Origin of the sequence: Leptonema illini DSM 21528, assembly GCF_000243335.1 — a bacterium.
Classification (GTDB): Bacteria; Spirochaetota; Leptospiria; order Leptospirales; family Leptonemataceae; genus Leptonema; species Leptonema illini.
Map to the genome: position 1 here is coordinate 2,185,344 of NZ_JH597773.1, position 57,537 is coordinate 2,242,880.

Here is a 57,537-nt window from a genome sequence, read left to right on the forward strand (position 1 = left end):
GATTCACGGCTTCAGAAATCGAGCAGGTAACAGGTCTTGAGGAAGAACTCCGGGCTGCCGGTGTGGCAAGCCAGCTCTTTCTGATGACCGAGCAGACAGCGATCCTTAGCGGCCTCGCACACCAATGGGATCAGGCCAACCTCGAAACCATTCGACTGCTCGCGGCTCGACATGGTGCGGAGGCAGTACTTGTCATCTCTGGTGAAAGTCGAGTTACTGCATCTGCAAACCCGCTGAGCATCATGTATTTGACGGTTGCCGGCGTGTGGCTCATCCCCGGCTCGCATCGTGACGCTCTCTTTTATATACGCGCCTCTCTCTGGGACGTTCGCAACCAGTTTCTTTACGCGTCAGTACAGGCTGAAGGCGAAGCAACACAGCTCCGTCCGTACGGCTTCATCAGCGAGGAAAGTGTTGTCGAGTCGGCTAAATCCAAGGCCTTCGCCGATTTCACGCCGGAGTTACGCAAACGATTGCTGGCGCTGAAGTGAAGCAAGCGGTGTGTGCTTGCTTCTACGTGGCATGGGCGAGGCTGACGGTTCGCATGTCAGTTAGTCACAGCCCCCAAACAAAATCGTGCTGGCCTATTCTACGTAGTAGTAAGTATTCGGTAATTGATTTTTCCATTTGGACATTCGTATGGCTGTTTTCTCACCCATAGTATTTCTCGACCGTTGCCGAGAGTTCGAAACGGATGAACTCATCAAAGGGTTCGTTACTCATAACACTTGGAAGATCGGACTCGCCTTCGTTGAAGGCTTCGAATTTTCCTTGATTCAAGACTCAGGATTCGAATTGGACCAGCTCTGGGACAAGATGTATAACACACTCCGGAAGCTTCGATTCTTTTATTCCCCTGGTGAACCAACTTCATTTCAAGGATTGAGTGAATACTACAAAGAGATGGACGAAGTCTCTGTGAAAGCAAACGATCTTTTTGACCGCTGGACCCGTTTGCTCAGCAGCCCTCAATCAGCCCCGATCCATAATCCAGACTCGGCGGCCAAATCCTTTGGCCTCTTTCATGGCCGATCGTCCAAGGAATATCTCGAAATCTACCTGTATGGCTTCGCCCTGCATTCCGATCTGGACAAACGGCAGCGACGAGCGGACGATCTCGCGTATCTGGGCGAACACCTTACAAATCATAACTTCTACGTGTTGATCTGTATTCTGCGCTCGGCACGGGAGATCATTCGGGATGCCGCAGATTTTGTCCAATACGAATGTGGACGTTCGCCTAACTGAACCTTGCTCCTCTGCCCCGCCTCCCCACACCGTCCCGCACGCACCCACCTGAAAGCGGAGCGTGCCGGGCCTGGTAGGGCCCCTTTGCTCTCGTCCTCACCCGACGATGGCGCGATCGTGCGCCAGGTCGGGCCGCTCCGCCCTCCGTGGCACGCTTTCGGACGAGAGCAAAGGGGCTGGACTCTGGGCATCGGGAGTAAACTCAAGCCTCGTCTAACCCACTCCATCTCGCACGCATCCATCCGAACCCCGCCTGGCACTCAGCCGATCAACAAGGTGCCACCCGCGGGGTGAGGAATGAGATGCGTGCGAGATTTACCACCCGCACGGCTGAAGGTGGGTGCGTGCGAGACTTACGCGTCTAAGTAGTCTTTCAGCTTCTTGCTTCTCGACGGATGACGCAGACGGCGCAGTGCCTTCGCTTCGATCTGACGGATACGTTCCCGCGTTACCTGAAAGACGTAACCGACCTCTTCCAGTGTATGCGTATAACCGTCTTCGAGGCCGAAGCGCATCTTGAGCACCTTCTGCTCGCGGGCGGGCAGCGTATTGAGTACCGAGCGGATCTGATCTGCAAGCAGCTTGTTCGCCGTCTGATTGAGCGGCGACTCGACGACCTTATCTTCGATGAAGTCGCCCAGTTCGGAATCCTCTTCAGAGCCGACGGGCACCTCAAGCGAGATGGGTTCTTTGGCGACGCTTTTCACGGCCTTGACGCGCTGCACCGGCCAGCCAAGGCGTTCGGCCAGCTCTTCGATCGTCGGTTCACGTCCGTGCTCCTGCATGTACATGCGCGATTCACGGGTAACCTTGTTGATCTGCTCGATCATGTGTACAGGAACGCGAATCGTGCGCGCCTGATCCGAGATGGCTCTTGTGATGGCCTGGCGGATCCACCATGTCGCATACGTCGAAAACTTGAAGCCTTTACGGTATTCGAATTTGTCGACGGCCTTGATCAGGCCGATATTGCCCTCTTGAATCAGGTCGAAGAACTGCATGCCGCGGTTCGCATATTTCTTCGCAATCGATACGACAAGACGCAGGTTCGACTTGATGAGCTCGCGCTTCGCCTGTGCGATCTCGCGCTCGCCTTTGGTGATGGCCTCGCCCCACTGTAGAATCTCTTGAATGGTGCATCCGGCATCCTGCTCCATACGACGCAGCTTGCGTTCGTTGTTGCGAATATCCTTGATGATCTCGCGCACCTCGTCGATTGAGACGCCCATCTCTTTCTCGATGCGATCGAGATCTTCGTCTTTTTCAATAAAACGGTTATACCCTTTGATCTCTTTTACGTCTTTCTGATACTTCGCCTTCAGGCTCAAGAAATGCCGCTGGATCTCTTTAATGCGAAAGACCATCGACTTGATCTTCTGCGAGATGCGCTGGATCTCTTTCTGCGATACGCCCATGCGACGCACGGCCTCGAAGATCTTGCCCTGCGAATCCTCGACGATGTCCTGATATTCACGCCATTTCTTCGAGCCTTCAGGATACTTGCGCACCTTCGAGCGGCCGTCGTTCAGACGCTTCTCTTCTTTCGAGATGATGTCCATCTTCTCGAAGAAGAGCTTCTCGAGTTCTTTCAGTTCGCCGCTGTTTAAATAGTTAGCCTTATCGGAATAAATGACCTCCGACACCTTCAGGCGTCCGGAGCGGATCTTCGGCATGAGCTTCTGATAGTTCACGCGAAGAAGCGTCGAGCTGAGAATGGTCTCTTCGATGATCTTCTCGCCGTTCTCGATGCGCTTGGCGAGGAAGACCTCTTTATCGCCCGAGATCAGCGATACCTTACCGATCTCGCGCAAATATAACTTGATCGGATCATCGGACGCCGATACGCTCGACTCCTTCTTCTTCTTGCGAGGAGCGGCCTCTTTATCACGATTGCGACTGTTGCCGGGAATATAATCGTCCGACGGCAGATTGGGCGTGTACTCCTCGACGACATTGATGCCGAGGCGGTTTAACAGCGTGAATACGTCTTCGATCTTCTCGGAGTTGATGATCTTCTCGGGAAGATACTCGTTGATCTGATCGTAGGTGATCTCGCCGTTTGCGCGTCCGATTGCGATAATTTTCTGTATTTCTTCAAGATCTTCGATGGCCATCTGCACACCCCTGGTTGGAATTCGCCGCGGCGGTCATACACCGCCTCTGAGAAGCGATTTCAGTCGGAGTTTTTCCTTCTGCAAACCGTGCATGGCCAGCACAAGCGGGCCCGGATCATCCGCGAACTTAATCTCGCTTTCCTTTTCCTTCAGCTCTCTCTCCACCCGTTCCAGGCTGTGTTTGATGGACAGCTCCAGAAGGATCTCCCGCGTTATCTTATCGGTTTTGCTCTCCCTGTGCTTCAGGACGATGGGCAGGAAAAGATCTCTGACAGACGCGGGAAACTGGGCCATTTCGGCCGGATCGCCCGTCCAGGGCTGTGCGCTCAGAGTTCGATTTTCCAGGATGCGCCATAACGTCTCAGACGAGGGATCTTCGAAGGCAAGATCGCCCAGCGTTTGATGCACGACAGGAAAGAGAGTCGGATTCAGAAAAAGATAGGCCATAAGCTCCCGTTCTATGCGAACGAGATGCGTCTCAGGAACACGGCGCTGCACGGGAGCAGCGGGTTCTTCGCGACGATGCGTCATGCGCGGACGCTGCGATTTATCAAGCTCAGCTCGTATCGTCGCCGTATCGACGCCGAGGATCTGCGCCGCTTCGTCTTGCAGCAGATTGCGATCGAGATCATTCAGATCGAGTAAAAGAGCGGTCAGGCGCAGAAAGGCCTGCTTGCGCGTTTCAAGGCCGAGCTCGGTCAGACGGTTATGCGCCGCCTCGCGCTGCATGCTCTGTGAGATATAATCCATATACTCGACCGGAGGCAGCTCTTTCGCAAAGACCGAGTCGAGTCGTTCTTCTTCAAGGACGTTTAACAATAAAAAGCGATGTGCCGGCACGGCCTTCTCAAGCATGCGCTCAAAAAGCGAGGCGGCGTCGGGCGAACGGCTGAAGTCAAAGGGATCGGCGCCGCCGGGAAGAAAGAGCATGCGAGCCGTGCGGTTGCCCGCGAGCATGGTACGGGCCGCCTTCGCCGCCGCCGTACGCCCTGCTCGGTCGCCATCAAGAAAGATAACCATCTCGTCGGAATAGCGCGCGATCAGGCTACGGTGATCATCCGTAAAGGCCGTGCCCAGCGGAGCAACGGCGCCTTCTATTCCCGCTTCATAAAGTCCGATCACGTCAAGATAGCCTTCGACAAGGATGGCGCGGCGGTTCTTACGCAGCGCCGGCAGAGCACGGTTCAAACCGTAAAGGACGCGCCCCTTATGAAAGACGACGCTATCCGGAGAATTCATATACTTCGGCTGATCTTCAGGCTTGAGCACGCGACCGCCAAATCCGAGGCAGCGATCCGACATGTCTTCGATGGGAAAGATGACCCGGTCGCGAAAGAAATCATAGACGCGCCCGTTATCGGATTTGCGAGCAAGGCCTGCCTCGATCAGCAGATCCTCTTTGTCGGGATGTCGGTCGGTGAAGAAGCGCCAGTCGGCTGGCGCTGCACCGATGCGAAAGGTATCGATCGTTTCGGGCTTGATGCCGCGTCCGAGCAGGTACTGCATGGCCGTCTGTCCGTCAGCGCCGCGCAGATACTCCTGAAACAGGGCCCGCGCCTCGGAAAGCAGGTCAAGGCATGCTCTCTCGCGCCCCCCGTCGGAGGACCTGCCCTGTTCTTCAAGGGGGATGCCCGCATAGTTCGCCAGGATTTCGACCGCTTCGGGAAAAGGCACGCCCTCCTTTTCCATCACAAATCCGAAAAGATCACCACTGCGGCCGCAGCCAAAACAGTGATAGATGCCTTTTTCGGGAGTGACGGTAAAAGAAGGTGACTTTTCGCCGTGAAAGGGGCATAGCCCCTTCAGGTAACGCCCCTGTTTTTTCAGAGAGACGGTGCGGCCTATGTACTGGTCGATGGATACGGCATCGAGGATTCTCTGTTTGAGAGCTTCTTTCATCCAGACATGGAAAAGTTAACGAAAAAAACCGGAGCCGGAAACAGCGGTTCGACCGCAGAGTGAAAAATCAGGCCCGGTCACGCCGGAGCATAATCATCTTGCGCTTCTCGCGCTTGCGATGAGCTGCTTCCATCTTGCGCTTCTTCTTCTCAGAAGGCTTCTCGAAGAATTCTCTGCGCTTGATTTCGGACTGGATGCCCGAGTTCACGCACTCTTTTTTAAATCTTTTAAGGGCGGACTCAATGGACTCGCCTTCTCGCAGAATAACGCCGATCATACTCCTCCGAACAGTACCGAACAATGGATAATAGCGGCCAGATTCCGATCGGCCGGTACCGCGTCAACGGGAAAAACTCTCTTTTATAGGAAGAACCGGCTCGCTCCGGAGGCCGGAAAACCTCGCTATCAGCCAGAGAGCAAGGCAGGACCGAGGGGGCGGCATCCATTAAACGCCTCCCCGCTTTTCCTTTTTCGCGCTTTTCGTGTTTTTCGTGGACCAAAAGGATTCTTAACCGCGAAAAGCGCGAAATACGCGAAAGTTTCGATCCATAGTCAGGATAATGACGCCAGGCCCGGCTCGTCGTTTCGACGAGTTCGACCGCGCACGGAGGCTTACGTAAAAAACGCGAGATTATACGACATAAAATCGTTACGGGAACAAAAAAGGCTGAACCATTTTGAAAAAGCGGCCGACACTATCGGAGTAACTGCGGAGGAGACGGCCTTGAAACTTACAGATAGAGAATTCCTGAAACAGCTGAACCGATACATTCAATTTCGCGGCATCGATATCGTGCTGCATATGCGAGACGGCTCCGTCGTCGAGCTCGATAAAAACCGTCGTATGGACGGGCGCATGATCATCTGCCATAACCGCACCGGCGGTCAGGAGTTCATCGCCATCGACGACATCCGCAGCGCTGAGTTCTTCGCAGCCTGAATTACAGCTTTAATTTGCTCTGATAGATCGTACGTAGAAGCCCCGCATCGCCGGGGCTTAAATGTCTCTTATTCACAAGATCGATCAGCATGAGGTTCTGGATCTCAAAATCTTCGGACGCCAGGATCTCATAGATCTCGTTCATCACGGCATCGCGTGCCTTCTCGGCGCTGTCTGAGAATTCGGCCTCGATCTCGACGATGCGCCGTTCGAGTCCCGCCTCAAGACGCTTCACAATCTCCAGATACTCCAGCTTATCCTTTACCTCGTCGGGCAGATAGGCGATGATGTCGCGGGCCGTGAGAAACGTATAAAAGCGAAGGTCATACACTCCGGCCGGAACGACCTTGAGGATTTCAGGCCGCTTCTTCGTGATTTCAATAAGAATGAACTGCCTCAGTTCATCGGGCGCATAAATCATCAGCACCGGAATGATAATCGGACGGTTCCCGAGAATGATGGAGATGATGTTGCCGAGTCGATCGGGATTGAGATCCCGCAAATAGAGGAATTTCAGGCCCGTGTTCCGCTCTCTACATGCAAGAAGCGTTTCCATGGAGGCGCGCACGGCGTCATAGTCCTTGATATCGAGGAAGGTCTCACCCGTCGAGCGATCAAGCTCTTCGACAAGACGGCTGAGATTCACCAGGAATTGCGGGTCTTCGCTTGTATGTCCGAAAAGCGAAAGCAGCATGAGCCGTATCTCTTCTTCCATCAGATACATGATGGAAGTGTCGGTCAATCGATCGAGAAGAGCGACGGCCGTCGAAGTATCGAGGATGTTCAGCAGATAGATGATAACGCTTGTGTACTTGCCCGTGAAGCGTTCGAGAACGTCATGCGGAAGCTCGAGCACGTCGCGCGCCGTCTTCTTCAATCTGAGGAAGTTCAGCTTCTCGAAGATCTCGTCGATATCATTTATTCTCTGATCGTCCACGATTACTCCGTATCTCCGTAGAGAGATAGCTGCTCGATATCTTCAATAAACTGGCGGGCCGATTCGGCCCACTGCCCCGAGTCGGACTGCACGACGGCCTGGAGCGTTTGTATCGCCGGACCGACATAGTTCAACGATAGATAGAGCAGGCCCAGGCTGTACAGCGCCTCGGGGATCGGTTTGATCTGAATGCTCATGTGATAGGCGCGGATCGCCGCCGCGTACTCTTTCTTCTGCACATGGCACCCGGCGATGTTATACAGAGCCTCGGCGCAGTTCCCGTCAAGGGCGCGGGCGCGTTCATAACAGCCCTCCGCTTCTGTATAACGCGACTTCTGAAAAAGCAGATTGCCGAGTTCGATCCAGGCCTCAAGCGAGCCGGGCTGCTCCGTAACAAAGGCCTGCAGACGAGCTTCAAGATGATCTTCGTCGGGCCCGTCGTCAAAGATCGCCTGAAGCGGATCTCTGACTTCCTGGAGCGCCGTGATCTGCGTTTCCACAGGCGCAGAGAAGGCAAAGAGCATCTGCCCCGTGCCCGGCTCTTCCATGACGTGGCCGTTGCGGATTACAAGATCATGGCTGAGCAGGCCCGATTCCGAGCTGTAGGCCGTCAGCTGATGCAGCTCCCTCTCTTCGCTGCCTGCTGCCTGTTTCAGTTTCATCAGGCGGGCCGGCCGAAATCCCATCTCGAAGCACTGATCGACGAAGCGACGCCTTCTCTGCCCGATCAGGCTTGTATCGCCCGGATCGGGAAGTAATCCCTTCTTCTGCCAGTAACGGCGGCTGCTCTCTGATAGCGGATATGCGCCCGAATGACTCATTTTTCTGATTCCGTAAACGACCTTCTCAAAGTCCGGTGCGTTTTTGAGATAGTCTTTCACCACTGCTACAAATATCGGCATTCTGCCTTTGCTCTTTGCTCTGCCTATCCTTAAATTAGTATGACAGGGTTTTCGAAATTCCCCATCCGTCTTATGTCCCGCAACCAGAAAGTACTTGATCGGCACGGAACACCTGATTAGCTTTTCCCGGTAGCTTGTTTTTTTCCAGCTATTCTATTTTCCCGGGCCAGGCTTCGCAATGCAAGAAAGACAGAATCCAACGCAATTCAACGAAAAATTTGCACATCTGCATTTGCACACGACGTACAGCCTTCTCGATGGCGCCATTCGCATCGACGAGCTGATGAAGCATTGCAAAGCGAACGGCATGGACTCCGTCGCCATCACCGACCACGGCAACATGTTCGGCGTTATCAACTTTTATCAGCAGGCGATCAAGCACGGCGTCAAACCCATCATCGGCAACGAATTCTATGTCGCACCCGGCAAGATGACCGAGACGCGTACGCTTGAAAACCTGGCCGACGGGAACAACTACCATCTGGTGCTGCTTGCGCAGAATGAAACGGGATACCGCAATCTTATCAAGCTGACGTCGCGTTCCTTCACCGACGGCTTCTATCGTAAACCGCGCATCGACTATGATCTTCTTGCCGCACACAGCGAAGGCGTGATCTGCCTGACCGCATGTCTGGGCGGCGAGGTGCAGAGAAAGATTCTCTCGGGCAAGCAGGATGAGGCGGCGAAGCTTGCGGGCAAACTCTCTGAGATGTTCGGCAAGGACCGCTTCTATCTCGAGATCCAGCGTCACGGCCTGCCCGAAGAAGAGACGGTGGCGAAGGCTAACCTTGAACTCTCGCGACGACTCGGCATTCCGCTCGCCCTGACGAACGACTCGCACTTCCTCACACGCGAAGATCATCTGACGCAGGATATTCTTCTGCGCATCAATCAGAAGAAGAATATCGACGAGCCTCTGCAATTCGGCTTCAACGACGAATTCTACGTGAAGTCGCCGGCCGAGATGTGGAATCTTTTTCCCGAGATGCGCGACGCCTTTCATAATACTCAGAAGATCGCCGACATGGTCGATCTGAACTTCAAGTTCGGTAATCCGCTTCTGCCGAAATTCGAGGTGCCCGAAGGCTACGACATGAACTCGTACTTTCGCAAGCTGGGCGAAGACGGATTGAAGCGTCGCTACGGCGATCCAGTACCGGCGCAGATGATGGAGCGCTTTGAATTCGAGCTGAACGTCATCTACGATATGGACTTTCCGGGCTACTTCCTTATCGTGCAGGACTTCATCAACTGGGCGAAACGCAACGGCATTCCCGTCGGTCCGGGCCGCGGATCGGCGGCCGGCTCCATTGTCGCCTACGCCCTGGGCATCACCGATATCGACCCGATCCGGTATAACCTTCTTTTCGAGAGATTCCTGAACCCTGATCGAAAGGAGATGCCCGATATCGACGTCGACTTCTGCGTCGATCGACGGGAAGAGGTGATCAACTACGTGCGCGAGAAGTACGGACGCGAGAACGTCGCTCAGATCATCACCTACGGAACGATGGCGGCGAAGGCCTGCATTAAAGACGTCGCCCGCGTGCTCAAGATGCCCTTTGCCGACGCCAACAAGTTCTCGGCTGCCATTCCGGCCGTTCCGAAGATTTCGCTTGATAAGGCGCTTGAAGACAGCCCGGAATTCAAACGACTGACTGAGGCCGGCGATCTCAATAAAAAGATCTTCGCCGTTGCGCGAGCGCTTGAAGGCAACTCCCGGCAGACGGGCGTGCATGCAGCAGGCGTCGTCATCGCACCGGAGGCTCTCGAAAACCTCGTGCCTCTGGCCACCGTCACCAATCCAGGCAACAAAGAAGGCGGACGCATCCTCGTAACGCAGTTCGATATGAATACCGTCGCCCAGGTCGGCCTGGTGAAGATGGACTTTCTCGGCCTGCGTAACCTCACCGTCATCGACAATGCGATTAAAGGCATAGAAGAACGCACGGGGCAGAAGATCGACGTTAATGCACTGCCGCTCGACGATAAAAAGACGTACCGCATTCTGCAAGAGGGAAACCTGAAAGGCGTCTTCCAGCTTGAGACGTCGCCGGGCATGCGAGACTTTGTGATCCGCCTGCAGCCCGAAAACTTCGAAGATATCATCGCCCTCATCGCCATGTATCGCCCGGGCCCTCTTAACTCTGGCATGGCCGACGCCTACATCAACAGAAAGAAGGGCCGTGAAAAGCTCGTTTATCCGCATGCGCATCTTGAAGAGATCCTGAAAGAGACCTACGGCGTTATCCTCTATCAGGAACAGGTGATGCAGATCGCTCAGCGTATCGGCGGCTTCACGCGCGGACAGTCCGACGCCCTGCGCAAGGCGATGGGCAAGAAGATCCGCGAAAAGATGGCCGAGATGAAGGAGCTCTACCTGAAAGGGGCGCAGGAGCTCGGTTATGATCCGAAATTCGCCGCATCTCTCTACGACGACATGGCCGCCTTCGCCGAATACGGCTTCAACAAGTCGCATTCGGCGGCCTATGCGATGGTCGTCTATCAGACGGCGTATCTGAAGGCGAATTTCACCGCCGACTACATGCGCGCCGTTCTTGACTCCGAACGCAACAACACCGACTCGCTTGTTCCTTATATCAGAGAATCGAGAGATCTCGGACTGACCGTTCTCGGCCCCGATATCAACAGCTCTGAATTGCGCTTCAGCCTTGAAGACGAAAAAACGATACGCTTCGGCCTCGGCGCCATCAAAGGCGTGGGCGAAGGAGCCGTCGAAAGTCTGATCGCCAGCCGGCGCTGTCTCGACGACGGCCGTTTTAAAGGATTCTATCATTTTCTCGAAAACGTCGATCTGCGGCAGTGCAACCGACGCATGGTCGAGGCGCTGATCCATTCTGGTTGCTTCGATGCGATGGGTTATACGCGCAAGGCGCTGATCGAGGCCATCGATATGGGCATCCAGCATGCGCAATCGAAGCAGCGCGACATCGCCCAGGGGCAGAGCTCTCTTTTCGGCATGATGGAAGAAGAGGCCGAACCGATTCCGCGCGGCGAAGGCGTGCGCGAATTCTCAGAGCAGGAAAGGCTGCGCGCCGAAAAGCAGGTGCTCGGAATCTATTTCTCGGGCCATCCGATGAAAAAATACGAGCGAGCGCTGAAGTCGATTCGCTCCATACCGATCGAACGCCTATCGGGCATGACGTCAGAATCGAAAGTAGAGATCGCCGCCGTCATCCATGAGGCGCAGATCAGAGCGAATAAAAACAAGCGTGAATTCGCAAGGCTGCAGCTCGAAGATCTGACCGGCACCGTGTCGGCCATCGCCTTCTCGCAGATCGTCGAAGCGAAGCGTGAACATCTGATCGAAGATCTGATCGTCTGGGTAAAAGGCACGGTCGATATCGATGAAGAAACGGGCGTTCCCACCGTCCTTGTCGAAGACCTGATTCCGTTAACCGACGAGATCATGGAAGAGAAGCAGGAGCGTTCCCTTCATTTAAAGCTGCGTAAGCACGACATGGATGAAGGATCGCTTCAGGGGCTTGTGCAGATCTTAAAAAGCAGCCGCGGACCGCTTCTCATCTATTTTCATATCGAGGCCGACGCCGGCGAACCGATCGTCATCCGCGCCCACGAGTCCTTCTGTGTGGAATGGAACCAGGAGTTAGCCGAACGACTGAAAAGCTTTCAGGGAGTCGAAGGCGCCTACCTGTCGGTCGGCGGTCAGGTAAGGCCGCTTTTCGAACTGGCCGCTCCTTAGCGGCAACAGCCTCGATAAACCGCAGAGGTCACGGAGAGCGCAGAGGGAGAACCGTGAGCATACATGGGTTATCTTTCGCGCTTTTCGTGTATTGAGCGCTTGAAAAACTCTTCCGACTTTCTCTCTTCCTCCGCGCCCTCAGAGCCCGCCGCGGTTAAACCTCTTTGCTGCAATAACACGAGCAAAACCAGTAACATCTACCACAGAGGTCGCGGAGAACACGGAGAAGATTAAAGAGATGGGTAAGAGGTTGACTTCTTCCTCTTTTTTTCTTCCCCCGTGTCTCCGTGGTTATTTCTTCCTCCGCGCTCTCAGAGCCCTCCGCGGTTAACCCTCTCCCCTGAAAAACAGAAAAGCGCACCATCTGATTACGATGATGCGCTCTTGAGTCGGGCTTTTTCCCGGGGCGGTTTTTGGCGACGGAGCCTTCCCGCTTTGAAAGGCCTGCCTGATTTATTCCGCCGGACCGAGCAGACGAAGCGTGAACGTGCGATCCATCGAGCCGCTCATCTCAATCGTATAGTCGCCCGCGGTTAATCCGTCGAAGTGGATTCTGCCCGTCGCATCACGCACGGTCTGCGACGAGATGGGGCGGCCGTTTTCAGAAAGACGAACGGTCAGCGGTTCTTTAAGATCCTGAAAGAGCAGCGATATCATCACCGTTTCTTCTGTCGATCGCAGGATGCTGTATTCGATGAGTCCGCCGCCTTGAAGCGCCTCATTCATCGTAAGACGACGGGCGGTCTCGACGCCGGATCGGCGAGTCGGTGTGACGGCAACGAAGACCGGTTCGAGACCCATAAGCGTGGAGGCCACAAGCTCCAATCCGGCGCCAAGGCGAACGATAATCGAACCGGGCTTCTTTTTTTCGAGCGCCCTTTTTCTCGGCCGCGAAATAACGCCCGACGGCGGCCTGCAGAGCTTCGGGAACGGCAACGGCCGGCCCGGACTTCATGCGATCGACGACGGAAGAAAGAGAGAGAACATAGGCCACATCCTCAGCGCCGATCTTCTTTCCCGACGCATGCCGATCATAGACCGACGCCAGGCGACCTTCATCGGCTTCGGAAACCTGCGCCCGGGCAAGCTCCTGGAGGGCTGCAATCAGCAGCAGTTCTTCATGTTCAGATGTATTCATAGCAAACCTCTTCTGTCGTCCGACTGATTGGACGGTACCGACGGAAAAAACCTTACGCACTGCCCGAAAAAAAAGCTCACACTCCGTATCTTTTCGAAGGCAGCTTTTCTGATCGGGCCTTTCTGTGGCCGCCTGATAGCGGGCGATGGCTCCGATGAGGGGTCTGCTCAGGCTTTGCCCGGATCGCTAAAAAAGCTTCTTCAGCTCCATGTCATTCGTCAGAAACGACGCCACCTTGCCCATATAGACCGACACGCTCCCCTCGGGAATTTTCAGGAAAGAGGCCACGACGCGGTAAGGAACCCTTGCCACAAGCAGCCCCTTTTTCTTGCGTTCGAGGATCTTGTTCCGCGTCGCATACTTCTTATCAAGCGCCAGTTCGATGCGCTCCCGTTCGGCATCGGCATCCTTCTTTTCTTTGTTTCCATCGGATAGCAGCCGCTCCCTCTTTTCTTTGAGACGATGGATGGACAGATACAGATGCGTCAGAGAGTCTTCTTTCTTGAGGTTTTCCTCTTCCCGATCCGCCAGTTCGGAGCGCGTGGACAGCACGAAGTGCATGATCTCTTCGGGTGTGAGCGCGTATTCCTTTTCGAGAAAGGTGACCTCGGCGGCCGTGAGATCGACGTAGTATAGATAGACGAGTTTGAAGATGACTTTATGCAGAACCGGCACCTGATCGAGCTTGCGAAAAAGCAGGCCGCCGAGCTCTTCACCCGCAGTAAGCACGGCCTCGGCTCCGGGACGCGTCTCTTCTTTCTCGATACGCTCCACGGGTATCAGATCGAGCTCGCGCCGGCTGCGCAGCCAGTCGATTACCAGGTTGCGTAACACCGTATAAAGCCAGGTGCGGAACTTCGAATCGTCGACAAAGGTCTTCATGCGCCGTCCGTCGCGAAGGCGCTCGAAGGCGAAGAGGAAGAAATCACCCGCCTCGTCTTCGGTCATATTGAAAACACGGATCGGAAAATTGTATATATCCTGTCCGTAGATCTGAAAAAAGCGCTCCAGGGCGTCTGCATCTCCCGTCTTGCATTGATTGACAAGAGCGAGGATCTCTTTCTCATCAGAGACAGGATCGGATTCCACTGCAAGCGCCGTCTGCGATTCGGATTTTTTATTGTTCCCGGACATAGGCGTAGAATTCATAACATACAGATCCGGATTGTATCATGTCCAGCAAATTTCCATACCTCCTCCTGCCATTCTTACTGCTCTCTGTCCTGACTTCCCTGCCCGACCTGTTACGGTCTCAAACCGGTCGATTTTCGTGGCCGATCGAAAAAGGAAAGTCGCCGGAGCTGGCGATGATCTCTTCTACGTTTGGAGAATCCCGCACCGACCACTTCCATGCCGGCGTCGATATTGCCGGCGATAAAGAAGAGGTGCGCCCGATGGCCGGCGGAAAGCTGCTTTTCTACCAGTTTCAATCGATGAATCCCTACCGCCCCATGCCCGGAGCGGGTAATCAGATCTGGATCGACCACGGCGAAGGCCGCTGGAGCGGCTATTATCACCTGAGCCAGTTTCGCATCACGAAAAGATACGTGGAGCGCAGCAACGTCATTGCCCTCTCCGGGAATACCGGACGCTCGGGAGGCCCGCACCTGCACTTTTTCCTGACCGAGAACTACGGCAAAACCTACGTCAATCCGATGATCGAGCTGCTTCCTCAAGCAGCGGAAAGCAATGCGCCCGTGGTCGAGCATCTTGTCTTCATCACTGATCGCGGCGTTTCGAGGCTGAAGCCAGGCGAAGACGAAAAGAACAGAATCCGTCTTACAAAGCCCTACCCTCTTTTTCTGGAGCTGCGCGATCCTGGCCTCGAGTCGGGCAGTCGCCGCAGCCCCCGCATCGTCGAATGGAAGCTTGAGAGCGATGCCGGACAGAAAGCCGGCGGAAGCATCGATTTTCGCAGGCTTGACTTCACAGGCGGAGCGCTGCGGTTAAACGGCGAACAGGAGTTTGAATCCGTTTACAGCGACAGCTTTCTGCGACTCGGCGATCCAGAGATTGCAAACGGCATCAACCGGCTGACGGTGCGCGCCGTCGACCATGCGGGGAACGAATCGACGACCGTCTTTGTCATCGACGTCAAGCGCGAATATTGAGCGATACAGCGATACTGCGCCGCTATTTACGCACGACTCGCGTAAACCGCAGATCTACGCCGATACGATCCGTTCGACCTTTAACCACGCTGACCCGACTGATGTAGCGCGATGTCTCTTCAACTTTGACGATAATATCTCGATCCGAGTCGGCGCGAAGCAGCTCTTCTTTCTTGAGTCCGTCGGCCGTCCCGACGTTAACGATGAGATTCTTCACGTCGATGATCGACGCCTGAAGCGGGATTGTTCTATCAAGAAAAGCAAGAACCTTCGTCGCAAGCAGATCGACGTCGGCCGGCGCTGCATCATCGTTAAACGAACCGAGCACGATGCCGTCTCGATTACGAAGCGTCAGCCGCAGCCGCAGCGACGAAGGCCTCAGGTCATAGGAACCTTCAAGAATGCCGTCAAGCTCACGCACTCCCATTCCCGTAAGCAGGTCCGGAACCGATGGATCATAGAAGAGAAAGGCGGCGTCGCCGGGCAGTCGTCTCTGCAATCCCGAACGAACGTCTTCGCCGGCAGCCTGCCAGCGCGGCACCGAACGTAACGAATCGATCAGGTAATCGGAAACAAGCGAAGGCTCGCGATAGTGCTCCATCGAATTACGATCGGGCCGCAGATCGAAGATGAGTACGTGCTGCGGCTGACGACGGTAATCTGCCTCTTCGAGGCCGATGCGATACGGAAGATACTCGCGCCGCGAACGCAGCGCTTCACGCAGCCTCGTATTCCAGCGCTGCTCGCCCGGCTCTCGTTCTCGCAGATACGTCAGGGTACGCAGATAATCCTCGTAGGCGCCGGATAGGCGATATCTCTCAAGCATCTGCTTTCGCAACGACAGGTCGTCGGGATACAGCTCAAGCGCTCTCGTCAGATGCAGCTCTTCGGCATCGGTGCGATTGCGCGCAAGCCGGCGCTTCGCCTCCTGAATTCGAGCTTTCATGCGCTGCAGACGCTGCGGTTGCAGCGACCGATTGCGATCATGTCGCATGATGGCTTCTTCCAATCGAAAGCACGACAGTGGTAGCATGGCACGCTCGCAGGCGATCTGCAGGGATTCGGTTAAACTCGTCACCGAACCGCCCGGAAGCATGGCCTCGGCGATATTCGCATGAAGAACGGGACGGCGATAGATATCGCTTCTATCGATGCGCTCCGTCAGAGCTTTTGCCTCGTCGGCATGGCCGAGCAGATACTCGATATGAATCAGATCGGCGATCACTGACGGATCGTCGCCGGCCGCATGAAGATACATGCGATAGTAGTGCCGCGCCTTCTCAAGTTGCGGACGACCGTACTTCGAATACGAAAGTCGGTAATGGATCTCCGCTCGCTTTTTTATCAGCGATAGAGCATCGGGCGAGATTAAGGCCGCTCGTTCGAGCCGTTGTTCCGATTCCGATATCTTTCCTTCTTCGGCGGCAAGCACGGCCAGTTCAAGCACGGCCGGCAGCATCGCCGGGTCCTGTCGCAGGGCCTTTTCGAGATATCCTCGACGCAGGTCATTGCGACCCATCAGGCGATAGTACGAGGCAAGACTCAGATTAAGTTGCGCATTGGACGGATCTTTTTTGCGGACCGCATCCAGCAATTCATAGGCCTTCGACGCCTGACCGTTCATCAGGTACGTCTCGGCAAGGCCGATCTTCGCTTCGAGCAGATCGGGGCGCAGCTGCTCGGCCCGCAGAAAAACCGCCCTTGCGCGATCTGCATACCCCATACCGAGAAGGCTACGCGCCAGACCGAGAAAGGCCTCGGATCGTCTCGGCTCTCTTTCCGTCCACTGCCTGTAAAGCTCGGCCGCTTCGGGCAACCGCCCGAGAGAGAGGGCCGTCGCCGCCTTCTGCTTCAGATCAGAAAGCGGAACGGTCGTTTCGGTCGGATCGGCCGGCAGCGCGAAAAGAGGAAGAAGAAATACCAGAATGACAGCTTTGAAAACGATCTTCTTACGGAACAAAGTATCCTCCGTCGGCCGCGCCCGTCGTCTTTCGGTGATGCACCTGCACGGAAACATCCATAAAACGACCGTGCAGCGTTCCGCCTGGAGAACGATAGGTTATGATATAACGGGGATCTTTTATCGCCGTCATCCTGGAGTAAAGCTTCTTACGTTCGGTTTCATCAAAGAAACGCACGTAATATCCGCCTGTGTCGGCGCTGATGCGTCGGTATATCTCAGCGGCGCCCGTATCACCGTCGGCCATGCCCGCCTCAAAAGAGATGATATGAACGGGAATAGAATGCGCCTTCGCATACTGCACGAGCACGGTCGGATCATACCGGTCAAAGGCCGTCGAAAACGAACGGCCCGACACGACGAGCAGAATACCGGCCGGACCCTTGCGATCGAGCAGATCGGTGATACCGTCGTAGATCGCGCGTCCGATGGCAGGCTCTTCAACGGGAGGCTGCGCCTGCATGCGCGAAAGAAGCTGTCGGCGCTCCAGGCCTTCATAAACGGGAATCGTACGCGTATCGGCAAGCGACAGGCGTAGACGATCAGAGACGCGTATGCCCGAAAGGATATCATGCATGCCCGCATCGAGGAATTCATCGAGGCCGTCTTTTTCAAAAGAGATGGAGTTCTCTTTGATGATAACGAGGTTCATGCGATTCTGAAAGCGCTCCATTCCGTCCACACGAACGGGGTGGATACGGCTGCCGTTCTCAAAGATCATGAAGTTATCGTCTGTCAGACCGCGAACGATCGCATTCTCGGACGTCGATCGATCGACGACGCGAAGTGCGAAAGCGACGTCGGGATACGAAGCGCTCTCAATCGGATAAAACGTGAGATCATAGCTCGAACGAAGAGCGGCCTCGCCCGTCAGATGAAGCACGCTACCCTTGCCGTTTGCTATGTATAACCTGCCTCGGCTATCGGAGCGGAAGGCGACGGCTCGTTCAAGCGGAACGGTGCGATCCGCCTCATCCCGTATGCCAGGCATCCCGACAAAGCTGCCGGCTTCCAAATCGTAGATCTGCGGACCCGTCTTTTCATCGGCGATAAAGAGACGATTCGCCTTCCAATCCAGGCCCGACGGACGCTTCAATTCGCGTCCTTCGATTCTGTTCATTACAAGGCCGTCTTCATCGAGAATCAGAACGGCTCCGTCCGTATCGGCGACGGCGATGCGCTTTCCATCAGAGGTTAACCCTGAAGGCTTCTGCAATGCAGACGGTTTCCAGGCACCGAGAAAGCCGCCCTCCAGATCGAATTTCTGCAGACGGCGGTTTCCCTGATCGGCCACATAGATCACATCGTTAACGACGACAATGCCGGACGGTCCGTGAAACTGTCCCTCACCAGAACCGGTCGCTCCGAAGCTACCAGCGAATCGTCCGTCTTTTTCAAGAATATAGATGCGGTCACCGGCGAAGTCGGCGATATAAAAGCGATTCTGATACAGGTGAAAGGCCATCGGTCCTTTCAGACGATCCCAGATGCGGCCGACAAGCGTTCCGGTTTGATCGAAATCAGGACTTCTGCCATCAGACCTGATCTGCTGAAAGGCGGGACGGAACTGATAGATGCCCGGCGGGTCGAAGCTCAGAACATAAATATTCTCGCTTTCATCTGCCTGAATATCGACGGGCGCATACGGGCGCTTTTCGGGACGAATCCAGCCATAGAAACGATAGGGCCCGGGCTCGCTCTGGCCGGTGAATCCATGCTGGATCAGGTTCCGGCGATCCTGGATCATCAGATCGGGACCGGAGGACTCAAGCAGCGACTCCCACTGTTCAAGGGCGCTTTCGTAGTCGCCGGTGAAGTAGTAAGAATCGCCGAGAAAGCGTCGCGCAAGATGAAGATCGGATTTTACGTCAAGAGAACGGTAGAAATACTCACGGGCGGCGACAAAGTTGCGGGCATTATAATGGTAGAGGCCTTTTTCAAGGTACTCCGAGGCCTTCTCCTCTTTTAACCGAAAAAAAGGAAGTTCGCGCGCGATCAAATACCCGCCCCCCGGCACCACGGTGATGCCGAAGAGAAAAAGAAGTCTTTTGCCCCACATCTATGGATTATGTCGGCAAAAACGCCAACTTTTTGACGAAAAAAGGACCGGCACTTTCCGGGCCCTGTCGGCAATCACGAAACCACGACTATTCCCGAGCGGGCATGCCCAGCTTTTTGCGAAGATCCTGATTCTCCCGGTAGAGTTCGACCACCTCGGAATCGGTGTAGATATTCAGATGCTGAAGGGCCTCGATGATTTTGTCTCTCTCAAGATTCTCTTCACGACTCAGGTTCAAGGCGATTTCGGCGGCACGCAGCGTATCACGAGCCAGTTGCAGCTCGCTGTCCCTGAAATCCTGCAACTTTTCCATCGCCATGAAGGCATCCTGCACGCGCAGCATCTCATGCTCTTTCAGGCGAAAGGCCTCGTTGATGGCGCTGTTCACCTGCTCTTCAAATACTCTGTAGCGCTGCTCGAACTCAAGAAGGTGTTGATAGGCCACGCTCTCGCCTTTCACCTGCGACATCTCTTTTTGAATGAGATTCGAGAAGGAGTCAAAGAACTCCCTGTGCGCGCGCAGCTGCGTGGAAAAATCCTGGATAATATGACGGTAGCGTTCCATCTGCAGAAGCGTTGACAGGAACATCTGTAGAACGCCGGACTTAATCGCGTCATCCAGCAGATAGAGCCTTTTACGCACTCGCAGCAGCTGGTCGGCTCTACGATAATCGGCCTCGGGAACCAGGACGACACGGAAGAACGGAAGGAGCGTAGGAAGCTCGTCAAGAATTCGACATTGCGTATCGAGATCGGACGCCTCTACCTGAAAAAAGAAAAGATGAATGCCTGAGTCGTCGGGCTGAAGCGTTTTTGCCTCATCAAAATTACACTCACGAACGACAAGACCTGAAAACTCATCGGAAAGGTTCAGAGGGAAGTTGCGATTCTTTGAAATATGCCAGATCGTGAAAGAAGCCATAGAATCAGCAATTATCTCCGCCAAATTGCGTATTTCTCAAGTCTTTTTTGTATGCCGGCCGCGATTTTTTCGCTCAGCGCACGCCACAGAAGAGCGAATCGATCGAGGCGAACTCTGGCAGAATGCCGAATCGGCTCGGGAACCCAGCGAACAAGCAGATCGATTAGCCGACCGAGCACGGGCCGTACAAAGCGTCGAAAAAGCTTACGCACTGGCGCAGTCACAAACTGAAAGGGCGTGAAGCCTTCCGTGCGAGTGGCCATGATGTAGAGCCCGAGAATCAGCACTCCGACGTCGGCCATCCAGGCGCCGGCAACGGCGGGAAGCTTTCCTGCATTGGCCTGTCCGATGCCATAGGTGAGCAGCAGATAATAGAAGAAAAAGACAAAAAGCGCGAGCGCAAAGCTCATGCCCTTCCCCGATCGCTTCACAACCAGTCCAAGCGGAAACGAAACATAAAAGAAAAGAAGCGAGGCAATGGGAACGGCGATGCGCTTCTGGATTTCTATCTCAAAGCGGCGCTGCGTGCGGTCCACGTCGCCAAGAAACCCCTCGAACATAAGAATCATCTGAATCTTCTGCTGCATCTCTTCTGCCGTCGGACCGCCGGGCTGCCCGACTTTTGAAAAATTCATAAGCACCCAAGCCCGCATCTGCTGCGCCATCAGCTTCATCTCGGGCGGCGAAGGCAGACGCTTTCCTTCTTCAGAAAAACTGACCCCTTCTTCGCCGAAATCCATCTTCATCTTACCGCCTTTCAGATCGCTGAGGAACTGAAAGAGCTCGGGAAAGGTGTAATTCTCAGGCCTCACGTCGATTTTGCCAAACGTCGATTTCGGAGGAGGCAGCACGTAGTCCATATATCCATCTGTGAAGTCCGTTACCTCGATCTTGCCGAATGCAGAGTCGGTCTCAAGCATGTACCCCTTTTCCATGCGAAGAAACTTCTCTGTTCCATTGTTCAGGTTATTCGGATCTTTCAGTCGAGTAAAAAGTCTGCCCTTCTCTGCCTGGATAACTCTCGTTACCGTCGCCTCACCGATGCGCACGGGAACGCCGTTGATCTGCGCTATCTCGGATTTTTGATCATCAAGCTTGTAATCCCAGAATCGAATCTGAATACCCTGAAGCACCGAACCGTCTCGCGAAAGGGCATAGATATCCTGTCCGCCTTTTTGCAGGCCGTCGATGTCGCCGCCGCCGAGAAACTGTCCGGGCCGGGCGAGACTCAGGCTATGATACGACTTGAGCCAGGTCTCAAACTTCTCTCTTGCCGTCGCCGCCATCGGACCGAGATAGAGATTCATGGCCGCTACGGCAAGGGCGGCGAGCAAGCCGGCGAAAAGAAAAACGGAGTAGATACGAGGAAAGCTGATGCCGGCGGCGCGCATGGCCGTGATTTCGGAATCGCCTGAAAGACGACCGGCAGCAAGGATGCCGGCGAAAAGGCAGGCCATGGGTATGGTCAGCGTTATCTTTTCGCCGACGAGATAAACGAGGAAGCGTCCGATATCGAGCAGGCTGATCCCCTTGCCGAGAAGGTCGCCGATGACGTCTTTCAAGACCATGGCGACGAACAGACTCGTCCAGAAAAGCAGTGCCGTCAGAAAGGGCTGCAGGATCTCCAGAAAGATATACCGATCGAGAACAGCCGGTTGAAATCGCCGAAAAAAGCCGATCACTCCTCCAGCTTACGATTCCGGCATCTGATGCCAACCATTTCCTGCTTTACGCTCCGGCGGCGCACACGTTTATGAACGGGCATGGACGGAACAGGGCTTCGCATTCTTGTTATTCAGACCGCCTTTATAGGAGACGTGGTTCTCACGACTCCGATGCTACGAGCCCTGCGACGCAGCCGCCCCGACGCCGAGATTACCGTGCTGGTCAAACCCGAGGCCGCTCCTTTTTTAAAAGGTCATCCCGACATTGACGATGTGATGGTCTTTGATAAAGGTAAAGAGCATCGCTACGGAGGCATGCTTCGTCTGATCCGACAGATCCGCGCGAAGAAGTTTCACGTATTGCTTTCGCCGCATCAATCCCATCGTACGGGGCTGCTTGCGATGTTCTCGGGCATTCCTGTGCGCTATGGGTATGCATCGGCCGGTTTCGCGCAATTTGCCTATAACAGACATCTGAAACGAGATCTCAGCGAGCATGAGATTTACAGACTTTTACTTTTCCTGAAAGAAGGCTACTGTCCTGAATTGCCGCCCGTTCATGAGATCGACTCGTCGCTTATCCTCGCTGAATCGCAGTCAAGCGCCCTGAAGGCCGTGCAGCTTCTCGACTCTCTTGCCATTGGCGGTCGCGGTTCTAAGCCTGTGCTCCTGGCGATCTCGTCGATCTGGCCGACAAAACGCTGGACGCCTTATGGTTTCGCCGAACTTGCCGGCAGACTCTTTGACGCCTACGGACAGGAGATCCTTCTTGTCGGCTCGAAAGCGGATTCGGCTATCGCCGAACAGGTTCTCTCGTTCGCGCGAGAGATGCTGCCGGCAAGCACGCTGCCGCATATACGCAATATATGCGGCCAGACCGACCTGTTAACGCTTTACTCTCTCATGAAGCGCAGCATGCTTGTCGTTTCCAACGACTCCGCCCCCGTGCACTTCGGTTGTGCCGCCGGTGTGCCCGTCGTCGCCATATTCGGCGCGACCACACCGTCACTCGGTTATGCGCCCATCGCTCAGCGAAGCGCCGTTGCGGAAATAGATCTGCCATGCAGGCCCTGTGGAACTCATGGAGCAAAAAAGTGTCCTCTCGAACACTTTCGCTGCATGAAAGATCTGACCGCCGCTCAGGTATTTGAGAAGGTCAGAGCCGTCGTTGAATAAAAAGCTGCCGGTCTGTTAAACGCCTCTCGCACGCGCAGGTTCAGCCGATCAACTCTCGCTATCGACGTTGAGGCGAGGGCCGATTTCTTTGCCCTTTGCGTATACGGTTTCGAAAACAGTTCGACCGTCGCGAAAGATACGAAACTCGCCTTCGAGCTCGCCGTTCTGATAGCGTTCTTCCCTTATAAGAGATCCGGATCTGTCGTAGATCTTCCACAGGCCTTCTTTCTGTCCCCCACTGTATCGTCCTTCGTATTCAATCCGGCCCGTGCGGCCATAGCGACGAAAGAAGCCGTCGAATCGACCGGCCCTGTACTCGCCGGTTAACTCGATTCTGCCGTCGGGATAATAACGCTCAAACGGACCGTTTTCGTTACCCGTTTCCCCCGACACGGCAGAAAGCACCGGATCAGAAGGCTCTGCGGAATAACCTATCTTAACGTAAAGCCGACCGCTATCGTCTCTGTGAACCCAGGTACCATCCCGACGGCCGTTGCGATACTCGCCCGATGTCGTAACGGTTTTTCCATCCGGGGCATAAGAGTTCCAGGGGCCTTCTCGCCGTCCGCCCTTCAGCTCTCCCGCATACGCAGGCTTTCCATTCGCATAAAAGGCGAGCTCCCGATTATCCTTGCGTATGACCCACAGCCGGTTACGTCTGTCGTACGACGCTCCTTCAGGAACGCCATCGGGCAGCGGAGGCAGCACAAGCCTATCGCATCCGATAGATAAGAGGATCGGGGCGATAAGCAGAGCCACAGAAAGGAAAAAACGGATGTTCGAGGCCGTTTTCATCGCACCTTGATCTCCTTCTCTTTAAGGACGTCGCCTTCGCGATTCAGCACCTCGACACGGTATTCGCCTGGATCAAGAGGACCGTAAAAATAAATATAGTTAGCCGTCTGCGGAGGTCGGCGACCGAGCTCGGCCTCGGCTTCATAGTCGCCGCTGCCTTTCTTGCCTATCATGATTTTCAGGTAATCGGTGTCGAGCTCGTCGGCCTCCCACTGGAAGCGAATATGAATAGGACGACCGGGACCGAGCATCAGCGATTCCGTATCTTCATAGTCTTCGATGTTATCTTCGGTCAGTTCGACGGCGGCGATGCCGAGCTTATAGCTCGGGCCGAAAAGCCATGCAAAGAAAAGCCAGAGAACGGTGAGCAGCATGAGTGCCAGGGCTGCAAAGCCAAGAGTCCGGTAAAAGCCCTGCTTCTTCCAGAACGGATTTTCTTCTCTCGAATCGATATAATCCTCAAGCCGTATGTCGCCGGTGATGTTATACACCGATTCGCGCTTCTTCGCCGAAGAGACGCGATAGTCCTGAGAACGCGATCGATCGGCCTCTTTCTTACGTGTAAAACGAGCGAAGCGCCCGGGTCTTTCGCCCGACGACGCGCCTTCTGATTCAGACGGGCCTTCGTCGCGGCGCGAGGCGACGTCATCGACGAAGCCGCTCATGCCCGATTCGCCCGGACCGATGTTCTTTTCCACTTCATCCCGTATCTTGCGAGAGAGTCTATCTTTCTTTGATGCCATCAAGGATCTCCTGTACCAGCGCATCGTATTCAATGGCCACGCGGTTCTTCGCGTCATATTCAAAAACGGTTTGATGCATGAGATGGGCCTCTTCGACGACGACGGAACGACCGATTCTCGTTGCAAAGACCGGCAGACGTTCTTCGACCGGTTCCATCATCAATCTCGAAACGGCCGTGCGAGGGTCAAACATCGTGAGCAGGGCGCCGAGCACACGCAGCTCGGATCGAAAACGGCTGCGCACGGTTTCACACGTATCAAGTATCGTGCGGATACCATCAAGAGAGAATTTCGACGCAAGCATCGGCACGATAAGATACTGCGATGCGACAAGGGCATTCACGGTCAACAGACCGAGATTGGGCGGGCAGTCGACGATCACATATTCATAGTGCGTGCCCTGCAGCGCCTCCTGCAATCTGAAAAAACCGTCGACGTTGCCGGCAAGCAACGTCTCTATCTCGGCCATCTGAAGCACGGCCGGCGCAAGATGCAGATGGCGAATACGGGTCGGGACGGCAATCTGACGCACCGGTTTCTTTTCTCTGAAAATCGCATGCGCCGATTGATCCATCGCCGGAGGTTGTTCGATAAAAACGGAGGTTGCATTGGCCTGAGCGTCAAGATCGACAAGCAGTGTCGGGCTTTCGCGTCGGGCCAGGCCGGCCGCCACGTGAATGGCCGTCGTGGTTTTGCCGACGCCGCCCTTTTGATTGGCTACCGTAATGACTGTGGCCATTGCCGCACATTGAATTTGCTTGCCCCTGCAGGGAAAGCCAAAAAATTAAGCGTATGTCCTCCTATGAACCCGTGATCGGCCTTGAAGTCCACTGTCAGCTGAAAACGAACACAAAGATATTCTCCACCGACCCTTACACCTTCGGACAGCCGGCCAACACGCTTGCCGGTCCGGTTACGCTCGGCCTTCCGGGCGCCCTGCCCGTCCTGAACGAAGAGGTTCTGCGTATGGCCGTTACCGCCGGCCTTGCCCTGAACTGCAGCATCACGCGCATCACAAAATTCGACCGCAAGCACTACTACTATCCCGACCTTCCGAAAGGATATCAGATCTCGCAATACGACCGTCCTTACGCCACAAACGGCATCGTACAGTTCAAGAAGAAGGATGCCGCTGACGTTACGCAGGTGCGCATCCATCGCATCCACATGGAAGAGGATGCGGGTAAGCTGCTTCACAGCGGATCGGGAGCAGAGAGCGTATCGTTCGTCGACCTGAACCGAGCCGGTGTGCCACTGCTTGAGATCGTCACCGAGCCCGACCTGCGAAGCTCCGAAGATGCCTGGTGGTTCCTGCAGACGTTGCGGGCCATCATCCGAGCAACCCATATCTCTGAAGCGAATATGGAAGAAGGCTCGCTGCGCTGCGACGCGAACGTATCGGTACGTAAAGGGCCCGATGCTCCGTTTGGTACTCGCGTCGAGATTAAGAACCTGAACTCCTTCAAGGCCGTAAGAGCGGCCATCGATTACGAAATCGAACGACAGATCTCGGTGATCGAATCGGGCGGCAAGATCATTCAGTCCACCGTTCTGTGGGATGCCGATAAACGCGAGACGCGTCTGATGCGCACGAAAGAGGATGCCGAAGATTACCGCTACTTTCCAGATCCCGATCTTCCCGTTTTCGAGATCAAGCCCGACTTTGTCGAAAAGATTCGCAATAACATGCCCGAGCTGCCCGATCAGAAGCGCGAGCGTTATATGACGAAGATGGGCCTGCCTGAATACGACGCCGATGTGCTTGCCCGCGATCGCGAAACGGCCGCTTATTTCGAGAAGGTAGCCGAGCTGAGCGGCGACGCGAAAAAATCGTCGAACTGGGTAAAAGACGAGGTACTCGGTATCATCAATAAGAAAGACATCGCACTTGATCAATTCCCGTGTACCGTCGAGCGACTGGCCGCCATCATCAAACTGCTGAACGCCGGTAAGATCACACAGCGCATCGCGAAGCAGGTCTTCGAGCACGTCTATGAAGAGGATCTCGACCCCGAGGCCGTTATCGAGAAATACGACTACAAACCTGTCGATACGGGCGCTCTGCCACAGATCATCGACGAGGTCATTAAGGCTCATCCCGAGCAGGTGCAGGACATCCTCGGCGGCAAAGATCGCGTCAAAGGCTTTCTTGTCGGCCAGATCATGAAAGCGACGCGAGGCCAGGCCGTTCCCGACGAGGTGAATCGCCTGCTTGATGAAAAGCTCGCGGCCATGAAAGGCTGATCAAGCATGAAAATCCCCGAACGTGAGCATCCGGCCGATCTTTTCCAGGAGTGGCTTGATGCGGCCATCGCCGACGAAGGAAAAGAAATGGCCACAGCCATGTCGTTATCCACGCTCGACGACGATGGGATTCCCGATTCGCGCATGGTTCTTTTAAAAGACGCCGACCGACAGGGCTTCGTCTTCTATACAAATCTCGAAAGCAGAAAAGGTCGCCAGCTCAGGCGACATCCGTTTGCCGCTCTATGCTTTCACTGGAAGGGGCTCGGCCGTCAGGTGCGCATCAGAGGCCCGGTGGAACCGGTCACCGAGGCCGAGGCCGACGCCTACTTTCAGTCGCGGGCTCGCGAAAGTCGCATCGGAGCCTGGGCCTCAAAACAGTCCGAAGCGCTTGAGGATAACTTTGCCCTTGAAAAACGCGTCGCTCTTTTTACAGCGAAGTATGCTATCGGCGAGATTCCGCGTCCGCCGCACTGGTCGGGCTTTCGCGTAAAACCGACACGTATTGAATTCTGGATGAATCGCCCCTTCCGGCTACACGAACGGCTTGTTTATGAGCCTGACACGACCATAGCATCGGGCTGGAAAACGGAACGCCTTTATCCTTAATAAAACGTCTCAAAACCCCTCCATTGTTCTGGGGTTTTGAGACGGAACGGGAAATGCCAGCAAAGCTACCATTTCCCTCACGCCTTTGCTCAACTTTCTGGCGAAAATTTCGCGGCGCAACCTGACCTTGAAGAGCCGGTTTTGCAACCAGCCCTTAAACCCCAGCCGTCACGACGGACTTCACGGCCTGAGCGACGGCATCGGCCACACCGGGCTCAAAAGGCCCCGGTATAACGCGTTCCGGAGTCGGACTCTCAACCATCGCTGCAAGCGCCAGACCGGCCCGTATTTTCATCTCGCCCGTAATGCGAAAGGCGCCGGCATCAAACAGGCCGCGAAAGAACCCAGGGAAGACGAGAACGTTGTTGATCTGATTCGGATAATCCGAACGTCCCGAAGCATAGACGGCGACACCGGCCGCCGCGCACTCTTCGGGAGAGATCTCGGGAACAGGGTTAGACATCGCAAAGACGATCGGATCGGCCTTCATTCGCCTGATATCATCACGGCCAAGAAGGTCGGGCTGCGAAACGCCGATGAAGACATCGGCATTTTCAAGCGCATCATTCAGAGTGCCGCCTTTTTCGACGGCGAATTCCATCTTATAGGGATTTAAATCGGTACGATCTACGCTGCAGATGCCTTTTGAATCGGTCAGGATGAAATCACGCACTCCCCAATCGCGAAGCAGTCGGGCGATGGCAATACCGGCGGCGCCGGCTCCGGAGAGCACGACGCGAATGTCTTCTTTCGAGCGTCCGGTGATTTTCAGCGCATTGGCAAGGGCGCCAAGAGTACAGATCGCCGTGCCATGCTGATCGTCATGAAAGACGGGGATGTCAAGTAGCTCGCCTAACCGTCTCTCGATCTCGAAACAACGAGGAGCCGAGATATCTTCAAGGTTGATGCCGCCGAAGCCAGGAGCGATATTGACGACGGTCTGCACGATTTCATCGATGGATTGTGTTGCAAGAACGATAGGATACGCGTCGATGTCGGCAAAGCGTTTGAAAAGCATCGCCTTCCCTTCCATAACAGGCAGGGCCGCTTCGGGGCCGACGTTACCGAGTCCAAGAACGGCGCTACCGTCGCTTACGACGGCCACAGAATTGCGTTTGATGGTCAGCTTGCGTGCAAGGCTACGATCGCCGGCAATGGCAAGCGACGGCGCTGCAATCCCCGGGGTGTAGAGAACAGAAAGATCTTCTTTCGTGTTCAGCTGTTGCTTTAATAATGTTCCGATCTGTCCTCCGCCTGCTTCGCGAAGCTCAATCGACTGCCGACCATAATCCATATAGCTCCTGACACACGCCGCCGTTGCCGGCACGCTCATACCAGAAAAAAAGTGCTCTCTCTGCGGTAAAGTGGAAGCTACGGTGCAGCGCCTGCAAGAGTTCTCTTTACGAGAGGACGCCCCGACTTGCGAAAGTGAACAAGCTCGCCTCCCTGAACAAGGTCAAAGCGATCGGCGGCTATCCCGAGTCGCTGCGCCGTTTCAAGCATGCGGGTCGGCGGCTCCATCATGCCCTCTTCAGCCATCGGAAAGGTTCCCCAGTGAACGGGAAGCATACGCCCGGCCTGCAAATCGTGAAAGGCCTGCACGGCCTGATCGGGATCCACATGCACCTCTGACATGAACCATCGCGGCTCATAAGCTCCGATAGGAATAAGAGCAAGGTCGGGCGACCCTATCGTTTCCCGTATCTCTTTGAAGTGCGAGGAGTATCCCGTATCGCCGGCAAAATAAAAGCTGAAGCCGGCGGGCTCATCCTCTACATACCAGCTCGCCCAGAGCGTTTCGTTGCGATCGAAGATTCCTCGAGCCGAAAAATGCCTGGCCGGCGTACAATGAAATCGTACACCGCCGACGGTTACATACTCCCACCAGTCAAGCTCGACGACCTTATCGGCTCCCCAGGATCGCACAAGGCTGCCGACGCGAGCCGGCACAAAAAATCGCGGACTGTACAATCGCTGCAGCTCCTTCACCGTCGCCTCGTCAAGATGATCATAATGGTTATGCGAGATGAGCACGTAATCGACGCGACCGAGATCGCCGATCTGCGCCGCAAGCGGAATCAGCCTCTCCGGGCCTGCGAACGAAACGGGGCTTGCGCGATCGCTGAATATGGGATCGGTCAGGAAAACGCCCGATGACGTATGAATAAGAACGGTTGAATGCCCGAGCCACCAGTAACGTATGCCCGACTTCTCGCGTATCGCCGACTCATAAGAAGTCCGTATCTCTTCGGAGGTCACCTGCCTGACCTTGACCTCAGAAGAACGTTCTTCACCGAAGAGGATCTTGTTAACGATCCAGAAAAAGGCCTTCGACGTCTGTCGCTCCGGAGCCGGGTCAAGATTGCGATAGCCTTCTTCGGTATGATGTCTCTGGTGAAAGTTCGCATGCCTCTGTACGTCAGTATCGTTTTTTGTCGCAGGCAGGGCGCAGGCAATGACTGACAGCAGTAGCGCAGGAAGCGCCGACTGAATGGCTCTCTTTGATGCTATCATGCTTTACTTTACCTCCGGAAAGCTATTCACTCTCCAGTCATATTCGATATCGGTGACCGGACGCAGTCCCGGCGGCAGTTTTCTATAACGAGCGACAAAGGCCCGGGCATCTTTAAAATCAGCGGCATACCATTCGAAGAGCTTGGAAAGACGAAGCGTATTGCCTGAAACGATCGCTCCGCGCGCGGAGTTCAGATACCGTACCGTCTGGTCGTTCAGCTGCGCATCGAGCGTCACAGGCATATAGGGCTCGGCACGCAGATCGGGGCAACCGATCGCCGCACAAACAAGCGCAAAGTGAATACGCGGGTCATCGGACGGGCGAAGAACCTTCTTCTCAAGATCATCAAGCGAGATACGACGGCCCTGTATGAGAACGCGAGGGCTCTGAAACACCTTGCCGTCTTCAAGATCGAGGATGCTTGTGACCGGCCAGTTCTCGGCTATCACATGAATCACTGCGATATTGTAGGCATTGATATAAAAGGCCTTCCACTCCGCCGGTGTTGATCCGGTATACGCCTCGACATCGGCCATGGCCTTCGCTGAAAGCGCTCTCAGCGCCGGGTCATCATAGCGTATGCCGGCATACGCTATGGAACCGGAGCGTACGATCGTCCGGTGATTCTTGAGAATCTGGCGAAAGGCCTGTGAATCAAAGGGAGCGGCCAGAAGGTTACCCGAAGTGACCATCAGCAGAACGAAAAACCCGATCAATCGGTGAAAGATCCTTCTTCTCATTTTAACCTTCCTCTTAAGCATCCTCTCTGCTACGGCAGAAACAACTCGCGATCCGCCTTTTTGCCGACGGCGCAGTAATCGGCTCGTCCGAAGACGCGATACCGAAGAGCGGCGATCATCCTATATAGCGCAGCCCCGCCCCATGATATCGGCGGGAAGGCAAGCACAGCCAGCAACAGTCGCGCCCCGGGCCACAGAAGCGATGCGATTCCAAGGAGCGCCTTCCACGTTACAAGCAGCCGCTTACCGTCAAAGAAAACGATAGAGTCGGGCAAGGCTCTCGTCAGGCTACTCGATTCATCGATTTGCTCAAACAGTATACGAGCCGTCTCACCCTGTAACGGAGCGTACCGCAGCCGCCGATGACGATCCAGTTTCAGTAGCAGTCGCACCGATTCGTTACACAGATGACAGTTACCGTCAAAAAATAGAACAGGCGTCATAGGGGTGACCGGCATGATACATGCTAATAAAGGTAGGGCAAGACGTCTGCTTTTTTGTAGCGAAAGGGCAAGTGGCTTCCCTGATCGGAACCGTCAGACACGGAATCCGGCCTTCAAAGGGCCTCCGCTAAACTTCAGGGATCGGCTCGAAGGCGAACATACCCGTCGAATCGGTGATCGTTCCCGTATCGAGATTGTAACCGATGAGCGGTCTGAAATCCTTTTCAGATTTCTTACCTGCGACAAAGTCTCGGGCCAGCCTGATCCAGTCGGCCGATTGTTCGGCTGCGCGATGCACGAGCTGATTGAAGCTTTCCGTCGATATACGATCGGGATCAGCGGGAAATTTCCATGGCTTTCTGTGTGTATTCGGATAACGATCGTCGATCATGTGCCGCGGCGGCAGGATGAGGTTCCGCGCCTTCAATCGATGAAAGGTTACAGTATCGATCGTTCGAAGCAGGCCTCTTACGACTTTCGATCGTGTATCGACGATGCGATTAAACTTCAAGAACCCTGAAAAAGCGTCGTTGATCAGATCATCCTCTCGAATCGTCTGCAATGATCCCGGATACTCCGTTCGAAATTCATCGGGATAAACGACAGAGAGCGCATTCACCCACATCTGCCAGATGTCAAAATCCAGGATCTTGCGTCTGCGGTATTTTTCTGTAATATCGACGTATTTCAGGAAGTTGTATTTTTCGGGCGAGATACCCCACCGCTCGTAAACCAGATACGAATCGAGGATGTTCTCGACTCGCAGGTGGTTCTCCTGCGCCCGGTTCGCCTCATCGCGATCGGGGGAATAGTAGTTGCCGGTAATATAAAAGATATACGGATGCGTTACGATATCGGCCGCACAGTGCGAAATGTAGCCGAGCGCGAAGGCCAGCCTTTTGTTGCGTCGTTCCTCGTCCGCGTCCCTCCGTATACGATCGAGAAATGCAAGTATCAGCTCAAAGACGCGGCCGTGATGGATACGGTTGCCCCAATTCATGCCGATCTTCTGCTTCTTTGCAGAAAGCAAATGGTAATAGTAGAAGATATCGGGGGAAACGGCTCCGGCACATCCGTAGCGAAAGAGGTCATCGCGCTCAAGAAGCGACGCTATCTTTTGATCGGCATCATTCCCGTGCTCGAGAAGGACCAGAGACTGCCTGTAGATCTCAAGGTGCGTGATCTTAGCGGCCATAGAGGGCTCCTAAACGGCGGCCAGTCGCGACTTACGGATCAATTCCATGATACGCGAATTCTGCAGTGCATACGCAGGCCTGTTAACGAGAAGCAACGCAGTCGATTCCTGGATCGTTTCGAGTTCGACGAGACCGTTTGCCCGCAGTGTATTCCCGGTGCTGACAAGATCGACGATACAATCGGCGATTCCCATGAGCGGCGCTACTTCAATCGAGCCGTGCATCTTGATAATCTCGCAGCTGAGTCCTCTTTCATGGAACCAGCGATAAGCAAGGTGCGGGTATTTCGTGGCCACGCGAATATGCGGCAGCCGAAAAAGCCCATCCGCCTGAGTGGATGGTGCGGCGACAGAAAGCCGGCATTGCCCGAACGGCAACGCGACGGGAACGGTCAGATCGTAACGATGCTCGAGGATAACGTCACGGCCGCAAACGCCGGCCTCGGCGCCCCCGTGTAACAGGCAGAGCGGAACATCCTGGTTGCGCACAAGAAGTATGCGCACGGTTCCGGTTTCATCGAAAAAGGATAGCTCTCGGCTTGACGGGCCCGAAAAACGGGCAAAGCCGATACGAGCAAAAAACTCCAGGCTTTCTTCTGACATGCGCCCGGCGGGCAGCGCAATCGTGAACGGCTTATTTTCCACCGGCGCTTTCATCTAATAAAAAAACCAGCGCAGCCTGTTTAATTGGAACTACTTCTGGATGCGTCTTTTCATCCATCTTCATCAGCGTCTCAACGACCTGGCGAACCGCGCTTTCCTTTCCGGTCGCTCTCAGCGCCCGTGCTTGCAAGAAAAGCAGCGTCGCCTTGATCTCGCCTTCATCTGACGTGAGGGTTAACGCCTTCTCGGCCGCTGTCAGACTGGCTCCGGCTTCGCCGGCTCCTTCATAGAGAATAGCGGCGCGCGTATACATGAAGACTTTAAGCGAAGGAGCTTCTACCTTCTCGGCAAGCTGTGAGGCAACTTCAGCCGCATCCTTTTTGCGATCGGCCTTTTCCAGCAGAGCAAGCTTATGCATCAGGCCCCGACGTACGGCGTTATCCGTCGTATGGGCGGCCGTATATTCATCGAGTTTTCGCACGGCTGCCGATGGATCGGCGGCGGCCGTCATCACCGGGTTCTTCAAGAGTTCTTCATACGCGAGAAGGGCCTTATCTTCACGCGAAGTCTGATAGATATCATATACGACAAGACCGACAAGCGTGATGAAGCCCGCTCCCACGGCAAAAAGAACGGCGCGAATATTGTCCCTCAGATAATAGAAGAACTTCGCCACCATCAGCTCATATTTGCTGCCTTCAAAACCCGCGAACAGATCATACACGGCCTCATGAACCTGATGGGCCTTCTCAACAGTCTTTTTACGATGCAATCGTTTCGTGCTCATTGATCAGGCTCGTCGTTTTTCTGATTGAGGTTATTCTTGAGTAGAGCGCCGAAGCTGTAGCCTTCGTTCTCGGGCACCATGTACCGGCTCATCAATTCTTTCTGCTGGCGACGGTCGTAGTCTTTAATCGAAAGCGATATCCTTTTTTCATCGGCATCGATCTTGAGAAGAACGGTCTTCACCTCATCGCCGACGGAATAACGCTCTTCGATCTTCTCGTCGCGGCGCAGCGGCAGATGAGAGACATGAACAAGTCCCTCGAACCCTTCGCCGATATCGACAAAAACGCCGAACGAAGTGATATTCGTGATCTTGCCGTCGATAGACTGGCCCTTTTTGTATTTCTGCTTCAGGGCCTCGTAAGGGCCTGGAGTGAGCTGTTTAATTCCGCAGGAGATACGGTGGTGCTGTCGGTCAACGTCCAGAATCTTGAATTCAACCGTCTGCCCTTTGCGCAACATCTTGCGATCGGGATGATCGTCCCAGCTGTAGTCTTTAAAATGAATCAGACCTTCGACTTCTTCGCCGAGTTCCACAAAGGCGCCGAATTTAGTGATACTTGTTACGACTCCCTGACGCACATCGCCAGCCTTAGCGATCGAATCGATCTGCGTCCATGGATCGGGTCGCGTGCGCCTGTAACTGAGAGCGATGCGACGCTTATCATGATCTATGGTGAGAATGCAGACCTTCGATTTCTCGCCAGGATTGAAATAGCGCTTCGGATGCTTGAGTTTATTCAGCCAGGACAGTTCAGAGATGTGGATCAGCCCTTCCAGACCTTCGCGAACCTCGACAAAGGCGCCATAGTCGGTGATGCTCGTAACCGTACCTTCCACGACATCGCCTTCATGAAGCTCTCGCCTTGCCCACTCCCAGGGATCTTCAGAAAGCTGCTTGATACCAAGCGAGAGACGGCGGTTTTCCACATCGATCGAGAGAATTCGAACGTTGGCCTTATCGCCTTTTTTATAGAGATCGCGAAAAGGACGGTTCGGCTTCCAGCTCAGATCGGACTGATGCACGAGTCCGTCGATGCCGTCGATGCGAACGAATATACCGAATGATACGATGCGTACGACCTCGCCTTCAAGATCTTCGCCGACCTGATGGGCGGCGGTGAACTGATCCCATTTTTCGTGGTCCTGTTCTTCTTGAATGACGCGGCGGCTGATGATGCCCGATTTGCGGCGATCGTTGACTTCAAGGATACGGAAGTCGATCTTCTCGCCGCTTTTCAGATGAGCGCCGCGCGAACGGGCGCTGACCTGCGACTGAGGCAGAAAGAGATCAAGGGCGCCGTAGTCGACGATATAGCCCTTGCGATTCTCCAGCTCCTTTTTCACAACTCCGGTAAGAGGAACGGAGCTGGCATGAGCTTCTATGATTTTATTCCATGCTTCGCGGCGACGCGCTTCGGCATGCGATACGAGCGTATTTTCTTCAAGGCCGGCGCCGCGCATAACGACGACGGTAACGCGCATGCCCGGTTCGGGCGTGCCCTCGAATTCATCGCGCGAGCATACGCCTTCCTGCTTCTGACCGATATCGAGGAAGACCTGGCGATCGTTTGCATCAAGGACAACGGCATCAAGCAGATCCCCCTTGCTGAATCGGACCATCTCGAGTTGTTCGTTCTCGCTTTCTTCGAGATACTTTTCAAACTCTACCTTATCGTCCTGTGCTTTGTCAAAGGGAGTCGCTGCCGCCATATAGAATCCTTGACCCGACCCGAAGGCGGATCCTTACATTATTGTGCCGTATCTACCGTCTTGCCGCTACGGATCGGAACTGCGCTTTTTTCAGAATTGCTCCTGCAGATGCGCAAGAATCCCCGATACAACCATATCCCGGTCAATGTTAGAAGTGTCAATTAGAATCGCCCCGGGCGGTATTTGCAGGGCTCCGATTTTCCGGTTTCGGTCCTGTTCATCTCGATCGGCGATCTGTTTTTCAAGCTCTTCAAGAGACGGAGCTTCCATGCCCGATTCAATCAGCTCTTTGCGACGACGCTCCGCCCTCGTTCTCACGGCAGCATCGAGATAAAACTTGAACGGCGTATCAGGAAACACAACGGTTCCGATATCACGGCCGTCGACGATAAGGGCCGTCTTTGCACCAAGCTCACGCAGCAGTTCGTTCACACGATTTCGATACTGCGCATGGTCGGCGATATACCGAATACGTGCCGTAACGGAAGGCGTTCGTATCTTTAGTCCGAGTTCTTCCTCATTCAGATAATGCAGCTGCTTTCCATTATCATAATCCACTCGCAGAGCGAATCCGTGCGGATCCGGTGTTTGTTCAAGGAAGACTCTGCCGAATTCCTCGGGCGATGCCTGCTCGCCGAGCAACTGCATGCAAGCATACGTTAGAGATCTGTAGATGGCTCCCGAATCGGCATGCAGACATCCGAGCCTCCGGGCAATAATACCGGCAACCGTACTCTTGCCCGATCCTGCCGGTCCGTCCAGCGACAGGATGCGGGGCTTAGCATTCTCGGAGCCCACCACCAGAGAGGAGGAGGCTTCATGCGTTGCCGGAATCAGGTTTGCCGAACTCCCGTTTCCCATCCTTGCATTGCCATAGATACGATCACGTACCTCATGCGCCCTGCCCTGATACGTCAACACCCAATCCGTATCGGATCGTTCGGCGTTTTGTATCAGCGTATCGAGCTCGTTTCGAAAGCTTTTCAGAAAATCAACGATAGGACGTTGATTCGTAGCAAGGATATCGCGCCACATGACGGGATTTGATCCGGCAATACGCAGCATATCACGCAGACCGCCTCCCGTGATGGCACAGGGCGATTCTTCGTTCTTTGCAAGAAGCAGCGGATCAGAGAGATAGGTCATGGCAAGGGCGCTGGATAAAAAATGCGGACCATGACTCAAGCCGGCGACAATACGATCGTGGGTCGTCGCATCGAGCCGGAACGTATGCATGCCCAGCTCTTTCCAGAATGTTTCGATAGAATCCAGAAGATCAGCGTCTCGATCGACGACGGCCTCTTCGATCCCGTTTATAATTATGCAGAGCCGATTCACAAAGAGGTCGGGCACCAGAGCCTCGGGCCCGCTGTTCTCAGAACCGCACATCGGATGCGATCCTGCGAATCGAAGGGTCGTGCCGCGCGCCGCACGCTCAATCGCCAGCCGCGTCGATCCCATATCGGTCACCGGACAGTCAAGCCTCAGTAGCGGAAGCATCTCCACCAACGAAAGCACGGGCGTTCCGAGAACTACAAAATCCGGGTTATACTGCGCAAGCGTCGTCGGATCGACATCGACAAGAATCGTATCGGCAAGGCCTTTCTCGCGCAGAGCGGCGGCCGATCTATCGCTGCGCACCACAGCGATGATCTCTCCTGAAAAATGCGCATGATGGCGCAGCGCATGGGCAAGCGACGCCCCCATCATGCCCGCTCCGTAAATAACGACACGCTTCAAAGAAGAAATCATCAGAGCACCTTCGCCGCCGGATACGAACCGAGAATCTTGAGAAACGAAGATCTCTCTTCAAGCTTTCTCAGGATATCGGCAATATGCGGATCTTCAAAGTGTCCCTGAAAGTCGATGTAGAAGTTATACTCACCGTAATTGCGACGCGTGATGCGGGACTCTATCTTCGTCAGATTGATGCCGGCCATGTGAAACGGATCAAGAATCGAGAAAAGCGAACCGGGACGATCGTGCACTCCGACGATGACCGACGTCTTGTCGTCGCCCGTCGGCTTGCACTGTTCGTTACCGATCACCCAGAAGCGCGTGATGTTATTCGTCGAATCCTGAATGCTGCGGGCAATGATGCGAAGGTTATACAGCTCGGCCGCAAGATTTGACCCTATGGCGGCTCCGTCTTTGCGTTCGGCGGCAAGGCGAGCGGCGGCCGCGGTCGAATTGGTCTCGACGAACTCGACATCTCGCAGATTCAGATGAGCGGCTAACCAATCCCGGCATTGTTCCTGCCCGATGCGAATCGAGTAGATACGCCGGATGTCGTCGAGAGCGATCTCATCATGATAGAGAAGATGCTGCTGAATTCTCGAGAAGTGTTCGGCATATATTTTCAACCCCGATTCAAGAAAGGCGTCCAGCGTCGTCATTACCGAACCGCCCGTGGTGTTATCCACAGGCACCATACCAAACGTCGCTTCGCCGCCGGCCTCCAGCGTGCGAAAGACGTCGGTGATCGTGGGCAGCGGCAGCGAGCGAACCGATGATCCGAAACGCTGCACCGTCGCCATATGCGAGAACGATCCTTCCGGTCCCATATAGGCGACGATCGGACCGCCCTCGATATAGATCGTTCCCGACATCAGCTCTCTGTAGATACTCTGCAAAGCCTCGGCCGGAAAACGCGTCGAATCCGGATTTTCCTGATAATAGCTCTCTGCGATGGCCTGAACGTTCTGGTAGACCTCTTTCTCGCGATCGGGGCGGTACACGGTTTCGTTCCGGTCCCTCTTGACGCGCCCGATCTCATGGGCCAGATCGGCGCGACGCAGGATCATACGCACGATGTCGCGATCCAGGCCGTCGATCTCCTGACGATAATACGAAAGATCTTTCATCCGGCGTCAGGATGCACAGGGCGTTCTGTCAATCAAGAGAGATATCGTCGATGCGGTCGGCGTCTCCGAACGGCAGTTCTTTGAGATCTCGCAACGGCGGCAGATCGGCAAGCGTATTCAGATGAAAACGCATCAGGAACTGACGAGTCGTCACATAAAGGGTCGGACGCCCCGGCACGGGACGATAGCCCTGCGGCTTCACAAGCTTCTTCTGTAAGAGGGTCGCAATCATAGCCCTGCTGTTCACTCCGCGCACCTCTTCGATCTCGGGCAGCGTAATGGGCTGACGATACGCCACGATGGCCAGCGTCTCGATCACCGAACGTGACAGACGTTCGGGCCGGCGATCGGCAAAGACACCCGAAAGGGCGCCCGAATAGGCCTCAGAGGTAAGAAAACGGTATCCGCCGGCTACCTCACGCAGGGTAATCCCGCCTCCGCGCTCGGTATAGTCATCGACGAGCGAATCGACAAGGATGCGCGTATTGGTGCGGTCCAGGTTACACTGACGGGCCAGCGCCGTCACAGAGATCGGCTCGGGGCTTACGAAAAGCACGGCCTCGATCAGACCTCTATAGAAGTCCATCTCCTCTGCCGTAAGCTCGCGGTGAGACGGCAGTCCGGCATCTGAGTCGGACTGAATCGGAATCTCAAGCTGATCTTCTGATTCGTGCTCTTCCACTTCTCGCTCTGCAAGCTGAACGGCCTTTTCCGTCGCCTCATGTATCTGCGATTCATCGGACGGCAGGAGCTTCTCAGACTCCACCTGTTTTTTCTTCATAGCAATGTAACCCCGAACAGCCCGATGCGGGCCGCTTTTTTATGTCGCATCAGATTCTACGCAGCCGGAACATCAGACAAGTACTTTTTACGGCAGCTGCGTTCGGCGTTTGGGAGAGAGTGATCATCGATAGGCAAAGCGGAGGATTGGAACAAGCCGTCTCGGGCTGGATGCGGCGGGCGGGGAAACCTTTCGTCTCAATTGAGGGAGCGCGACATAATCTCATTATTTTCACATAACGAGTGTTCCGGCTTTGTTGCGCAAAGATTATCCGAGCCAATAGCCTCCCGGATTTCAATTCCAGAACGTTTATTACCTGATCCGCTTCTCTGACTTCGGTTTAGCCGTCTTGATCATTTTATTAAGCATAGAGGCCCGCAATGTGACCTCTACTCGCTGATTCTCAAGGTTACGAGCGCTCAGGCGGTCACCGAACGTTCGCTTGTAGCGATAGATTGCCATTTCTACAAGTGATCGTTTGAAATATCCGCTCTCTGTCTTCCAACCTCCTTTTCCGATTTCCCGAATTCTTTTCACGATTTCATCGCGTGGCCAGGTATTATCCATGGCATTCTCGTATTTTTCGCTTGATAGAATGGCTCCTTCCCTGCTTGGAATAATGGCTTTGATTCCATGCTGCAAGCATGTCAGAAACACTCTATGAGCATCGTACGCTCCATCCCCGCGAAAATCCTTTATGTCATAGCCTTGCTTTACGAGTGATCGAATGATATCGGGTGCGGGCTCCGCATCGTGAGTATCACGCTGGGTTAGTAACGCAGTCAGTATCTGTCCGCTACCTGCATCAATGGCAAGATGAAGCTTGCGCCATGTCCTTCGTTTCCCCGCACCGTGCTCGCGAACTTTCCATTCGCCTTCGCCGAAAACCTTGAGCCCCGTTCCGTCGAGTACAAGATGAATTGGTTTTGATCGGATTCCCTTCGGCAATTTGATAGAAGGGGAGAGCCGACCCTGTCTGCGTGAGATTCGACTGTAATCCGGTACTTCCAGATCCAATCCGGAGAGCTTGAAAAGCGATGCCAGCAGCCCCGTTGTTTGCCGTAGAGGCAGCCCGAAGAGACTCTTCAAAACGAGAACACATTCAATAGCAGCATCAGAGTATTTATCTCTTCTTCCCCGGCGATTCGGTGTTTCCACGGAATACCAGCGATCCTCAATTCCATCCTCTATCCAGAGACAGAGATCCCCTCGCTTAACGAGCCCTCTGTTGTAATCTCTCCAGTTCAGAACTCGATAGGGAACCTTTGGATCTTGCTTTCCCTTTATCCGCAATGCGCTCATAATATCGTTATGTCGCCAAGGCCGCTCAGTACAAGCCTTTTTTGCGCAACAAAGCCGAATGTTCCAATAATTTTATTATGTCGCGTTCATACTCCTGTTATCTCCCCATTCCCGCTCAATATTACTATCCCCTTATGCAACCGGGCCGCATAACAGCCTCAAGCCGCCTCCCTCCTTCCATTTTCCACTTTTCCCTGTAAGTTGATCTTCGATCCTGGACGCATGTCGCTTCATCCCGCCCTTGTTCATCTGCCTGTTGCTCTGGCCTTTGTGATGCCGCCTGTGATGATACTGCTTGCCGTTGCCGTCTTCAAGAAGACAATCTCTGAGAAGGCGTGGGTGGTGGCGCCTCTTCTGTCATTGCTGCTCTCGGGCTTTATCTATGCGGCCATGTACACGGGCTCCGTGGATCGCGAAGAACTGGAAGGCCGTGTCGCCGTTGAGGTGCTGGATGCTCATGAGCAGGCGGCGGAATCGCTTCTTCTTACAAGCCTTGCCTGCTTTCTCTTTGCGGTTTTTGCCATCAAGGGCCGGAACGCTATGATCTTTCGCATCATGTATCTGATCAGCATCCTGTTTCTATCCGGCCTCACGTATCGCACGGTGGAAAAGGGCGCCGGCATCGTGTACGGAGTGCCGGCCCGTTAGCATCCTCTGTCGTCGTCGATGCGATCCGTCATGCGTGAATTCGGGTAAAACGGATCGGCCTGGATAACTCTCAGCTCGTCGTCCGCCGACCTTGAGAACAGGCGCCCGTCAGGGGAGAGGCCTTTATCCACGTCGATGGCATAGAAGCAGGCAGGGAACGTTGTGGCACGCCCCCGCGCTCCGTCTGCGTCAAAGAGATAGACCGAGCCGGCGCTTTTAACGTAAAGTCGGTCTTTCATAAAGCGAAAGAGTGGCGTGCTTGAACTGCCCGGAACCTCATATGATCCTTCAAGCCTCGCTTTAAGCCGACCGCTCTCATCAAGCCCGGAAACCCACACAACCGTGCGACCCGACAGAAGGCCAAACACGGCCAGCGTACGCTCAGAGGCGCTGATGGCCAGGATCTCGCCGCTTAAAAGGGACTGCGGCTGTCCGCCGTTCATGTCGACGACAAAAAGCGTGCGCAGACCGTCCTCTTCAACAAGATAATAGACGCTTGTTCCAGATACGACTAACCCGGACGGCAGAATCCGTCCGGGGCTTTTGCCGATCTGCTTCGCTTCGGATAACGAAAGAGAGGCCGGCTTCATTGCATAGACGAGGATCTCAGTCGTCGCCGGACCGACAATCATCTCCTGACTGAGCGGATTCCACGAGAGTCGGGCCTTATACCGGCTGAGCCCCTCGACAAGCTGCGTATCTCCGTTCCAGGTAGCCGTCGATTCTCGATGCTCCCGTGGTATCAAAACGCGACAGCTCATCGTAAGATTCACACCCATCAGAATCACGCCGAGCAGAATCAGCCGCTTCATCATCCCTGCTCCCGTACCATTTTCTCGAGAAATTCAATGCGGCGGCGTTTCTCGTCAGAGTTCCATTCCTCTTTACCGAATTGAGAGGCCTCGTATTCCTGCGTTTCGTGCGGTGCGGCCATGCGAACGAACTCCCATAGAGGCTCTGTATGATCACCTGAGACCTCTTCGCCCGTTTCAATCGAACGCTGCACCATATCGGGCGTTACCGGGGAGTTATTTCTTCGCGCACGCAGCTGACGCACGACATACGGACCGTCCACGCCCTGATCACGCAGGATCTTTCCGAAGAAACGCAGAGCGACGACCTGGCGGCCGGGCTCGAACTTGCCTTCTAAGCTGGCGGTGGCAAGAAAACGATTCGGATCATTCTTCTCCTGCAGATTGGCCTCGATCAGGTAATAGCCAGCCTTATGAATCTGTATCGGCACGCGCACGACAAGATGACCGTCTTCATTGTGATCGGTGATTCCCTGCTGGAATTCGGCGACGACATGGGGCGTGCTGAACCAGCCCACGCGCTGATTGTGTTCTTTGCCCGCCACGTTGAAAGTGGCTTCCACAAACATATCGCCCCAGTCGGCCTTTGTCGGTCGCACGGTGACCGTGTACATGAGATCGCCTTCTTTATCGTCGCCGCCCGATCCGTCGTCGGCCGCATGGATGGCGGGTAACGTCCCGATCTCTTTGCGGTCAAAGATACGATAAACTCGCGTCTTCAGATTATCGAGCTTCACACGCTCGCCTTTTTCATCCACGCAGAAGAGAAAGACACGATGATCCCCCGTGCCCACCGAAACCGAGGATTCGGAATTCATATCACATTTGACGTTCAGGAATTCCGGCGGTTCTTTACAGACGGGCATTCCGTTCTCGTCCTGCGTACAGTCCCGGGCAGGCGTCTTGATGACCGGAAGCGGTTGTGCTACAATTTTATAGGGCTCAATAAGATCCTTCTGCCAGTCGAAAAGCGGCCGCGAGTCGGGCGGATACTGCGCCCACTGAACGTATCGATTCAACGTTTCTCCAGGATCTTCGTTTACAAGAAGAAGCTGGCCGTCTTCGCCCACCGGCGTAAGCGTCGGATCTTTCGGCGAAGCGATCTCGGCCTCTTCAAGCTTTGAAGGGCCGGGTTCTCTCAAGAGCAAAAGAATTACCGCGACTAAAGCAACGGCAACGGTGATTATTAATGCGACGAAAATGCGTTTCTGGTTCATACTTTATTCCAACTATCAGAAAAAAGGCCGGCTTTCGCCGGCCTGCCGGTATTTACCGACGTCCGTAATCCTTCTTCGCATCGGAATGCGAATGAGACCCGCCACCCTGGTAAACGGTGTAGTACGGCGTCCATCGGTAATGGTACTTCGTACATGTCTTCAGCCACAGGAAGCCGCAACGATAGGTTTCGCTGAGGCGACCGTTTCCACGAGTACACGATGTGTCCACGTCGGCAACCTGGTTGATGTTACACAGCGAATGGTTCGCCAGAACTCCATCATCCCTGCCTGGCAAGAAAGGACTGGTTAACTTGAGGTAATCCGATCCTTCTCCCGACGTCGTGTAAAGCGTGCGACCGTTGGAATTGTTGTGGTTGAAACCCAGACGGGCTCCGCGCGTGCTCACGGACTGATCGAGCTCGCCGCCAAGCGTATCGAAACCGAGCCATCCCAGATATGTCGTCGAGATGTCTGCAAGCTCCGAACCGCCCGATGCGTTAGCCAGAAGCTGAATACGGCTGATATTCACGCCCGACGGATTATTCTGGCCGAAGTAAGCGGCTGCGACCAGGCCTCCCGTCGAATGCGTGTAGATCTCGCACGTATTCGAGCCCGTGCAGAACACACGGATTGCATCATGCAGCTGCTTCTGCGCTCCGCATGAGGACCAGCTGTAAGCGCCGCCCGACTTCGTTCCGTCGAAACCGACGTACCGAACGTCAGACAGGCCCGTTACGGCTCCGCCCCAGTAATTGTTATGATCGGACCTTCCGTCATTCACCGTCGCCAGAGACTGGCAATGGCTTTTGCCTGAACGTCCGTGCACGAAAAGACGATAGTTAACCGCCTCCACTCCGTGCGCGGCGAAAAGCAGCGCCGCAAGGGTAATGAACCCGAGTTTTCGCATTAGTAACCTCCAATATTTTTTTTTACGTGATTGTCTGAGAGGGACCGCGAGCGGACCCTGACCGGATTCAGGCCATGAGCTGTATTGTATAACTCTTACCGTCACCACAAGAACCGTACACTCTTCTTTTTTGAAGCGGTTCTGAAGAAAAAGGCCGCCCGAAGGCGGCCGACGGATCATCGACGGTTATAGTCGGCCTTCGCATCGGAATGCGAATGAGATCCTCCACCCTGATACACCGTATAGTACGGAGTCCAGCGGTAGTGGTACTTGTAACATGTACTCAGCCAGAGGAATCCACACGCATAGGACTCGGTCAGACGACCGTTTCCGCGCGAGCAGGATACCCCCACGTCGGCAACCTGGTTGATGTTGCACAGCGAGTGGTTTGCAAGAACGCCGTCATCCTTTCCAGGAAGCAGCGGGCTGGTCACGTTCAGGTAATCCGAACCTTCTCCTGAAGTCGTATAGTACGTACGACCGTTGGAGTTATTGTGGTTAAAGCCAAGCCGGGCCCCGTTTGTGCTCACGGATTGGTCGAGCGCACCGCCAAGCGTGTCAAAACCCAGCCATGCCAGGTAGCTTGTAGAGAAATCCGCAAGCTCTGATCCACCGGCAGCACTTGCCAGCAGCTGGATACGACTGATATTCACGCCCGACGGATTATTCTGACCGAAGTAGGCAGCGGCGACAAGACCACCGGTCGAATGCGTGTAGATCTCACACGAATTCGAACCTGTGCAGAAGACGCGAACGGCATCATGCAGCTGTTTCTGCGCTCCGCAGGTAGACCAGCTGTACGCTCCGCCCGACTTCGTGCCGTCGAAACCGACATAACGAACATTGGTGAGCCCCGTTACGGCGCCGCCCCAGTAGTTGTTATGGTCAGATGTTCCATCGTTGACCGTGGAGAGGGTTTGACAGTGATTTTCGCCCGAACGACCGTGGACAAAAAGTTTGTAGGTAACCGCCTCGACGCCATGAGCGGCGCAGAAGAGGGCCACAAGGGCAAAATACCCAAGCTTTCGCATGTTGAACCTCCGGACCGACCTTTGAGATTTATGAAGTCTTCTTTATGTTTTTATTATGCACCGCCGGAGCGGCGAAAAACTTCAAAATCGGTCCTGACCTATCAAGGGATACGCTCACGTAAAGATCAAGAAGAAAAGTGGTGATACAGGTGTCAGATTCAAAAAAAAAGAGAACACGATTCATTTCGGCTATCGCCGATGATACGAATAAGAGAGCTACATACCAATGAGTCGACAGGCGTTCACTCGATTTAAAAAGCCCAGCCCGTTTCTGCTGTTTGTTCTCTTCAGCTTTGTAAAACCTGCAACCTTGGTTGCCGCTCCCGAAAGCACGATTCTTATTTCGAACGATTACTTTAAGAAAACTGGCGACGCCTATTATACGCGACGTGACTATGAAAGCGCTCATCTGCATTATCTTCATCTCTATCGCATGATTCCCGATGAACAGTCGGCAAGCCGATTGTTCCTGAGTTCGCTGCGCCGTGAGGATGAGCGGATGCTCGAAAGCCTGCTCTATCGTCCCCAGCCCGATGCCGGCTTCACGTACTCCTATCTTTCGGTGTATGCCGCCTTCCGCCTGCAACGCTATGATCTGGCCCGACCGATCATTGAGTCGTTCGAAACTCGCAACGGGACAAAGACAGGTTCAAATCGTTCGGGCGAAGCCGAATACCGTCGCATGCAATTCCTACGCGGAGCAGAGATCCTTGATCTGCGCCGCTTTGACGACGCCGTGCTCTATTACTCCGAACTCGGCCGCATCGACGATGCAACGGGCAAGAGGTCACTGATGCTCGCCGAGGATCTGCGCCAGCATCAGCTGGTGTCGCGAAAGTCGCCCTGGCTTGCCGCCAGCCTATCGGCCGTTCTTCCAGGCGCCGGACAGGCCTACACCGAACATTACAGCGATGCGACGATGGCCTTTTTCTGGAATCTGACTTTTGTCGGCGGGACGGCCTATCTCTACGATCTCGAGCGATCCGCAGATCGTCCCCATACGGGCTCCATCGTTACGGGGATAATCGGACTGATATTCTACGCCTCAAATATTACGGGCGCCTACAGCTCTGCACACAGGCGGAACGTCTTTATGGAGCGGCGCTTTGCCGAACATCTGCGTCGCAGCTATTTTTCGACCGACCTTATTGAGCGAGAATCCGGTATAGAATTTACGAGGCCGCTTGAATAGGCAGAAACGCGCTCAATGGGATCGGTCTGGATGCCAGCTGTATGCATGCCAGCCGGATTCTGGTTAGCTGACGACGGCCGAGCGACGAAAGATACGAATCTCAGAGAAGGTTTCGTTCTGAACGACGACAAGCTCTCTCAAACGCGCCAGCTCCAGAATCGCAAGCACGGTGACGACGATAAGCATCCGGCTGACGGCAAGATTCTCGAAGAGATCGAAGAAATCGAATCCGTCGGCTCCGGCAAGAAGCTCTCGAATGCGGGCCATGCGATCCTCGACGGCCATCTCTTCGCCAACGATTTCCATGAAGGCTTCGGGCTCGTTCGCTTTCTCGATTCGTCGCATCAGTTTCAGGTAGGCCTCGACAAGATCTACGACGTCAAGGATCTGCTCTTCGGCCGGCGCCGGAGCGGCTTCTGTTACCGGCGGTCTTGTCAGCATGAAGGCGGTCAGGTCTTCCATCTCGCGAAAGGCCTCGGCCGCAAGCTGGAAGCGGCGATATTCGAGCAGCTGCTCGATCAGCTCAGGCGGCAGACGCGATTCGTTTTCGGGCTCTTCGAAGCCGGGATCGGGCAGAAGCGCCCTGCTTTTGTAATAAACAAGGCGTGACGCCATCAGTGCAAAAGAAGAGGCAAGCTCCATGCGTAGGGACCTGGCCCGGTCTATAAAGCCAAGAAAATCCTCGGTGATGCGATGAATGGAGATATCAAAGATGTCGATGCGATAGGATTCAATGAGCTGCCAGAGCACGTACAGCGGGCCTTCTTCCTCGCCGGAAGGGCCCACCCAGCGTACGATAAACTCTTCATCGGTGACGTCGTCGGACGTAAGCTGTCCTTCTGAATTCGTTTCTTCCACGACAGCTGTGCGCGATCAGGACAGGGCTTTTTGAGCGGCCTGCTGCAGTCTTTCCGGTGGGAACGGTTTCACGACGAAATCTTTCACACCCATTTTGATAGCTCGAGCCAGCAGATCTTCCTGCCCGAGAGCCGTTACCATGATAATACGCGCATTCGGATCTTTTTTGAGGATCTCAGAGGCGGCTTCGAGACCGTCTTTTTCGCGCATGGTGATGTCCATGGTTACGAGATCAGGTTTCAACGAATCATACATCGTGACCGCCTGATTGCCGTTCTCCGCCTCGCCCACAATCACATGGCCCTGGGACGAAAGGGCGTCTTTGACCAGCGTTCTCATGAATTTTGCATCGTCCACTACGAGGATTCTTGCCATACGATCTCCAGTTAACCCTTAGTTTCTCTTTTTTTCTGACGCCCAGGTCAAGTAATAACCGGCGCTCTTATTCCTTGCAACTAAAAAAACACCATTCGATACCGGGATCAGAAAAACAACCGTCATTCCTTCCTGCTACCGCAACTCCAATAAATAATCGGCAATTCCACTGTCAGAAAGAACCCGGTCCACCACACCTTCTTCAATTGCGCGACGATTCATACCAAAAATGATGCTGGTCGCCTCATCCTGCGCAAGCACGTGGCCGCCGGCCGTATGCAAATCACGCAGGCCGTCCACTCCGTCGCGTCCCATTCCGGTCATGATGATGCCGAGGATCCTGCCGCCGAGGGCTTTCTGGGCGCTCCGGACGGTGAAGTCAATCGACGGGCGATGGGCATGAATCGGCGGACTTTCGTCGAGATCGACAATCAGGGTCTTGCCGTTCTTCTTTACGGCAAGATGCATTCCGCCTCGGGCAACAACGGCCTGCCCTGCATGAAGCTCGCGTCCCGGCTCGGCTTCAAACACGTCGACTCCTGAGACCGACGAAAGTCTTGAAGCAAAGGCGGCGGTAAACACGGGCGGCATATGCTGAACGACGCAGATCGGCAAAGGAAAGCCTGCAGGTAGCCTGCGAAAGATGCGGTGAAGGCACTGAGGTCCGCCCGTCGAGCTTCCGATGAGAACAAGGTCAAAATCCTGCAATCGACGCTCCGGACCGATCGGCCGCTTCTCAACGATAGAAACGGTAGCAGTCTGTCGACTTGCGATGAGTTCAGAGATTTTCTGCTTTAAGAGGGCCTGAAGCTGGTCGACCATGAAGCCCATATGGGCCGAAGGCTTCGGCACAAAGTCCAGGGCACCGAGTTCGAGGGCGCGAAACGTCGTATCGGCGCCTTCTCGCGTCAGAACGGAAAGCATGAGAACGGGCGTTTCGAGCCGTCGGGCCCTCCTTTCTTCCAGAACGCGAATGCCGTCAAGGACGGGCATCTCGACGTCAAGGATGGCCAGATCGGGCTTCAGGCTCTCCATCATTTCGAGGCCTTCGCGACCGTTCACCGCCTCGCCGATTACCGATACTCCGGGTAGCTCTTCGGCTATGTCCCGGACAATCCGTCGCGATAAGGCGGAGTCGTCTATCAGGAGTATACGGAAACTCATCGAATTCGCTTCACAAGATCCATCAGCTCCGGACGGTTCGGCAACATAAACATGCGGCCGAGAAGCTCTGTGTCCTCTCTGAGAAAATCTGTACTGATATAGATGAACCGCGAATCTCTGTCGGGATTTTCTTTCGCATCGATATAGCTCAGAAGATCTGACGCCTTACCGTGAACGAAGTGCGGCACGGTAGGTGTGATCGCCAGGCTCGTACGGTTCGCCATCTCGTTGAGAAGGCTTGATCCGACGATGTTAGTGAGTTCAGACAGAACGGACTGCACGTCTTCAATATTCATGGATCGCTTGTTGCGATCCTGCACCGAGATCCCCATCAGCTCGCCGGCAGCGTTATAGCCCGTCTCTTCGTCGAAGACGAGCATGAGCAAGGCATAGAAGTCTCCCTCCGTTTCGAGGAAAACGCCGATCAGATCGGTATCAGGCAGATAGCTCTGCAGATCGCCGTAGTGAATCGTCTGAAACTCAGGAACCGTAACCTCGACGGTAACTCCGAGTAGCTGAGAAAGCACAAGACCGCCGTTGATCATACCCGTATTGATCACCGAGTACAGCCGGTTATAGTCCGCTTCTTCAAGATCCTCCGCCGGAGCGACGGACGGAGAAAAGATACGCAAGCCCTGATCCATGCGTTCTTCTTTCTCATGATGAAAAGATTCGATGGACTTCTGCACCTGCTCATCGCTGATCACATCGGGCGCCGCTTCAAGGCGGGTCAATACGGTGGAGCTTTCATCTCTCTGCGCGCGAGCATCCTGAACTACAGGCTCGGCGGGCTCGGGGCGGGCCGTATAGGCGACGCTCTCCTGAGCGCTCTGCGACTTTTGCTGATCGATGCCGGTCTCTGGCGTCGTCGGTAAGGCCGGTACAGTGGAAGGCGTCACTTCGGGAGTAACGACCGGCGCCTCCAGGACGGAACCTGGATGAGGGTCATTTTTCGGAGCCTGGTCTCGACGACGCAGTTTGCGTCCCGACCAGGCAAGCTCCTTCACGCGATCGTTATAGCGACGGATCGCATTGAGCACAAGCTCGGGCTGCGATATCTCGCCGACGGCATGTGTTCGATTTGCGATCTCCATGAGGCTATGCACGTCGAGTACCATGACGATAGAACCGTCACCCATGAGACATGCGCCGATCAGTCCGTCAACACGACGGTAGTTCTGTTCGAGAGATTTGATGACGATCTCTTTCTTGCCGATCATCTGATCGACGATGTAGCCGATCTTACGATCTGAAACGCTGGCGATAACGACGGGAAACTCTTCGTCTTCTTCGCCGTCCGGATTGCCCATCAGTTGACCGAGGCGAAAAACCGGAACGATCTCGTTGCGCAGATTGATAATGCTTTTTCCCTGAAGTCGCGTGATCTCGGATTTCGTAATGCGGATCGTTTCGACGACATCGGAAAGCGGAAAGGCATAATCCTCGTCTTTAATGCGTACAAGGATGGCCGAGATGATGGCCAGCGTCAGCGGGAAGGTGAGAATGAAGGCGCTGCCCTGCCCGGGCGTATTCTGGATCTGCACGGTCCCTTTGAATTCGCCGACCATCTTACGCACGACATTCATACCGACGCCGCGTCCGCTGAGATTGCTAACCTGAACGGCCGTCGAGAAGCCCGGCAGAAAGATCATGCTGTAAATCTCGTCGTCAGAAGGCGAAGAGCCGGCTGCGATCAGCCCTTGCTGTATCGCCTTTTCAAGGATCTTCTGCCTGTTGAGGCCGCGACCGTCGTCCCGGATCTCTACATAAATACTGTTCCCGCTCTGATAGGCCTTCAGAGTCACATGGCCGATGGCGTCTTTCCCGGCGCGGACTCGCTCCTCTTTCGACTCAATACCGTGATCGAGCGCATTGCGGATCAGATGCAGCAGAGGATCGTTCAGGGCGTCGATGATATTCTTATCGAGTTCCGTATCTTCCCCTTCGATATGAAGCTCCACGTCTTTGCCGAGCGAAAGGGCAAGGTCGCGGATGGGACGGTTAAACCTCTGGAATACGATGCCGATCGGAATCATGCGAGTTTTCATGATTCCCGTCTGCAAATCACGAGCGATACGTCCGGCCTGATCGATGCGGGATTTCAGCTCGCCTAACAGTGTCGACTCGCCGAACTCGCCGAGCAGATCTTCGTATATCTTGAGAAGACCTGAGTTCGTAATCACGAGTTCGCCGACGTTATTCAGAAGATAGTCGATTTTCTCAGATGATACTTTGATGTTACGGGTTTTAAGATGCGTATCCTGCATGCCGACGTCGATCTTGCGATCGACGGCCATCTGCGCCGTCGGATGCTGCTGATCACCGTTCACCTCAAGTTCGGTCAGATGTACCTCTTCCACCATGTCCACCTGACACGTTTTGAAAAGGTTCTCCTTCTTCTCGTCTCCGAAATAAATAAAAAGAAGATGGTTAACGCTCGCTCCTTCTTCGAGAGCCTTCGCCGAAGGCTCTGACAGATAGACGGTGCCGATTCGGGCCAGCTTGTTCAGTAACAGAAGAAAGCGCATGTTCTTCATCGGCGCGTCTTCGTCGATGGAAACGTAGCCGTGATAGATGGGCTTTTTGCCGGCTGAGCGAGCCAGTTCCGTCTGCTGCTCAGATGTCAGCTGGATGCTGCGGATGGGGGCCTCTTTCACCGACTCCTGTTCATGAAGAATGTTCGCCGTCCCGGTCGCCTTTGAGTCCCCGGCGCTCTCGGTCGCACCGGTCTGAGTCGGCTGGACGCTTTTCTCGGCTCCCTGAAACTGCTCGATCTGCGAGATCAAGTCGGAGTAGGCGTCGTCGGGCATATTGCCGGCCTGGATGACGGCCACGGCTTGCTTGATACGGTCCAGGCTTGCGAATAGAAGGTTAACCAGATCGGTATTTACGCTGATCGACCCCTCGCGTACTTTCTGGAACAGGTCTTCCATCTTATGAGCAAGTCGCGAAAGGGCGTCAAGACCGACGAAGGCGGCCGAAGACTTCAGCGTATGAGCCGATCGAAAGATTTCATTGATGATTTCTGGATCGGAACGGTCTTTTTCGAGAAGAAGCAGGTTGGTGTTAAGATTCTCTATATGCTCGGCCGCTTCATCGAGGAAGAGTTCTGTATATCGTTCTTTGTTGCCGCTCATACTTCACCGCCTTCTTCGAGCAGGTTCGCTTCAGATTCGGCCACACGATCTTTAAAAAGCAGGGCAAGATTGAAGATGAGGAATATGAAGTCCGACGTGCGCCCCACTCCGCTCAGATACTCCTGAGAGAAGCCGCGCAGCTCGGCCCCTTCGATGCTCGATTCCTTGAGCGAAACAACCTCGACGACGGCATCGACCAACAATCCCATGCTTTTATCGTTCACCGAGCAGACGACGATGCGACTTGTCGGATGCAGCTCAGCGTATTCATGTCGCAGCGTTTTCAGTACGTCGAGAACGGGAATGATGTTACCGCGAAGATTAATGACGCCAAGCACCTCTTCTTCGACGTTCGGAAGTCTTGTTACCGGCAGCGGCTTCAGGATTTCATGGATTTTCAGAAGATCGACGCCGTAAAGGCCGCTCCCGCAACGGAAAACGAGGAATTGCACCTCGGCTTCGGCAACGACAGCCTCGGTTTCATCGTCGTTCCAGGAAATGGCATTGAGAGAGTTCTCGGGCATGATCGTTATTCCACCGTTCCAGTATCGGTCACGAGCTCATCCAGTTTTACATCATGTGATTGTTCTGGGAAGTGAATTTCTATCAATTCGACGGGCATTGCAGAGACTTTCCGGCATTTTTTCGCCTGTGCATGCTCGGCGAAGTAGCGATCGAAAAAACCGCCTCCGCGGCCCAGCCGAAAACGATGACGATTGCAGGCCAGCGACGGAACAAACATCAAATCTCCGGCATCGGGTACGGCGATGTGCGTTCCCTGCGGCTCAGGAATTTGAAAACGTCCGGGCCGGAGCGGCACGATGATATGCCCCTCGCGATAGGCGACAAAATCCATCGAACTGTCGCGAATTACAGGTAGAAAGAGATCGCATGATAAGGCACTCATAACGGAAAGCAGATCGATTTCGTCGCCGATAGGGGCCGTCAGAAAGACGCGTCCGGAGGCGCTTCTCTCTTGAAGAAATCGTCTGACAAACCCGCCGGCCTGGTCGGCGAGATTCCTGCGACGATGCATGTCCAGCTCTGCCCAGATTCTACCGGCGAAAAGCCGGGCCGCTTCTTTGGTGATTGGTTCCGCGCTCGCATCGCCAGACATGCGCTTTGAGGCGCTCAATTCATCGCTCACTTGACATTCTCTGTTTTCTCTGTAATATGGACCGGGGTTCTGCCTCGCTCGTGCTGCTTTTTCCGGACCGTAAAGAATTCCAGAGGGATCTCGCGTTCGGGCGATGATATCACGCTTTTCGAAGTAGATAGATTCGTTCGATAGAGAACCCACCTATGTAATAGGTCCCCGGGAATTTCAAATAACGGCGAAGGCGGTTCCCCGCTTCTCAGAAGCCGTCTCCGACCATGCCTTCGTCGAGCAGGTCGATGAGGTAGCGAGTTTTCTGAACGATCAAAGCCTGATCGGGAGCCGATGGATCTGAATCGTCGCGCTGCCCGGCTCTTGCCTGCATCAATTCATCGGCGAGATTTAAAGCCACAAGTGTCGCCAGCTTTGCGCGTGTCAGCGACGGAGCCTGTGTAGCCAGATCACGCATGCGCTCGTCGACAAGGCGAGCCAACCCGGCAATATACTCCGGATCGGCCCCGTCTCCGCGAACGGTGCAGGTCTCTCCGTAGATATCGACCCGCACCCGCGAAACCGTGTCGCTTCCCGAGGTCATGTGTTGCGAGTATCCTCTTCTACGATCAGGAAGTCGTCGTCATCATCCATATCGAAGATGCCGATATCGTCATCGTCATCGAGCAGGATGTCGTCTTCAAGGGCCAGCGAGCCCTCTTCTTCGGGCGGCGGAGTGAAATCGGCAGTGGACACTGCCGGCGTTGAAGGAGCGACAGCTACTGCAGCAGGCGCTTCTTCGATGATTTCGATCTCATCTTCGTCGGCGAAGATGACGTCATCGTCTTCATCATCGAGGATGATGATATCTTCATCTTCTCCCGCATCAACAGAGGGCTGTGCCCTTTCATAATCGGCCTGCCGTGTAAAACCATGCTCTTCTGAAGCAGTCGATTCGTTGATAACTGACTCGGGTACAGGCGGAACGGGCGTTGCTCTCTGAAGAGGCAGATCTTCATCTTCGAGCAGAACGATCGATTCGTCATCGCCGGACTGAATCACAGGGGCCGGTTCATCATCTTCAATGGTGATCAGGTCGTCTTCTTCGGGAATAGCGGCCGGGGTGGCCACCGGTGCAGAGGTCGCTGCCGGCGCTGCAAAAGAGGCAACCGGCGCCGGCTCAGAGCGAGGAGTGGCTGGAGCGGAATAGGACGAAGTACCCGGGCGGCCTTCCACATCAGAAAGCCGCGAAAGCATCTCGGTGATGCGTTTCTCAAGCACGGCTTCTTTCTGTTTGAGGTCGTTCAACTCGGCGCCGGTGCGATCCAGCTGATCCTTCAGCGATTGCACGGTTTTTTCTTTTTCATCAAGGGCAAGCTTCAGCTCGTCATGCTCGCTCCGCAGTCGCTCATTTTCCGTTTCCAGACGTGAGTTCTCAGAGCGGAGATCGCCGATCAGCTCAAGAGCTCTGACAATCCGGCCCTCAAGTTCATCGAGTTGTTCGAGAGTAATCATTGCAGCTCCTTCAAAAATTCCCGAAAAGGGAGGAGAGGTTTTCAATACTTTAACGGCAGGTCATCCAGAAACAAGCAGATTTTTTCGTAATGGGATTCAAACGGATCTGGAAAACAAAAAAGGGGCCCGAAAGCCCCTCTTCGCATCGAGCTGATGAATCTCAGCCTTTTTTTGCCGTTTCAACAACCGCTGCAAAAGCGGCCGGATCAACGTAGGCGAGGTCTGCAAGCATCTTACGATTCAACTGCACGCCTGTTTTCGCAAGCATGTTGACGAATCGAGAGTAGGAAAGCCCGTGCGGCCGCACTGCGGCATTGATGCGCAGGATCCACAGGCTTCGCATTTCTCGCTTCTTCTGACGACGACCTACGAAGCCGTTATGACCCGCATGAAGCAGAGCTGCTTTCGCAATTCTGTACAGGCGGTGCCGTGCTCCGCGGAAGCCTTTCGTTGCTTTCAGGACGCGATTGCGTCGATTTCGATGTACGATTCCGTTCTTCGTTCTCATGGTCTGCCTGTTACACTATCAGGAATATGGAAGCAGCCGCTTCACTTCGGCCAGATTCGTTTCATGAATCATGCCGCCCTGCGCCAGTCGTCGCAGTCGTTTCGGGCTCTTCTTTGTCAGAATGTGGTTCTTGAAGGCACCTGCCTTCTTCACCTTTCCGGTTGCCGTTACTCGGAACCGTTTTGCTGCCGAGCGCTTTGTTTTAATCTTGGGCATGGTTCTATTCCGATAGATCTCAATGGTAAAGGATCAGTCCAGATTCTGAACAGGCGCTGCCGGATCAACCGCTTTTTTATCGTTTTGCGCAGCTGGAGCCTTTTCCGGTCCCGCTTTTTCTGCCTTTTCATACTTTTCAGCCGGCTTATCAGATTTCTCGGGCTTCTTTTTTGCGGCAGCAGCCGGAGCGACTACACAGACGATCTGACGACCGTCCATACGCGGAGGAGATTCCGGCGAGGCCAGGCCCTCAACGTCTTTCAGGAAGCGATGCACCAGCGCCATACCGATCTCGGGGTGAGCGATCTCACGACCACGAAAGCGAAGAGATACCTTCACCTTATCGCCCTCTTCGAGGAATTCTACGGCACGCTTGCGTTTGATCTCGTAGTCGTGATCGCCGATCTTCGGCTTGAACTTGATTTCTTTGATCTCGACGACGTGCTGATTCTTCGCCTGAAGTTTTTTCTTCTTCTGCTGATCAAAACGCCATTTTCCAAAATCGATGATTTTGCATACCGGCGGATCCTGACCTGCTGAGACCTCGACGAGATCAAGTCCGGAATCCTCGGCAAGCCGGATGGCCTCCCTTGTGTCCATTAAATCGACGCCTTTCCCGTCGATGACCACGCGCACCTTCGGCGTCGTTATCTGCCTGTTGATACGCGGGAGTTTTTCTATCTCCCTGCGAGGGGGTTGAAACCTTTTTGCCATCCAGCCTCCTTAGCTGCACCGTTTTCTCAGGTCGGCTTTGCCGACATTCACGGACCTTACATAAAAATTAACATTGTTCCCGGACGTGCAAGCATAATTCGCTTACGGACAGCGCTCGTGGCCGATCCCGTTTTTGCAAATGTCAGCCGCTGCATCCTGGCGAAATCTCTACTATCAGTCGAGGCGAAACCTCTCCATAGGGAAGGCCTGACACAGTTCCTGCACGCCTGCCGCTACTTTTTTGATATTAGCCTCATCTGTCGGAGCCTCAAGCAGATCGCAGATCAGGTTGCCCACACGACGGAATTCCTCGACGCCGAGGCCGCGGGTCGTCAGTGCCGGTGAACCAAAGCGTACGCCGCTTGCCACAGCCGGCGGATTCGGATCAAAGGGGATGGTGTTCTTATTTGCCGTAATACCCGTATGATGCAGCGCATCTGCAGCCACCGCTCCGGTCAGACCGCGAGAAAAAACGTTCAATAGTACAAGGTGATTATCCGTTCCGCCGCTGACGACGGCGAATCCACGTGAAAGGAAGGTTTCGGCGAGGGCCTTTGCGTTGGCCTTCACTCTGAGTATGTATTCTTTATACTCGGGTTTAAGAGCCTCGCCGAACGCGACAGCCTTCGCTGCAATGACGTGCATCAGCGGTCCGCCCTGGATTCCCGGAAAAACCCTGCTGTTCAATGTTTTGCCGAGATCGAGATCGTTGGTAAGGATCAGGCCGCCTCGCGGTCCGCGCAGCGTCTTATGCGTCGTCGTCGTCACATAATGAGCGACGCCGACCGGCGTCGGATGCTCTCCCACGGCGACAAGACCGGCAATATGTGCGATATCGGCCATGAGAACGGCGCCGACTTCATCGGCGATCTCACGAAAACGATCGAACTCAAGAACGCGGGGATATGCCGAGAAACCGGCGATGATCATCTTCGGCTTATGTTCTTTTGCCAGCTTGCGAAGCGCGTCGTAGTCGATGCGATGATCGGATTCACGCACACCGTATGAGACGGGCCTGTACAGTCGCCCTGAGAAGTTCACCTTTGAGCCGTGCGTCAGGTGTCCTCCGTGTGAGAGGTCCATTCCAAGGAAGGTATCACCGGGTTCGAGGGCGGCGAGGAAAACGGCGGCATTGGCCTGCGCTCCGGAATGGGGCTGGACGTTCGCATACGAGGCGCCGAAGATCTGCTTCGCACGATCAATAGCAAGCGTCTCGACGGCATCGGCCTGCTCGCATCCGTTGTAGTAGCGCTTTTCTGGATAACCCTCGGCGTATTTGTTCGTCAGCGTCGAAGAATAGGCCTCAAGAACGCTGCGGCTGACGAAGTTCTCAGAGGCGATCATCTCGAGCGAATGCTCCTGTCTTTCATCCTCTTTTACGAGCACGTCGTAAACGGCCGGATCGGTATCTTTCAAAAAACGCTTTAACATCTGCTTCTCCTGTTTCCGTAAATATGATTGCACAAGCTATCCCGCAAAAAAGGCCTGTTCGTTTCTTTGCGGAATAGTCCTCATTCGATAATCATGCCTGCCCTGCTCCGGCCATAGCGGGATGCCCTTCAAGGATCCAGTCAGGCGAAGAGTACATGGTACGCGTTTTCTGTCGCGCTCTACGAATAATTTCATGCCGGATCGGCTCCGGGCAGAGCGTCGATTCTGTTCCCGTGTAAGACTTGAAGTGCGAAAGCAGCGAATTGTAGAAGCCCGAAAGATCGAACGTATCGGGAAGATGCATGAGGAATTCATCATGCGATCGGTTCTTTCTGTACTCGGGCTCGGCGGGCGGATGATTGAGAAACCGCGAAATAAACGAGATGATATCCTTCTGCACAAGCAGCGTGCCATGATGGACGATCATGCCGTATTTACGGAATTGCGCGTTTCCCGAGATCTTCTTCTGCAAGCCATGCGGATCCATAACGATATCGGACAGTCCGCGTACTCCGCACTCGATGCCCTGGGCCTCCAGGCTTCGCGTCACCATGCCGAGGAAGACCTCGTATGAATGCCGCACAGCATACAGGTCGGG

The 57,537-nt window shown here is 54.6% G+C and carries 53 protein-coding genes and 1 pseudogene (2 of these 54 running past the window's edge); 10 read left to right on the plus strand and 44 right to left on the minus strand.

Annotation, left to right across the window (positions count from 1 at the left end; all coding sequences use genetic code 11):
- Positions 1–491, plus strand: partial view of a hypothetical protein gene (locus LEPIL_RS21985; protein ID WP_002772346.1) — the 3' portion only. It extends 223 nt beyond the left edge of the window; 491 of the gene's 714 nt are visible here — the last part of the coding sequence; the start codon falls outside the window, past its left edge; the stop codon is at positions 489–491.
- A gap of 148 nt (positions 492–639) precedes the next feature.
- Positions 640–1,248, plus strand: coding sequence for a hypothetical protein (locus LEPIL_RS10075; protein ID WP_002772347.1), 609 nt, complete (start codon positions 640–642; stop codon positions 1,246–1,248).
- Between the two features lie 353 nt (positions 1,249–1,601).
- Here the strand turns inward: LEPIL_RS10075 and rpoD are convergent, their stop codons facing one another.
- The 3 genes from rpoD to rpsU all read right to left on the minus strand — a co-directional run bounded on the left by rpoD (position 1,602) and on the right by rpsU (position 5,538).
- Complete coding sequence (gene rpoD, locus LEPIL_RS10080) at positions 1,602–3,362, minus strand: RNA polymerase sigma factor RpoD (protein WP_002772348.1); 1,761 nt, start codon at positions 3,360–3,362, stop codon at positions 1,602–1,604.
- 33 nt (positions 3,363–3,395) lie between these two features.
- Complete coding sequence (gene dnaG / locus LEPIL_RS21990) at positions 3,396–5,261, minus strand: DNA primase (RefSeq protein WP_002772349.1); 1,866 nt, start codon at positions 5,259–5,261, stop codon at positions 3,396–3,398.
- 67 nt (positions 5,262–5,328) lie between these two features.
- Complete coding sequence (gene rpsU / locus LEPIL_RS22955; RefSeq protein WP_002772350.1) at positions 5,329–5,538, minus strand: 30S ribosomal protein S21; 210 nt, start codon at positions 5,536–5,538, stop codon at positions 5,329–5,331.
- A 447-nt stretch (positions 5,539–5,985) separates the two neighbouring features.
- Here rpsU and LEPIL_RS10090 point away from each other — a divergent pair, with 447 nt between their 5' ends.
- The gene (locus LEPIL_RS10090) at positions 5,986–6,201 is read left to right on the plus strand and encodes a hypothetical protein (RefSeq protein WP_002772351.1); all 216 of its coding nucleotides are present in this window, start codon (positions 5,986–5,988) and stop codon (positions 6,199–6,201) included.
- A gap of 1 nt (position 6,202) precedes the next feature.
- Here the strand turns inward: LEPIL_RS10090 and LEPIL_RS10095 are convergent, their stop codons facing one another.
- Positions 6,203–7,138 carry a hypothetical protein gene (locus LEPIL_RS10095; protein ID WP_002772352.1) on the minus strand — a complete coding sequence of 312 codons (936 nt, stop codon included), beginning with the start codon at positions 7,136–7,138 and terminating at the stop codon, positions 6,203–6,205.
- A gap of 2 nt (positions 7,139–7,140) precedes the next feature.
- Entirely contained in the window at positions 7,141–8,040 is a 900-nt protein-coding gene (locus LEPIL_RS10100; RefSeq protein ID WP_002772353.1) for a tetratricopeptide repeat protein, read from the minus strand.
- A gap of 178 nt (positions 8,041–8,218) precedes the next feature.
- On the opposite strand from LEPIL_RS10100, the gene dnaE reads away from it, so the two are divergent.
- Positions 8,219–11,764, plus strand: a complete 3,546-nt coding sequence (gene dnaE, locus LEPIL_RS10105; RefSeq protein ID WP_002772355.1) for a DNA polymerase III subunit alpha — start codon at positions 8,219–8,221, stop codon at positions 11,762–11,764.
- Positions 11,765–12,217: 453 nt separating this feature from the next.
- Here dnaE and LEPIL_RS10110 read toward each other — a convergent pair whose 3' ends face one another.
- From LEPIL_RS10110 to LEPIL_RS10120, 3 genes are all read right to left on the minus strand, one after another.
- Positions 12,218–12,490: a hypothetical protein gene (locus LEPIL_RS10110; RefSeq protein ID WP_211208639.1), complete on the minus strand. Its 273-nt coding sequence runs from the start codon at positions 12,488–12,490 to the stop codon at positions 12,218–12,220.
- Positions 12,483–12,902 (minus strand): hypothetical protein, encoded by a 420-nt coding sequence (locus tag LEPIL_RS23800; RefSeq protein ID WP_157135052.1) that lies wholly within the window; start codon positions 12,900–12,902, stop codon positions 12,483–12,485. Before LEPIL_RS23800 ends, LEPIL_RS10110 begins: the two co-directional genes overlap by 8 nt.
- Before the next feature lie 186 nt (positions 12,903–13,088).
- On the minus strand, positions 13,089–14,051 hold the full coding sequence (locus tag LEPIL_RS10120) for an RNA polymerase sigma factor (RefSeq protein WP_002772359.1): 963 nt from the start codon (positions 14,049–14,051) through the stop codon (positions 13,089–13,091).
- A 158-nt stretch (positions 14,052–14,209) separates the two neighbouring features.
- On the opposite strand from LEPIL_RS10120, the gene LEPIL_RS10125 reads away from it, so the two are divergent.
- Positions 14,210–15,013 carry a M23 family metallopeptidase gene (locus LEPIL_RS10125; protein ID WP_157135053.1) on the plus strand — a complete coding sequence of 268 codons (804 nt, stop codon included), beginning with the start codon at positions 14,210–14,212 and terminating at the stop codon, positions 15,011–15,013.
- Between the two features lie 22 nt (positions 15,014–15,035).
- On the opposite strand, the gene LEPIL_RS10130 is transcribed toward LEPIL_RS10125, so the two are convergent.
- The 4 genes from LEPIL_RS10130 to LEPIL_RS10145 all read right to left on the minus strand — a co-directional run bounded on the left by LEPIL_RS10130 (position 15,036) and on the right by LEPIL_RS10145 (position 21,636).
- Positions 15,036–16,973 carry a tetratricopeptide repeat protein gene (locus LEPIL_RS10130; RefSeq protein ID WP_002772361.1) on the minus strand — a complete coding sequence of 646 codons (1,938 nt, stop codon included), beginning with the start codon at positions 16,971–16,973 and terminating at the stop codon, positions 15,036–15,038.
- A complete protein-coding gene (locus LEPIL_RS10135) occupies positions 16,963–19,032 on the minus strand; it encodes a 6-bladed beta-propeller (protein ID WP_002772362.1) in 2,070 nt (689 codons plus the stop codon). The genes LEPIL_RS10130 and LEPIL_RS10135 overlap by 11 nt, the downstream gene beginning before the upstream one ends.
- 88 nt (positions 19,033–19,120) lie before the next feature.
- A complete protein-coding gene (locus LEPIL_RS10140) occupies positions 19,121–19,954 on the minus strand; it encodes a hypothetical protein (RefSeq protein WP_002772364.1) in 834 nt (277 codons plus the stop codon).
- Between the two features lie 11 nt (positions 19,955–19,965).
- Positions 19,966–21,636 (minus strand): LptF/LptG family permease, encoded by a 1,671-nt coding sequence (locus tag LEPIL_RS10145; protein ID WP_002772365.1) that lies wholly within the window; start codon positions 21,634–21,636, stop codon positions 19,966–19,968.
- Positions 21,637–21,717: 81 nt separating this feature from the next.
- On the opposite strand from LEPIL_RS10145, the gene waaF reads away from it, so the two are divergent.
- A complete protein-coding gene (gene waaF / locus LEPIL_RS10150) occupies positions 21,718–22,794 on the plus strand; it encodes a lipopolysaccharide heptosyltransferase II (RefSeq protein WP_002772366.1) in 1,077 nt (358 codons plus the stop codon).
- 48 nt (positions 22,795–22,842) lie between these two features.
- On the opposite strand, the gene LEPIL_RS10155 is transcribed toward waaF, so the two are convergent.
- The 3 genes from LEPIL_RS10155 to LEPIL_RS10165 are packed head-to-tail and all read right to left on the minus strand — an operon-like array spanning position 22,843 to position 25,071.
- A complete protein-coding gene (locus tag LEPIL_RS10155) occupies positions 22,843–23,589 on the minus strand; it encodes a toxin-antitoxin system YwqK family antitoxin (RefSeq protein WP_002772367.1) in 747 nt (248 codons plus the stop codon).
- Positions 23,586–24,332, minus strand: a complete 747-nt coding sequence (locus tag LEPIL_RS10160) for a hypothetical protein (protein WP_002772368.1) — start codon at positions 24,330–24,332, stop codon at positions 23,586–23,588. Before LEPIL_RS10160 ends, LEPIL_RS10155 begins: the two co-directional genes overlap by 4 nt.
- Complete coding sequence (locus tag LEPIL_RS10165; RefSeq protein WP_002772369.1) at positions 24,313–25,071, minus strand: ParA family protein; 759 nt, start codon at positions 25,069–25,071, stop codon at positions 24,313–24,315. The genes LEPIL_RS10160 and LEPIL_RS10165 overlap by 20 nt, the downstream gene beginning before the upstream one ends.
- 53 nt (positions 25,072–25,124) lie before the next feature.
- Between LEPIL_RS10165 and gatB the strand changes: the two genes are divergently transcribed.
- Both gatB and pdxH read left to right on the plus strand, forming a co-directional pair.
- On the plus strand, positions 25,125–26,576 hold the full coding sequence (gene gatB, locus LEPIL_RS10170) for an Asp-tRNA(Asn)/Glu-tRNA(Gln) amidotransferase subunit GatB (RefSeq protein WP_002772371.1): 1,452 nt from the start codon (positions 25,125–25,127) through the stop codon (positions 26,574–26,576).
- A gap of 6 nt (positions 26,577–26,582) precedes the next feature.
- A complete protein-coding gene (pdxH, locus tag LEPIL_RS10175) occupies positions 26,583–27,185 on the plus strand; it encodes a pyridoxamine 5'-phosphate oxidase (RefSeq protein ID WP_002772372.1) in 603 nt (200 codons plus the stop codon).
- A 154-nt stretch (positions 27,186–27,339) separates the two neighbouring features.
- On the opposite strand, the gene LEPIL_RS10180 is transcribed toward pdxH, so the two are convergent.
- The 12 genes from LEPIL_RS10180 to LEPIL_RS10240 all read right to left on the minus strand — a co-directional run bounded on the left by LEPIL_RS10180 (position 27,340) and on the right by LEPIL_RS10240 (position 40,127).
- Positions 27,340–28,518, minus strand: coding sequence for an NAD(P)-dependent malic enzyme (locus tag LEPIL_RS10180; RefSeq protein WP_245826915.1), 1,179 nt, complete (start codon positions 28,516–28,518; stop codon positions 27,340–27,342).
- A 38-nt stretch (positions 28,519–28,556) separates the two neighbouring features.
- Positions 28,557–29,699 carry an MBL fold metallo-hydrolase gene (locus LEPIL_RS10185; protein ID WP_002772374.1) on the minus strand — a complete coding sequence of 381 codons (1,143 nt, stop codon included), beginning with the start codon at positions 29,697–29,699 and terminating at the stop codon, positions 28,557–28,559.
- Between the two features lie 3 nt (positions 29,700–29,702).
- A complete protein-coding gene (locus LEPIL_RS10190) occupies positions 29,703–30,440 on the minus strand; it encodes a DUF547 domain-containing protein (protein ID WP_002772375.1) in 738 nt (245 codons plus the stop codon).
- Between the two features lie 29 nt (positions 30,441–30,469).
- Positions 30,470–30,898: a thiol-disulfide oxidoreductase DCC family protein gene (locus LEPIL_RS10195; protein ID WP_002772376.1), complete on the minus strand. Its 429-nt coding sequence runs from the start codon at positions 30,896–30,898 to the stop codon at positions 30,470–30,472.
- Positions 30,899–31,010: 112 nt separating this feature from the next.
- Positions 31,011–32,078: a zinc dependent phospholipase C family protein gene (locus LEPIL_RS10200; protein WP_002772377.1), complete on the minus strand. Its 1,068-nt coding sequence runs from the start codon at positions 32,076–32,078 to the stop codon at positions 31,011–31,013.
- Between the two features lie 9 nt (positions 32,079–32,087).
- On the minus strand, positions 32,088–32,723 hold the full coding sequence (gene hisG, locus LEPIL_RS10205; RefSeq protein WP_281251508.1) for an ATP phosphoribosyltransferase: 636 nt from the start codon (positions 32,721–32,723) through the stop codon (positions 32,088–32,090).
- Positions 32,713–33,468, minus strand: coding sequence for a YfgM family protein (locus tag LEPIL_RS10210; protein ID WP_002772379.1), 756 nt, complete (start codon positions 33,466–33,468; stop codon positions 32,713–32,715). Before LEPIL_RS10210 ends, hisG begins: the two co-directional genes overlap by 11 nt.
- Complete coding sequence (locus LEPIL_RS10215) at positions 33,465–35,180, minus strand: S1 RNA-binding domain-containing protein (protein ID WP_002772380.1); 1,716 nt, start codon at positions 35,178–35,180, stop codon at positions 33,465–33,467. The genes LEPIL_RS10210 and LEPIL_RS10215 overlap by 4 nt, the downstream gene beginning before the upstream one ends.
- A gap of 90 nt (positions 35,181–35,270) precedes the next feature.
- The gene (gene cmk / locus LEPIL_RS21995; RefSeq protein WP_052608281.1) at positions 35,271–36,932 is read right to left on the minus strand and encodes a (d)CMP kinase; all 1,662 of its coding nucleotides are present in this window, start codon (positions 36,930–36,932) and stop codon (positions 35,271–35,273) included.
- On the minus strand, positions 36,932–38,044 hold the full coding sequence (gene pheA, locus LEPIL_RS10230; RefSeq protein ID WP_002772382.1) for a prephenate dehydratase: 1,113 nt from the start codon (positions 38,042–38,044) through the stop codon (positions 36,932–36,934). The genes cmk and pheA overlap by 1 nt, the downstream gene beginning before the upstream one ends.
- Positions 38,045–38,072: 28 nt before the next feature.
- Positions 38,073–38,630 (minus strand): SMC-Scp complex subunit ScpB, encoded by a 558-nt coding sequence (gene scpB, locus LEPIL_RS10235; RefSeq protein WP_040920103.1) that lies wholly within the window; start codon positions 38,628–38,630, stop codon positions 38,073–38,075.
- A gap of 507 nt (positions 38,631–39,137) precedes the next feature.
- Entirely contained in the window at positions 39,138–40,127 is a 990-nt protein-coding gene (locus LEPIL_RS10240; protein WP_002772154.1) for an IS5-like element ISLil3 family transposase, read from the minus strand.
- A gap of 222 nt (positions 40,128–40,349) precedes the next feature.
- Between LEPIL_RS10240 and LEPIL_RS10245 the strand changes: the two genes are divergently transcribed.
- Entirely contained in the window at positions 40,350–40,775 is a 426-nt protein-coding gene (locus tag LEPIL_RS10245; protein ID WP_002772384.1) for a hypothetical protein, read from the plus strand.
- On the opposite strand, the gene LEPIL_RS10250 is transcribed toward LEPIL_RS10245, so the two are convergent.
- The 4 genes from LEPIL_RS10250 to LEPIL_RS22000 all read right to left on the minus strand — a co-directional run bounded on the left by LEPIL_RS10250 (position 40,772) and on the right by LEPIL_RS22000 (position 44,742).
- Entirely contained in the window at positions 40,772–41,587 is an 816-nt protein-coding gene (locus LEPIL_RS10250; RefSeq protein ID WP_143464803.1) for a TolB-like translocation protein, read from the minus strand. The two genes, LEPIL_RS10245 and LEPIL_RS10250, sit on opposite strands and share 4 nt — an antisense overlap.
- Complete coding sequence (locus LEPIL_RS10255) at positions 41,587–42,804, minus strand: hypothetical protein (protein ID WP_002772386.1); 1,218 nt, start codon at positions 42,802–42,804, stop codon at positions 41,587–41,589. The genes LEPIL_RS10250 and LEPIL_RS10255 overlap by 1 nt, the downstream gene beginning before the upstream one ends.
- A gap of 52 nt (positions 42,805–42,856) precedes the next feature.
- The gene (locus tag LEPIL_RS10260; RefSeq protein WP_002772387.1) at positions 42,857–43,711 is read right to left on the minus strand and encodes a hypothetical protein; all 855 of its coding nucleotides are present in this window, start codon (positions 43,709–43,711) and stop codon (positions 42,857–42,859) included.
- Between the two features lie 176 nt (positions 43,712–43,887).
- Positions 43,888–44,742 carry a hypothetical protein gene (locus tag LEPIL_RS22000; protein WP_002772388.1) on the minus strand — a complete coding sequence of 285 codons (855 nt, stop codon included), beginning with the start codon at positions 44,740–44,742 and terminating at the stop codon, positions 43,888–43,890.
- Positions 44,743–44,968: 226 nt separating this feature from the next.
- On the opposite strand from LEPIL_RS22000, the gene LEPIL_RS10275 reads away from it, so the two are divergent.
- A complete protein-coding gene (locus LEPIL_RS10275; RefSeq protein ID WP_002772390.1) occupies positions 44,969–45,934 on the plus strand; it encodes a DUF5683 domain-containing protein in 966 nt (321 codons plus the stop codon).
- Positions 45,935–45,997: 63 nt separating this feature from the next.
- On the opposite strand, the gene LEPIL_RS10280 is transcribed toward LEPIL_RS10275, so the two are convergent.
- The 13 genes and pseudogenes from LEPIL_RS10280 to LEPIL_RS10340 form a co-directional block, all read right to left on the minus strand.
- Positions 45,998–46,792 carry a segregation and condensation protein A gene (locus LEPIL_RS10280; protein WP_002772391.1) on the minus strand — a complete coding sequence of 265 codons (795 nt, stop codon included), beginning with the start codon at positions 46,790–46,792 and terminating at the stop codon, positions 45,998–46,000.
- 15 nt (positions 46,793–46,807) lie between these two features.
- Positions 46,808–47,167 carry a response regulator gene (locus LEPIL_RS10285; RefSeq protein WP_002772392.1) on the minus strand — a complete coding sequence of 120 codons (360 nt, stop codon included), beginning with the start codon at positions 47,165–47,167 and terminating at the stop codon, positions 46,808–46,810.
- A 135-nt stretch (positions 47,168–47,302) separates the two neighbouring features.
- Entirely contained in the window at positions 47,303–48,331 is a 1,029-nt protein-coding gene (cheB, locus tag LEPIL_RS10290) for a chemotaxis-specific protein-glutamate methyltransferase CheB (protein WP_002772393.1), read from the minus strand.
- Positions 48,328–51,468 carry a chemotaxis protein CheW gene (locus tag LEPIL_RS10295; protein WP_002772394.1) on the minus strand — a complete coding sequence of 1,047 codons (3,141 nt, stop codon included), beginning with the start codon at positions 51,466–51,468 and terminating at the stop codon, positions 48,328–48,330. Before LEPIL_RS10295 ends, cheB begins: the two co-directional genes overlap by 4 nt.
- The gene (locus tag LEPIL_RS22005) at positions 51,465–51,992 is read right to left on the minus strand and encodes a chemotaxis protein CheW (RefSeq protein WP_002772396.1); all 528 of its coding nucleotides are present in this window, start codon (positions 51,990–51,992) and stop codon (positions 51,465–51,467) included. The genes LEPIL_RS10295 and LEPIL_RS22005 overlap by 4 nt, the downstream gene beginning before the upstream one ends.
- 5 nt (positions 51,993–51,997) lie before the next feature.
- Positions 51,998–52,615: a 5-formyltetrahydrofolate cyclo-ligase gene (locus LEPIL_RS10305; RefSeq protein WP_143464802.1), complete on the minus strand. Its 618-nt coding sequence runs from the start codon at positions 52,613–52,615 to the stop codon at positions 51,998–52,000.
- Positions 52,616–52,823: 208 nt separating this feature from the next.
- A complete protein-coding gene (locus LEPIL_RS10310) occupies positions 52,824–53,159 on the minus strand; it encodes a cell division protein ZapA (RefSeq protein ID WP_002772400.1) in 336 nt (111 codons plus the stop codon).
- A complete protein-coding gene (locus LEPIL_RS10315) occupies positions 53,156–54,070 on the minus strand; it encodes a cell division protein ZapB (protein WP_002772401.1) in 915 nt (304 codons plus the stop codon). The genes LEPIL_RS10310 and LEPIL_RS10315 overlap by 4 nt, the downstream gene beginning before the upstream one ends.
- 160 nt (positions 54,071–54,230) lie before the next feature.
- On the minus strand, positions 54,231–54,578 hold the full coding sequence (gene rplT, locus LEPIL_RS10320) for a 50S ribosomal protein L20 (protein ID WP_002772402.1): 348 nt from the start codon (positions 54,576–54,578) through the stop codon (positions 54,231–54,233).
- Between the two features lie 18 nt (positions 54,579–54,596).
- Positions 54,597–54,794: a 50S ribosomal protein L35 gene (gene rpmI, locus LEPIL_RS10325; RefSeq protein ID WP_002772405.1), complete on the minus strand. Its 198-nt coding sequence runs from the start codon at positions 54,792–54,794 to the stop codon at positions 54,597–54,599.
- A gap of 183 nt (positions 54,795–54,977) precedes the next feature.
- A pseudogene (gene infC / locus LEPIL_RS10330) lies at positions 54,978–55,508 on the minus strand (translation initiation factor IF-3); the annotation flags it as partial.
- Positions 55,509–55,682: 174 nt separating this feature from the next.
- Positions 55,683–56,939, minus strand: coding sequence for a serine hydroxymethyltransferase (gene glyA / locus LEPIL_RS10335; RefSeq protein WP_002772407.1), 1,257 nt, complete (start codon positions 56,937–56,939; stop codon positions 55,683–55,685).
- Positions 56,940–57,030: 91 nt separating this feature from the next.
- A protein-coding gene (locus LEPIL_RS10340) for a lipoate--protein ligase family protein (RefSeq protein ID WP_002772409.1) crosses the window boundary here: on the minus strand, positions 57,031–57,537 show its 3' portion. Its footprint extends 336 nt past the window's final position; only the last 507 of its 843 coding nucleotides appear in the window; its start codon lies off the right edge, out of view — the gene reads right to left on this strand; it ends in the stop codon at positions 57,031–57,033.

Bases quoted from the DNA above. Each gene is read 5' to 3' on its own strand.
- rpoD (WP_002772348.1), bottom strand. From the start codon at position 3,362: ATGGCCATCGAAGATCTTGAAGAAATACAGAAAATTATCGCAATCGGA.
- waaF (WP_002772366.1), top strand. From the start codon at position 21,718: ATGGACGGAACAGGGCTTCGCATTCTTGTTATTCAGACCGCCTTTATA.
- rpmI (WP_002772405.1), bottom strand. From the start codon at position 54,794: ATGCCCAAGATTAAAACAAAGCGCTCGGCAGCAAAACGGTTCCGAGTA.
- rplT (WP_002772402.1), bottom strand. From the start codon at position 54,578: ATGAGAACGAAGAACGGAATCGTACATCGAAATCGACGCAATCGCGTC.
- dnaG (WP_002772349.1), bottom strand. From the start codon at position 5,261: ATGAAAGAAGCTCTCAAACAGAGAATCCTCGATGCCGTATCCATCGAC.
- dnaE (WP_002772355.1), top strand. From the start codon at position 8,219: ATGCAAGAAAGACAGAATCCAACGCAATTCAACGAAAAATTTGCACAT.
- LEPIL_RS10215 (WP_002772380.1), bottom strand. From the start codon at position 35,180: ATGGCGGCAGCGACTCCCTTTGACAAAGCACAGGACGATAAGGTAGAG.
- LEPIL_RS10185 (WP_002772374.1), bottom strand. From the start codon at position 29,699: ATGATAGCATCAAAGAGAGCCATTCAGTCGGCGCTTCCTGCGCTACTG.
- LEPIL_RS10310 (WP_002772400.1), bottom strand. From the start codon at position 53,159: ATGACCTCGGGAAGCGACACGGTTTCGCGGGTGCGGGTCGATATCTAC.
- LEPIL_RS10250 (WP_143464803.1), bottom strand. From the start codon at position 41,587: ATGAAGCGGCTGATTCTGCTCGGCGTGATTCTGATGGGTGTGAATCTT.
- pdxH (WP_002772372.1), top strand. From the start codon at position 26,583: ATGAAAATCCCCGAACGTGAGCATCCGGCCGATCTTTTCCAGGAGTGG.
- LEPIL_RS10315 (WP_002772401.1), bottom strand. From the start codon at position 54,070: ATGATTACTCTCGAACAACTCGATGAACTTGAGGGCCGGATTGTCAGA.
- gatB (WP_002772371.1), top strand. From the start codon at position 25,125: ATGTCCTCCTATGAACCCGTGATCGGCCTTGAAGTCCACTGTCAGCTG.
- LEPIL_RS10110 (WP_211208639.1), bottom strand. From the start codon at position 12,490: ATGAATGAGGCGCTTCAAGGCGGCGGACTCATCGAATACAGCATCCTG.
- LEPIL_RS10275 (WP_002772390.1), top strand. From the start codon at position 44,969: ATGAGTCGACAGGCGTTCACTCGATTTAAAAAGCCCAGCCCGTTTCTG.
- LEPIL_RS10210 (WP_002772379.1), bottom strand. From the start codon at position 33,468: ATGAGCACGAAACGATTGCATCGTAAAAAGACTGTTGAGAAGGCCCAT.
- cmk (WP_052608281.1), bottom strand. From the start codon at position 36,932: ATGATTTCTTCTTTGAAGCGTGTCGTTATTTACGGAGCGGGCATGATG.
- LEPIL_RS10180 (WP_245826915.1), bottom strand. From the start codon at position 28,518: ATGAGCGTGCCGGCAACGGCGGCGTGTGTCAGGAGCTATATGGATTAT.
- LEPIL_RS10165 (WP_002772369.1), bottom strand. From the start codon at position 25,071: ATGGCCACAGTCATTACGGTAGCCAATCAAAAGGGCGGCGTCGGCAAA.
- LEPIL_RS10240 (WP_002772154.1), bottom strand. From the start codon at position 40,127: ATGAGCGCATTGCGGATAAAGGGAAAGCAAGATCCAAAGGTTCCCTAT.
- pheA (WP_002772382.1), bottom strand. From the start codon at position 38,044: ATGAAAGATCTTTCGTATTATCGTCAGGAGATCGACGGCCTGGATCGC.
- LEPIL_RS10295 (WP_002772394.1), bottom strand. From the start codon at position 51,468: ATGAGCGGCAACAAAGAACGATATACAGAACTCTTCCTCGATGAAGCG.
- LEPIL_RS10260 (WP_002772387.1), bottom strand. From the start codon at position 43,711: ATGCGAAAACTCGGGTTCATTACCCTTGCGGCGCTGCTTTTCGCCGCG.
- LEPIL_RS10285 (WP_002772392.1), bottom strand. From the start codon at position 47,167: ATGGCAAGAATCCTCGTAGTGGACGATGCAAAATTCATGAGAACGCTG.
- LEPIL_RS10255 (WP_002772386.1), bottom strand. From the start codon at position 42,804: ATGAACCAGAAACGCATTTTCGTCGCATTAATAATCACCGTTGCCGTT.
- LEPIL_RS10120 (WP_002772359.1), bottom strand. From the start codon at position 14,051: ATGAATTCTACGCCTATGTCCGGGAACAATAAAAAATCCGAATCGCAG.
- LEPIL_RS10075 (WP_002772347.1), top strand. From the start codon at position 640: ATGGCTGTTTTCTCACCCATAGTATTTCTCGACCGTTGCCGAGAGTTC.
- LEPIL_RS22005 (WP_002772396.1), bottom strand. From the start codon at position 51,992: ATGCCCGAGAACTCTCTCAATGCCATTTCCTGGAACGACGATGAAACC.
- glyA (WP_002772407.1), bottom strand. From the start codon at position 56,939: ATGTTAAAGCGTTTTTTGAAAGATACCGATCCGGCCGTTTACGACGTG.
- rpsU (WP_002772350.1), bottom strand. From the start codon at position 5,538: ATGATCGGCGTTATTCTGCGAGAAGGCGAGTCCATTGAGTCCGCCCTT.
- LEPIL_RS22000 (WP_002772388.1), bottom strand. From the start codon at position 44,742: ATGCGAAAGCTTGGGTATTTTGCCCTTGTGGCCCTCTTCTGCGCCGCT.
- LEPIL_RS10200 (WP_002772377.1), bottom strand. From the start codon at position 32,078: ATGGCCGCTAAGATCACGCACCTTGAGATCTACAGGCAGTCTCTGGTC.
- cheB (WP_002772393.1), bottom strand. From the start codon at position 48,331: ATGAGTTTCCGTATACTCCTGATAGACGACTCCGCCTTATCGCGACGG.
- LEPIL_RS10195 (WP_002772376.1), bottom strand. From the start codon at position 30,898: ATGCCGGTCACCCCTATGACGCCTGTTCTATTTTTTGACGGTAACTGT.
- LEPIL_RS10135 (WP_002772362.1), bottom strand. From the start codon at position 19,032: ATGTGGGGCAAAAGACTTCTTTTTCTCTTCGGCATCACCGTGGTGCCG.
- LEPIL_RS10190 (WP_002772375.1), bottom strand. From the start codon at position 30,440: ATGAGAAGAAGGATCTTTCACCGATTGATCGGGTTTTTCGTTCTGCTG.
- LEPIL_RS10125 (WP_157135053.1), top strand. From the start codon at position 14,210: ATGATCTCTTCTACGTTTGGAGAATCCCGCACCGACCACTTCCATGCC.
- LEPIL_RS10140 (WP_002772364.1), bottom strand. From the start codon at position 19,954: ATGGCTTCTTTCACGATCTGGCATATTTCAAAGAATCGCAACTTCCCT.
- scpB (WP_040920103.1), bottom strand. From the start codon at position 38,630: ATGGACTTCTATAGAGGTCTGATCGAGGCCGTGCTTTTCGTAAGCCCC.
- LEPIL_RS10100 (WP_002772353.1), bottom strand. From the start codon at position 8,040: ATGCCGATATTTGTAGCAGTGGTGAAAGACTATCTCAAAAACGCACCG.
- LEPIL_RS10155 (WP_002772367.1), bottom strand. From the start codon at position 23,589: ATGAAAACGGCCTCGAACATCCGTTTTTTCCTTTCTGTGGCTCTGCTT.
- LEPIL_RS10160 (WP_002772368.1), bottom strand. From the start codon at position 24,332: ATGGCATCAAAGAAAGATAGACTCTCTCGCAAGATACGGGATGAAGTG.
- LEPIL_RS23800 (WP_157135052.1), bottom strand. From the start codon at position 12,902: ATGAATACATCTGAACATGAAGAACTGCTGCTGATTGCAGCCCTCCAG.
- LEPIL_RS10245 (WP_002772384.1), top strand. From the start codon at position 40,350: ATGTCGCTTCATCCCGCCCTTGTTCATCTGCCTGTTGCTCTGGCCTTT.